Here is a 57,028-nt window from a genome sequence, read left to right on the forward strand (position 1 = left end):
GCCGGGAGCTGCCGCCGGGGCCGCTGGACGCCCGGTTCGCCGGGGTGACGTTCGCCTACCCGGGCGGGCCGCCGGTGCTGCACGACGTGACGCTGGACATCCCGGCCAAGAGCCGGGTGGCGGTGGTGGGCGAGACCGGCAGCGGCAAGACCACGTTCGCCAAGCTGCTCACCCGGCTGATGGACCCGACCGAGGGCGCGGTGCTGCTCTCCGGGGTCGACCTGCGGCAGGTGCGCTTCGACTCGCTGCGCTCCCGGGTGGTCATGGTGCCGCAGGACGGCTTCCTGTTCGACGCCACGGTCGGGGAGAACGTCCGCTTCGCCCGCCCCGACCTGACCGACGAGCGGCTCACCGCCGCCTTCGCCGAGCTGGGCCTCTCCGACTGGCTGGACGGCCTGCCGTCCGGGCTGGACACGCCGGTCGGTGAGCGCGGAGAGGCGCTCAGCGTCGGCGAGCGGCAGCTCGTGGCGCTGGCGCGGGCGTACGTCGCGGACCCGGACCTGCTGGTGCTGGACGAGGCGACGAGCGCCGTCGACCCGGCCACCGAGGTCCGCCTGCAACGGACCCTGGACGCGGTGACCCGGGGCCGGACCACGCTGGCCATCGCGCACCGGCTGTCCACCGCGCAGGCGGCGGACGAGGTGATCGTGGTGGACCGGGGCCGGATCGTGCAGCGCGGCCCGCACGAGGAACTGGTCCGCGACACCGACTCGGTCTACGCGCTGCTGTACGCCTCCTGGCTGGAGCAGACCCGCTGATCTTGGCGGGTCCGCCAGGGCTGGAGCAGACCCGCTGATCTTGGCGGGTCCGCCAGGGCTGGAGCAGACCCGCTGACCGGTCAGCGGGAGTAGAACTCCACCACCAGCTGCTCGTCGCACACCACCGGCACCTCGTGCCGGGCCGGTTCGCGTACCAGCGTGGCGCGCAGCTCGGCCGGCTGCACCGACAGGTACGGCCGGGGCTGCGCGTCGGCGTGCGCGCCGGCGGCGGCGAGCTGGAACGGCGGCAGCGCGCGGCTGCGCTCGCGTACCCCGACCACCTGGCCGGGCCGCAGCCGGTACGACGGCCGGTCGACCTTGCGCCCGTCGACGGTGATGTGGCCGTGCCCGACGAGCTGGCGGGCCTGGTAGATGCTGCGCGCCAGCCCGGCCCGCAGCACCACCGCGTCGAGGCGCCGTTCCAGGAGCGCGACGAGCGTGTCGCCGGTCCTGCCGGCGGCCCGGGCGGCCTCGTCGAACAGCCGGCGCAGCTGGGCCTCGCTGACGTTGTACTGGTGGCGCAGCCGCTGCTTCTCCAGCAGCCGCACCTGGTAGTCGGAGGTGGTGCGGCGGGACCGGCCGTGCACGCCCGGCGGGTAGGGGCGCCGCTCGAAGTACCGCACGCACTTGCGGGTCAGCGGGATGCCGAGGGCGCGGGAGAGCCGTGCCTTGGGCCGGGGGTGGTTCACGTCGACGTCTCCGATCGTCTAGCCTGCTTCTTAGGTAAGCCTAACCTAGCTAAAGGAGGTCGGGATCATGCGGCCCAGCCCGGCGGAGATCGTGCGAACCCTGGTCGCGGGCCGGTTGCCCGCCCTCGTCCACCTGGCCCGGCACCCCGGCCCGCACCAGGCCCGGCACGCCGTCGACGCCGACGGGCGGGTGCTGCTGCTCGTACCCGTGGTCAGTGACCTCGCCGCGGCGCTCGTGCCGCCGGCGGGCGACGCCGACGTGGCCACGGTGCTCGACGTGCTCGACCTGCCGCCCGCGGCCGGGGCGCCCTCACTCGGCCGGGCCTGGGTGTCCGGCTGGGCGACGCGGCTGGACGGCGACGCGGCGCGCGACGCGGCTGTCGACTTCGCCGCCATCGACCCGGTCGGCGACCTGCTCGACGTGGGCAGCCGGTTCCACCTGCACCGTTTCGAGGTGGCCGAGGCCCGCTGGGAACGCGCCGGGCGGGTACGCCGGATCGACCCCGAGGCGTTCGCGGAGGCCGAACCGGACCCGCTGCACCCGGTCGAGGCCGGTCTGCTGGCCGACCTGGCCGACCACCACGCCGAACAGGTCGGCGACTACCTGCGGCGGCGGCTTCACCTCACCGGCGACCAGGTGCCGCGGGTGGTCCGGATCGACAGGTACGGCCTGCTGGTCGCGCACGGGCGGCCCGGCGCGACCCGGCGGGCCCGGCTCGCCTTCCCCCGGCCGGTCGCCGACGTGGCGGAGCTGTCCCGCCTGCTGCACCCGATGCTCTGCCCCCGGGCGGCGGCCTGAGCCGGGCGCGGACGCCTCAGGTGACGTCGCCGGTGAGGTAGCGCTGGACCGTGGGACCGATGGCTGCCACCAGCGTCGCCGGTTCGGCGGTCGCGACCGCGTCGAGGCGGAGCACGTACCGCATCATGGCCAGCCCGGCGAGCTGGGTGGCGACCAGGCCGCCGCGCAGCGCGCGCTGCTCCGGGTCGACGCCGAGATGGTCGAACACCCGGCGCAGCACCTGCGTGACCAGGAACTCGCGCAGCAGCCGGGCGGTCCACTCGTTGCTCACCGCCGAACGCAGCAGCGCCACCGCGGCCGTGCCGGTGGGGGAGTCCCAGACCTCCAGGAACATCCGGACCATCCGCTCGCCGAGCCCGTCCGCGCCGCCGGCGAGCACCGCCGGCAGCAGCCGTCCCGGGTCGGCCGGGAACGCCGTCGCGGCCCGGAACAGATCCTCCTTGCCGCCGAAGTAGTGGTGCACGAGCGCCGGGTCCACGCCGGCCGCCGCGGCGATCGCCCGGATCGACGCGGCGTCGTAGCCACGCTCGGCGAACGCCTCCCGCGCCGCGGCGAGGATGGCCTCGCGGGTGTCCGGGCTGCCGGGCCGCCGCCCGGTGCGCCGCGCGCTCACCCGCTGCGCCGGCGCAGCGTCGCGGCGGCCAGCACCAGCGCCGCCACCGCCGCCCCGGCCACGATCGCCACGTCCCGCCACATCGTTCCGGTCGGCTCGGCGTGCGCGCCGACCTCCTGCAACGCCTCGACCGCGTACGACAGCGGCAGCGCGTCGCTGACCGCCTGCAGCCAGCCGGCCATCTGGTCGCGGGGCACGAACAGGCCGCACAGCAGCAGTTGCGGGGCCACCACCACCGGCATGAACTGAACCGCCTGGAACTCGGTGCGGGCGAACGCCGAGCAGAACAGCCCGAGCGCCACCGCCAGTACCGCGTTCACCCCGGCGATCAGCACGACCAGCCACGCGCTGCCCGCAGTCTCCAGACCGAACACCCGGTACGCGACGACCGAGGCGACTGTGGACTGGAGCACCCCGGCCAGGCCGAACGCGATGCCGTACCCGAACAGCAGGTCGAGCTTGCCCAGCGGCGTGGTGAGCAGGCGCTCCAGCGTGCCCGTGGTGCGTTCGCGGAGCATGGCGATGCTGGTCACGAGGAACATGATGATGAACGGGAAGAAACCCAGCATGATCAGGGCCACCCGGTCGAACGTGCTCGGCGCGCCGGGCGGGGCGGGCTGGTCGACGTACATGAAGTAGACGAGCGTGAGCAGCACCGACGGCACCAGCACGAGCAGCGCCACGGTCCGCCGGTCGTGGCGGAGCTGACGCAGGATGCGCCCGGTGGTGGCGGCCAGGATCGGTCCGTTCATCGCGCCTCTCCCTCGGCGTCGCGGATCAGGCGCAGGAACGCCTCCTCCAGGTCGTCGGTGCCGGTGGCCGCGCGGACCGCGGCCGGGGTGTCGTCGGCGACCAGCCGGCCCTCGCGGATCAGCAGCAGCCGGTCGCAGCGGGCGGCCTCGTCCATCATGTGGCTGGAGACCAGCAGCGTGGTGCCGGCCGCGGCCATGGCGTGGAACCGGGCCCACAGGTCGGCGCGCAGCACCGGGTCCTGGCCGACTGTGGGTTCGTCGAGCACCACCAGCTCCGGCTCGCCGACCAGCGCGCACGCGAGCGAGGCGCGGCTGCGCTGGCCGCCGGAGAGCGTGCCGACGAGCTGGTCGGCCGCCTTGCCGAGGCCGACGTCGGTCACCGCGCGGTCGGCCTCGGCGCGGCCCCGGCCCTGCAGCACCGCGAAGTAGCGGGCGTTCTCCCGCACCGTCAGGTCGGCGTAGACGCTCGGCGCCTGCGTCAGATAACCCACCCGGCGGCGCAGCTCGGCCGAGCCCGCCGGGCGGCCGAGCACGTCGACGGTGCCGGAACCGACCGTCTGCACGCCGACCACCGCCCGCATCAGCGTGGTCTTGCCGCTGCCGCTGGGCCCGAGCAGTCCGGTCACGGTGCCCCGGGGCACCTCGCAGCTGATGCCGTGCAGCACCCGCCGCCCGCCCCGGTCGACCACCAGCTCGCGGACCGACACCGCGTCGTCCATGCTCGCCTCCGTCAATTCATCACCCGTTGAACTCAACGGTAGGTGAATTCCTCCGCCACGGCAACGAGGGACTTGACTTCGAGTGGGCTCGAACTGGAAGCCTGGAGGGCGTGGACATCAGCACGCGGGAGATGAGCCTCACCGTGGGTGAGGCGGCGGAACGGGTCGGCCTGACCACCTACACGCTGCGCTGGTACGAGCAGGAGGGCCTGGTGGGTCGCGTCGGGCGGGATTCGTCGGGCCGCCGGCGCTACACCGAGTCCGACGTCAACTGGCTGTTCCTGCTCACCCGGCTGCGGCGGACCGGCATGCCGGTCCGCGACATGCGCCGCTACGCGGAGCTGGCCCGGCACGGGGACAGCACGCTCGGCGCGCGACGGGCGCTGTTCGAGGCGCACCGGGCCCGGGTGCTGGCCCGGATGGCCGAACTGGAGGAGGACCTGAAGGTCCTCGAGTACAAGATCGACGCATACCGCCGGGCGGAGGAGGAGTCGGGCTGACCGCCCCGGTGGCGGACAGGGAGTCCGGCACCGGAAGATCGGGTCTCGGCAGCATGGCGTCGTGGGCCCAGCTTCGTTGTCCGACACCGGGTTCCTCGACGACTGGGCCGCCCGGCTGCGGCAGGCCGCCGACCGGCCGGTCGTCGGGATCATGCTGCGCGGCAGCCACGCCCGCCGGGCCGCCACCGAGCACAGCGACGTCGACGTGGACGTGCTGGTGGCCGCCGACGAGGGACGCGCCGCCGCGGGGCACCGGCGGTCCACGTCCCGCCGCGGCACGCCGTACGCGGCCCGCCGGGCGTACCTGGCCGAGTTCGGCGGCCGCCTCGTGCACGTGTCGGTGGCCGCCCGCGACATCCGCTCCTGGGTGCGCCGCCTGGGCCAGCCCGCCGACTGGGCGTTCGGGCTCCCGGTCACCGCGCCCGCCCGGCTGCTGTGGGCGGTGCCGGAGTGGCGCCGCCGGATCGACCTGCCGGTGCTCTGCCAGCCCGCCGACGAGCCGCGCCTGGAGGAGCTGATCGCGACGCTGGGCAAGGTCGCCGCGGCCCGGGCGGCCGACGACCCGGCCGGGGTCCGGCTCGCGGCGGCCGACCTGGCCCGGCTCTGCCCCTCGGTGCTGCGGCCGGCCAACCCGTCGGTGCGCGTGGTGTCCCGCCGCGCCGCCCTGTCCGCCGCGCTGGACCTGCCGGTCGCCCCGCCCGGCTACCGCGACGACATGCTGCTCTGCCTCGGGCTGCGCGCCGGTGACCCGGCCGAGGTCGGCGCCGCCGCCGGACGGCTGGTCACCGGCATCCTCCCGCTGGTCCGCCCGTACGCGGACGAGATCGCCGCCACCCACGGCGCGGACCTGGCCGAGGCGCTCGTCGACGGCCGGGTGGACCGCTACCTCGGTCAGTTCGGCCGGGCGCTGGCGACAGTGACGCCCGCCTCCCGGGACACGTCGGCGGTACCCGGGCCGCGTGCGGGAGAATGGTCAACCGTGCCCGCCCCTGACGCGCCGCTGACCGGCGCCCCCAGTCCCGGCCCGGCCCGGCCGTCCCGGCTCGACCCGGCCATCGCGGCGAAGCTCCGCCGCACCCCGGACGGCCTGGTCGCCGCCGTGGTCCGCGCCCACGACTCGGGCGAGGTGCTGATGGTCGCCTGGATGGACGACGAGGCGCTGCACCGCACGCTCACCACCGGCCGGGCCACCTACTGGTCGCGCAGCCGCGGCGAGTACTGGGTCAAGGGCGCCACCTCGGGCAACCACCAGTACGTGCGCTCGGTGGCGCTCGACTGCGACGGCGACGCGCTGCTGGTCAGCGTCGAGCAGGTCGGGGCGGCCTGCCACACCGGGCAGCGCACCTGCTTCTTCACCGACCTGCCGGTCAGCTCCCCGGAGGTGACCCCGTGACCGACGGCACCGTCAGCCCGGACCGGTCCACCTTCGCCGACCTGGCCGCCCGCTGGCGGGTCGTGCCGGTGACCCGGCGGCTGCTCGCCGACGCGGAGACGCCGGTCGGGGTCTACCGCAAGCTGGCCGGCGGCCCCGGCACGTTCCTGCTGGAGTCCGCCGAGCAGGGCGTCGGCTCGGCCGGCACGGCCTGGTCGCGCTACTCGTTCATCGGCGTGCGCAGCAGCGCCACGCTGACCGAGCGCGACGGCGCGGCGAGCTGGACCGGCACCCCGCCGGCCGGCGTGCCCACCGGCGGCGACCCGGTCACCGTGCTGCGCGAGACGGTCGCCGCGCTCGCCGGGCCCGGCTGGGATCCGGCCGGTGACATGCCGCCGCTGACCGGCGGCCTGGTCGGCTACCTCGCCTACGACCTGGTCCGCCGCTTCGAGCGCCTGCCCGAGCTGACCGAGGACGAGCTGGACGTGCCCGAGCTGGGCATGATGCTCGCGACCGACCTGGTGGTCCTCGACCACTACGAGGGCTCCGCGATCCTGGTCGCCAACGCCGTGCTGCCGCCGCTGGACGACCCCGGCCGGGCGGAGCGGGTCGACGCCGCGTACCACCACGCCGTGGGCCGGCTCGACGCGATGACCACCGCGCTGTCCCGGCCGATTCCGCCCATGGTCTCGACAGTGGACCGGCCCGGCGTCGGCGAGGTGGTCAGCCGCACCCCCGAGGGCGGCTACCCGAAGGCGGTGGAGACGGCCAAGGAGGCGATCCGGGCCGGCGAGTGCTTCCAGATCGTGCTCAGCCAGCGCTTCGAGCGTCCCACCGAGGCCGACCCGCTCGACGTCTACCGGGTGCTGCGCACCACGAACCCCAGCCCGTACATGTACCTGCTGCGCTTCGACGGCTTCGACATCGTCGGCTCGTCGCCGGAGGCGCACCTCAAGGTCAGCGCCGGCCCGGACGGGCGGCGGCGGGCGCTGCTGCACCCGATCGCCGGCACCCGGCCGCGCGGCGGCTCCCCGGACGGCGACGCCCGGCTCGCCGCCGAGCTGCTCGCCGACCCGAAGGAACGCGCCGAGCACGTGATGCTCGTCGACCTGGGCCGCAACGACTTGGGCCGGGTGTGCCGGCCGGGCACTGTCGAGGTGCCCGAGTTCGCCACCATCGAGCGCTACAGCCACGTCATGCACATCGTCTCCACAGTCGTCGGGGAACTGCGCGAGGACCGCACCGCGTTCGACGCGCTCGCCGCGACGTTCCCGGCCGGGACGCTCAGCGGCGCGCCGAAGGTGCGCGCCATGGAGATCATCGAGGAGCTGGAGCCGGTGCGGCGCGGCGTCTACGGCGGCACCGTCGGCTACTTCGCGTTCGGCGGCGACCTGGACATGGCCATCGCGATCCGCACGGCGCTGATCCGCGACGGCCGCGCCTACGTGCAGGCCGGCGCCGGGATCGTGGCCGATTCCGACCCCGGCGCCGAGGACCGGGAGACGCGCAGCAAGGCCGCCGCCGTGCTCGCCGCCATCGCGGCCGCCGAGACGCTGCGGGCGGCCCGGTGAGCGCGCCCGGCACCACCGCGCCGCCGGCCCGCGGCCGGCGCGAACTCGCGTACGCGGTGCTGCTCTGCCTGGCCGGCGCGGGCCTGGCCTGCTGGGCGGTCACCCGGACCTGGGCGGTGGAGGCGACGGCCCGGGGGTCACTGCCGTCCGGGCGGGCCGAGCGCACCGGTACGGACCTGCTGCCCTGGGTGCTGGCGCTGACCTACGTGGGACTCGCCGGCGGTGGCGCGGTGCTCGCCACCCGGGGCCGGCTGCGCCGTCTGCTGGGTCTGCTGCTGGCCGCCGTCGGCGTGGCCGTGGCGGTCGGCGGCGGGATCGGCCTGACCGAGGCGGGGGTCAGCCGGCAGTGGCCGGTGCTGGTGCTCGCCGGCGGCCTGGCCCTGGCGGCCGGTGGCGCCTTCACCGCGCTGCGCGGCGACGGCTGGCCGGCGATGGGCGCCCGGTACGAGCGGCGATCCGCCCCGGCGGACGAGCCCGGCCGTCCGGCGGTCGAGCGTGGCACCCGGGACGCGTGGGACGCGCTGGACCGGGGCGAGGACCCGACGGTCAGCTGACCGGCTGCGCCTCGCGGGCGTCGCGCCGCTGCCGGGCCGCGGCCCGCGCGGCGGTCAGCTCGGCCACCAGCCGCTCCAGCTCGCGGCGGTGGGCGGCGCGGGCCCGGTCGGCGCAGACCGCCTCCCAGGCGTTGCCCCGTGCGGTCCGCATCCGGCCGTCGCCGGCCGTCGCGCGCTCCAGCGTGTGCACCACGCCGACGGCGAGGGAGGCGACGGTACGGGAGATGGTGGTCAAGCCGATGGTCTGGGTCGGCCCGTTGGCGCTCATGGTCACCCCATACGAGATCGTTGGCGACGGTCGGCAGCCGCCGGCGTCGAGTGTGCCCGACGACGATGCTTCCGGGTGGACGTTTCGCCGCCGTGAAGCACAGGTCAACGCTGTCGTACCGGGCGCCACCTGGGCAGGGCCGGAGGTCCTTGAGCTTGGTCACAGCCCGCCACGTGGAACCGGTCCTGCGGCCCCGGAACGATCGTGGTGAGATAGGGATGGGTGACGGTCGATGCCAGCGGTGGCGCTGCGTGACATGGCGTTCACCAGAAGTCGGCCATCATGCCACAGCCCATGTCGTGAGGTGCGCCATACCCCCGGGCACTCGTCGCCAGGTGGCGCCCCCTAGCATCGGCCCATGACGCCCGGAGAGGGGAGTCCGTTGGTGACTGCTGAGCATGCGCACGCGGAGGGGGACGACGCCGGAGCGGCGCCGTCCGCAGGGGTGCTCGACGAGATCCTGGCCGGCGTGCGCGAGGACGTGGCCCGGCGCCAGGAGCAGATTCCGCTGGAGCGGATCCGGGAACTGGCCGCCGCCGCGCCGCCGCCGCTCGACGCGTACGCGGCCCTGCGCCGCCCCGGCGTCGCAGTGATCGCCGAGGTGAAGCGCTCGTCGCCGTCCAAGGGGCGGCTGGCCGAGATCGCCGACCCGGCGGACCTGGCCGTTGACTACGCGGCAGGTGGCGCGCGGGCGATCAGCGTGCTCACCGAGGGCCGCTGGTTCGGCGGGTCGCTCGACGACCTGGCCGCGGTGCGGGCCGCGGTGAACGTGCCGGTCCTGCGCAAGGACTTCGTCGTCTCCAGCTACCAGGTGCACGAGGCCCGCGCGCACGGCGCCGACCTGGTGCTGCTGATCGTCGCCGCGCTGGAGCAGAACGTGCTGGTCGGGCTGTTGGAGCGGATCGAGTCGCTGGGCATGACCGCGCTGGTCGAGGTGCACACCGAGGAGGAGGCGGACCGCGCCCTGGAGGCCGGTGCGCAGGTGATCGGCGTGAACGCCCGCGATCTGCGTACCCTGGAGGTCGACCGCTCGGTGTTCGAGCGGATCGCGCCCGGCCTGCCGAGCAGCGTCGTCAAGATCGCCGAGTCCGGGGTGCGTGGTCCGCACGACCTGATCCGGTACGCCTCCGCCGGCGCCGACGCCGTGCTGGTGGGCGAGGGCCTGGTCACCCAGAAGAGCCCGCGCGAAGCGGTCGCCGAGCTGGTCAACGCCGGTAACCACCCGGCCACGCCCCGCCCGGTGCGCTGAGCCGCCGGGCACCCGATCCGAGAGGACGCCCGCGATGAGCGCCGCACCCGCAACCGGCCCGGTCCCCGACGCCGCCGGTCACTTCGGCCGGTTCGGCGGCCGGTTCGTCCCCGAGGCGCTCGTCGCCGCGCTGGACGAGCTGGACGCGGCGTACCGGAAGGCGATGGGCGACGAGGACTTCCTCGCCGAGTTCGACGCGCTGCTGCGCGACTACGCGGGCACCCCCTCGCTGCTCTACGAGGCCCGGCGGTTCTCCGCGCAGATCGGCGCGCGGGTCCTGCTCAAGCGCGAGGACCTCAACCACACCGGCGCGCACAAGGTCCGCAACGTGCTGGGCCAGGCGCTGCTCACCAAGCGGATGGGCAAGCGGCGGGTCATCGCGGAGACCGGCGCCGGCCAGCACGGCGTCGCCACCGCCACCGCCGCCGCGCTGTTCGACCTCGAGTGCGTCGTCTACATGGGCCAGGTGGACACCGAGCGGCAGGCGCTGAACGTGGCGCGGATGCGGATGCTCGGCGCCACCGTCGTCCCGGTGACCGCCGGTTCGCGCACGCTCAAGGACGCGATGAACGAGGCGATGCGGGACTGGGTCGCCAACGTCGAGGACACGCACTACCTGATCGGCACCGCCGCCGGGCCGCACCCGTTCCCGGAGATGGTCCGGGACTTCGTGCGCGGCATCGGCGAGGAGGCCCGCCGGCAGTGCCTGGACCTGACCGGCGCGCTGCCGGACGCGGTCGCGGCCTGCGTCGGCGGCGGCTCCAACGCGCTGGGCATCTTCCACGCGTTCGTGCCGGACACCGGGGTCCGGCTCTACGGCTTCGAGGCCGGCGGCGAGGGCGTCGACACCGGCCGGCACGCCGCCAGCATCACCGGCGGCTCGTCCGGCGTGCTGCACGGCACCCGCACGTACGTCCTCCAGGACGCCGACGGGCAGACCATCGAGTCGCACTCGATCTCGGCCGGCCTGGACTACCCGGGCGTCGGGCCGGAGCACGCCTGGCTGCACGACACCGGCCGGGCCACCTACTTGCCGGTGGACGACGCCGACGCGATGGCCGCGTTCGAGCTGCTCTGCCGCACCGAGGGGATCATCCCGGCGATCGAGAGCGCGCACGCGCTCGCCGGCGCCCGCGCGATCGCCCCCCGGCTGGCCGAGGAGTTGGGCCGGGAGCCGGTGATCGTGGTCAACCTGTCCGGGCGGGGCGACAAGGACGTGCACACCGCCGGCGCGTACTTCGGCATCCTCGACAAGGAGTGACAGCGTGAGCCGCATCGGGGTCGCCTTCGACAAGGCGCGGGCGGACGGGCGGGCGGTGCTGGTCGGCTGCATGCCGGCGGGCTTCCCGACCGTCGAGGGCAGCATCGCCGCCATGACCGCCATGGTCGAGGCGGGCGTGGACGTCATCGAGGTGGAGATCCCGTACTCCGACCCGGTGATGGACGGCCCGGTGATCCAGAAGGCGAGTGACATCGCGCTCGCCGGGGGCGTGCGCGTCGCGGACACGCTGCGCGCCGTCGAGGCGGTCGCCGCGACCGGGGCGAGCGTGGTCACCATGACCTACTGGAACCCGATCGAGCAGTACGGCGTGGACGCGTTCGCCCGCGACATGGCCGCCGCCGGCGGCACCGGCCTGGTCACGCCGGACCTGATCCCCGACGAGGCCGCCGAGTGGCTGGCCGCCTCGGACGCGCACGGCCTGGACCGGACGTTCCTGGTCTCGCCGTCCTCGACCGACGCGCGGCTGCGGATGACCGCCGAGCACTGCCGCGGGTTCGTCTACGCCACCGCGATCATGGGGGTCACCGGCGCGCGGGCGCAGACCTCCGAGGCGGCCCCGGTGCTGGTCTCCCGGCTGCGCGAGGTCACCGACATCCCGGTCGGCGTCGGGCTGGGCGTGGGCACCGGCGCGCAGGCCGCCACCGTCGCCGGGTACGCCGACGCGGTGATCGTGGGCAGCGCGCTGGTCCGCTGCGTGCTGGACGCCCCGGACCAGGCCACCGGCCTGACCGCGCTGCGCAAGCTCAGCGCCGAACTGGCCGACGGAGTCCGCAACCCCGCTCGCTGACGCCCGGGTTCCGCTCCGTCGCCACCTGCTTGATCGACTCCACTTCGCCGAGCTGGCGTGGTCCAGGACGCCGGGACACCGCCACCTCGCCGATCTGGTGTCGATCATGCGCGAGCGCGACCCGGCCGCCCGAGATCTTGGTACGAAACGGCCCTCATAGGGGCCGAAACGTACCAAGATCTTCAAGGTGTCCCGCGTGAGTGGGAGGGTGGTCAGCGGCTACTGCTGTCGGCCTGCTCGGAGGCGCGCTGGCCGGGCGGGGCGGGCGGCCCGTCGCCGGGTGGCGGGAGCGCGTCGGCGGTGGTCGTGGTGCGGCGCAGCACGCCGGAGCGCCCGGCGAGCGCGTCCGCGACCGCCGCGCGCGTCGTGGGGGTCAGCGCGCCGGGCAACCCCTCCGCGGACCACCACTCCACCAGGCACCCGGCCACCGGATCGCCCGCGGGCTGCACGCCGGCCGGCGCGGCGCGGAACACGTGCACCAGCACGTCCGGCCGCGCGCCGCACCGCCCGGCCGGTGGGGCGGGCGCCTGCGGATCGGTGACCCGGTAGAGGCCCACCAGGTCAGCCGGCTCCACCGCCCAGCCGGTCTCCGCGCGGACCGCCCGGACGACGGCGTCCGCCGGGCTCTCGTCGTGACGCAACCGGCCGCCCGGCAGGCCCCAGCGCCGGGCCCCCTCGGACCGGCGGCAGAGCAGCAGCCGGCCGGATGCGTCGGTGACGACAGCGGCGACCGCCCAGGTGAGCGGGCTCATGTACAAAGAGCCTACGACCGTGCAAACCAGATGTCATCCGACCCGCGCGGCAGGCGGCCCGGGGTGCCGCGCACACAGTCCGCACCGGTACCGTGTGCACCCGTGACCCTCGCCCCGATGACCCCACTGGCGGCCATGCCCAGCCCCAGCACCGCCGTCTGGCAGCTCGGTCCGGTTCCGATCCGGGCGTACGCGCTCTGCATCATCCTCGGCATCGTGGTGGCCTGCGTGGTCACCGAGTACCGGCTGCGCCGCCGCGGTGTCGCGCCGGGCGCGGTGCTCGACATCGCCGTCTGGGCGGTGCCGGCGGGCATCATCGGCGCGCGGATCTACCACGTGATCACCTCGCCGGAGAAATACTTCGGTGCCGGCGGCGAGCCGATCAAGGCGCTCTACATCTGGGAGGGCGGCCTCGGCATCTGGGGCGCGGTGGCCGGTGGCGCGGTCGGCGCGTGGCTCGCCGCCCGGCAGCTCGGCATCCCGTTCACGGTGATCGCCGACGCGCTGGCGCCGGGCCTGCCCCTGGCGCAGGCGGTCGGCCGCCTGGGCAACTGGTTCAACAACGAGCTGTACGGCGGGCGCACCACGCTGCCCTGGGGCCTCGAGGTGCACGTGATGGACCCGGACAACCCGGGGCACGCGCTGCGCGACGACGCCGGCAACCCGGTGCTCCAGCCGGGGCTCTACCACCCGACGTTCCTCTACGAGGCGCTCTGGAACGTCGGCGTCGCCGCGCTGGTGCTCTACCTCGACCGCAAGCTGCGGCTCGGGCGCGGCCGGGCGTTCGCGCTCTACGTGATGGGTTACACGGCGGGCCGGTTCTGGATCGAGCTGATGCGCACCGACGAGGCGAACCTGATCCTCGGCGTACGCCTCAACGTCTGGACCGCCGCGCTGGTCTTCCTCGGCGCGCTGGCCTACTTCATCCGGGTCCGCGGTCCCCGCGAATACCTGGTGCCGGTGGGCGAGCCGGCCCCCGCTGCCGGCCCCGCGGGCGACGTGTCCCAGGTCGACCTCTCCGCCCGGGACGCCGACGTACGACCGGTCGCGCCCGAGGGCTACCGGGTGGTGACCGAGGACCAGTTCGAGGCATACCGGAAGACCGGCGTGCTGCCCCCGGTGGAGCCGCCGGCCGACGACGAACCGGCACCGGCCGACTCCGCCGCCGGCACCGCGACGGACGGCGACGACAGCGCGGACGCCGACCGGGCGGACGGCGACGGCACGGACCCGGAGCGGGCGGACGCCGAGCGGACGAACGCCGGCCGGGCTGACGGCGGCGGGCGCCCGGCGGACCGGGACAGCTGAGCGGGGGAGTCATGCGCAGCGCGGTGGTGGTCGGCGCCGGCCTCGGCGGAATGGCGGCGGCCGGTGTGCTGGCCCGGTCGGGCTGGCAGGTCACGCTGCTGGAACGCGCCGACCGGGTCCGCCCGGAGCCGACCGCCGTGGTGCTCTGGCCCAACGGGGTCCGCGCGCTGCGTGCCCTCGGGCTGGGCGACGGGCTGGACGCGATCGCCACCCCGCTGCCCGACGGCGGCGTCCGCCGGCCGGACGGCCACTGGCTGGTGCAGGCCCGGTCCACGCCGGCCGAACGGATGCCGGTGGTGGTGCACCGGGAGGATCTGCACGACGCGCTCATCGCGGGCCTGGGTGACCGGGTCGAACTGCGGACCGGCGTGACGGTGCGGACGGTACGCGCGGCGCCGGGCGAGCGCCCGGCGGTGGGCGACGGCCGGCACACCTACGAGGCGGACCTGGTGGTGGCCGCCGACGGCACCGACAGCGAGATCCGGCGGCACCTCGCCCCGGAGACCGCCGTGGTCAGCTCCGGCTGTGCCGCCTGGCGCGCGGTCATCCCCTGGTACCGCGCCCCGCAGCTGCCGGACGACCAGCCGGTGCACGGCGAGACGCTCGGCGCCGGGTACCGCTTCCTGGCCGCCTCGCTCGGCGAGCGGGGCACCGCGGGCGCCTCCCGCCGGGGCGGCGTCTACTGGGTCGCCACCGCCGCGGGCGCGCCCCGCCCGGAGCCGCCGGAGATCCAGCTCGCGCTGCTCAAGCGCTGGTTCGCGGGCTGGCCCGCCCCGATCGCCACGCTGCTGGAGGCGACCGACCCGGAGGACGTCGTCCAGCAGGAGATCCGTGAGCTGCGTCCGCTGCCGAAGGCGTACGGCTTCCCGGCCGGCCCGGGCGGCGTAGTGCTGCTCGGCGACGCCGCGCACGCCATGCCGCCGCACCTCGGGCAGGGCGCCTGCCTGGCGTTCGAGGACGCGGCGACGCTGGCCGGGCTGCTGCGGGAGTCGCGGCTGCCCGACGCGGTGACCGCGTACGACAGGTTGCGCCGCCCCCGGGCGGCCACGATGGTCCGGCAGACCCGGCGGATGTCGGCGGTCCTGCAGGCTCGGGGCCGGCTGGCGCTCCGGGCCCGGGACGCCGCCCTGGGCACGATCAGCCCGCGACTGCGCAACACCGCCGCCGCGGCGGCCGCCGCCTGGCAGCCGCCGTCCTGACCGTCCTGACGCGGCCCTCGGGGGCGCGCGGTCCCCGCGCGGGCGGGCGGCCCGCGCCGGTGCTCAGATGACGGCTGCGGGCTCGGCGATGCAGGCGGTGCCGATCCGGCGGAACCCGACCCGCAGGTAGACGCGGGCGATGTCCTCGCTGCCCGCGCTCAGGAAGATCAGGCCGGTGCCGGCGGCGCGCAGTTCCCGGGCCAGGGTGGCGGTCACCGCGGCGCCCAGCCCGCGCTGCCGGGCGGACGGCAGCGTGGCCACGCCGGCGATCTCCGCCACGTCGTCGACCCGCATCGCCATCCCGCTCGCGAGCGCGCCCTCCTCGGGCGTCTCGGCGAGCACCGAGATGCGCCGCCCGTCGGCGACCCGGGCCGCCTCCTCCTCCAGCGCGGCCACGTCCAGCTGGGCGAGGGCGGCGTCCCGCTCGGCCGGTCCGGCCTCGCCGCGCGCCGTGCCGCCGTTGGCGAAGCCGACCGCCGCGACGGCCCGCCGCAGCGCGATGTCCGCCGCGAAGCCGGGGTCGCCGGGGTCCAGCACCCGCACCGGTACGTCGCTGAAGGTCCCCGGCTCGGGCAGCCGCTCCGGCTCCAGCAGCATCAGCGGTGCCTCCAGCACGCTGAGCCCGGCCGAGCGGGCCACCGCCAGCAGGTCGGGCTGGTGCTCGTGCACCCACTCGAACGCCTCCGGCAGGCCCAGTTCCCGCTGCCGCGCGCGGACCGCGGTGACGTCGGCGAGCGTGGGCGCCTCGGTGGCGTCGTGCCGGGGCCGGGCGTAGAACGGCCAGCCGTCCCCGTCCCGGACGAACAGCACCAGAGCGCCGTAATCCTCGGTCCGGGCCCCGTCGCGGGGCACCGCGTCGTAGAACCGCTCCAACCGGGCGAGTACGTCAGCGCGTGCGAGATCCACCGCGCGAGACTACACGTCCCAGCATCTGGAAGTGTGATCAATCTGAACTGGTCTTGCGCCGGAAGCCCTAACGTAGACTCAATAAACCGCAGAGGGCCGACGTCGTCCCCAATCATGATCCATCCTGAGTGACGACAGGAGGCCCGGTGGCCTTTCCGTACCCTCACAGCCCGCAGCCGGCCCCACCGACCGGGCTATACGACCCCGCGTACGAGCACGACGCCTGCGGCGTGGCCTTCGTGGCCGACCTGCACGGGCGGCGCTCGCACCAGGTCGTCGCGAACGGCCTCGGGGCGCTGTGCCGGCTCGACCACCGGGGCGCCCGGGGCGCGGAGCACAACACCGGGGACGGCGCCGGCATCATGATCCAGGTGCCGGACGCGTTCCTGCGCGCCACCGTCGACTTCCCGCTGCCCCCGGCCGGCCAGTACGCCACCGGCCTGGTGTTCCTGCCGGACGACGACGCGGCCGAGGCCCGTGCCCGCCAGGTGGTCGACAAGTACGCGCTGGTCGAGGGCGCCGACGTGCTCGGCTGGCGGGAGGTGCCGACCGACCCGTCCGATCTGGGGGAGACCGCGCTCGCGGCGATGCCCCGGGTCCGGCAGCTGTTCGTCGCCGCGCACCGGCTGACCGGCTCGCCGGACGGCCCGGCCGGCTCCCCGCTGACCGGGCTCGACCTGGACCGGGTGGCGTTCTGCCTGCGCAAGCAGGTCGAGCGGGAGACCGCCGAGCGGGGCGTGCCGGCGTACTTCCCGTCGCTGTCCGGCCGCACCATGGTGTGGAAGGGCATGCTCACCCCGGACCAGCTCCCGGCGTTCTACCCGGAGCTGACCGACGAGCGGGTGGTCAGCGCCATCGCCCTGGTGCACTCGCGGTTCTCCACGAACACGTTCCCGTCGTGGCCGCTGGCGCACCCGTACCGGTTCATCGCGCACAACGGCGAGATCAACACGATCCGCGGCAACCGGAACTGGATGCAGGCCCGCGAGGCGCTGCTGCGCAGCCCGAGCATCCCCGGCAACATCCGCCGCGTCTTCCCGGTCTGCACCCCGGCGGCGTCCGACTCGGCCAACTTCGACGAGGTGCTGGAACTGCTGCACCTGGCCGGGCGGAGCCTGCCGCACGCGGTGCTCATGATGATCCCCGAGGCGTGGGAGAACGACCCGGACATGCGCGCCGACAAGCGCGCGTTCTACCGCTTCCACGCCAGCCTGATGGAGCCGTGGGACGGCCCGGCGTCGGTCGCGTTCACCGACGGCGAGATCGTCGGCGCGGTGCTGGACCGCAACGGCCTGCGCCCGGGCCGCTGGTGGCACACCGCCGACGGCCTGGTGGTGCTCGGCAGCGAGGCGGGCGTGCTCGACCTCGACCCGGCCACCGTGGTCGCCAAGGGCCGGCTCCAGCCCGGCAAGATGTTCCTGGTCGACACCGTCAACGGCCGGATCGTCTCCGACGACGAGATCAAGACCGAACTGGCCGCCGAGCAGCCGTACCAGGAGTGGCTGCACGCCGGCCTGATCGAGCTGGACGACCTGCCGCCGCGCGAGCACACCGTCTACACCCATGACTCGGTACGCCGCCGCCAGCAGACGTTCGGCTACACCGAGGAGGAGCTGAAGATCCTGCTCGGCCCGATGGCCCGCAGCGGCGCGGAGCCGATCGGCTCGATGGGCACGGACACCCCGATCGCCCCGCTGTCCACCCGGCCGCGGCTGCTCTACGACTACTTCCACCAGCTGTTCGCCCAGGTCACCAACCCGCCGCTGGACGCCATCCGGGAGGAGCTGGTGACCAGCCTGGCGTCCACCATCGGGCCGGAGGGCAACCTGCTCGACCCGGGCCCGGCGAGCTGCCGGCAGATCGTGCTGCCGTACCCGGTGATCGACAACGACGAGCTGGCCAAGATCCTGTCCATCGACGAGGACGGCGACCTGCCCGGCTTCAAGGCGGTGCGGGTCTCCGGGCTCTACCGCCTGCGCGACGGCGGCGCCGGCATCAAGGCCCGGCTGACCGAGATCTGCCGGCACGTCTCCGAGGCGATCGAGGACGGCGTCCGCATCCTGGTGCTCTCCGACCGGGACTCCAACGCCGACCTGGCCCCGATCCCGTCGCTGCTGCTCACCGCCGCGGTGCACCAGCACCTGGTCCGCGAGCAGACCCGTACCCAGGTGGCGCTGATCGTCGAGTCCGGCGACTGCCGCGAGGTGCACCACGCGGCCGTGCTGATCGGGTACGGCGCGGCGGCGGTCAACCCGTACCTGGCCTTCGAGTCGGTGGAGGACATGATCTCCACCGGCGTGCTGGCCGGCGTGGACCGGGTGAAGGCCGTCCGCAACTACGTCAAGGCGCTCGGCAAGGGCGTCCTGAAGATCATGTCGAAGATGGGCATCTCGACCGTGTCGTCGTACTGCGGCGCGCAGGTCTTCGAGGCCGTCGGCCTGGACACCCGCCTGGTCCAGCGGTACTTCCGCGGTACGCCGAGCACCATCGGCGGCATCGGGCTGAACGAGATCCACGCCGAGGTGGCGGCCCGGCACGCGCGGGCCTGGCCGGCGCCGGGCGCGCAGGCCACCGACCGGCTGGAGGTCGGCGGCGAGTACCAGTGGCGCCGCGAGGGCGAGCTGCACCTGTTCAACCCGGAGACGGTCTTCCTGCTCCAGCACGCCACCCGCAGCCGCCAGTACGACGTGTTCCGGCAGTACACCGCCAAGGTCGACGAGCTGGCCGCGCAGGCGGGCTCGCTGCGCGGGCTGTTCACGCTGCGCACCGGCGTACGCCCGGCGGTGCCGCTGGACGAGGTCGAGCCGGCGAGCGAGATCGTCAAGCGCTTCGCCACCGGCGCCATGTCGTACGGGTCGATCTCGGCGGAGGCGCACGAGACGCTCGCCATCGCGATGAACCGGCTCGGCGGCAAGTCCAACACCGGCGAGGGCGGCGAGGACGTCGAGCGGCTGCACGACCCGGCGCGCCGCTCCGCGGTCAAGCAGATCGCCAGCGGCCGGTTCGGCGTGACCAGCGAATACCTCGTCAACGCCGACGACCTGCAGATCAAGATGGCGCAGGGCGCGAAGCCCGGCGAGGGCGGGCAGCTACCCGGCAACAAGGTCTGGCCGTGGATCGCCCGGACCCGGCACGCCACCCCGGGCGTCGGCCTGATCTCCCCGCCGCCGCACCACGACATCTACTCCATCGAGGATCTCGCCCAGCTCGTCCACGACCTGAAGTGCGTCAACCCGGCCGCCCGGGTGCACGTCAAGCTGGTCAGCGAGGTGGGCGTGGGCACCGTCGCGGCGGGCGTGGCCAAGCTCAAGGCCGACGTCATCCTGATCTCCGGGCACGACGGCGGCACCGGCGCGTCCCCGCTGAACTCGCTCAAGCACGCCGGCACCCCGTGGGAGCTGGGCCTGGCCGAGGCGCAGCAGACGCTGCTGCTCAACAAGCTGCGCGACCGGGTGACGGTGCAGGTCGACGGCCAGCTCAAGACCGGCCGGGACGTGCTGATCGCGGCGCTGCTCGGCGCCGAGGAGTTCGGCTTCGCCACCGCGCCGCTGATCGTCGAGGGCTGCGTGATGATGCGGGTGTGCCACCTGGATACCTGTCCGGTCGGCATCGCCACCCAGAACCCGGTGCTGCGCGAGCGCTTCACCGGCCGCCCCGAGTTCGTGGAGAACTTCTTCCTCTTCCTCGCCGAGGAGGTCCGCGGCTACCTGGCCGAGCTGGGCTTCCGCAGCATCGACGAGGCGATCGGCCACACCGAGCTGCTCGACGTGGCCGGTGCGATCGACCACTGGAAGGGCCACGGGCTCGACCTGAGCCGCGTGCTGCACCTGCCGGAGCTGCCCGAGGGCGCGGCCCGCCGGGGTGTACGCGCCCAGGACCACGGCCTCGACGTGGCGCTGGACAACCGGCTCATCGAGCTGGCCGGGCCGGCGCTGCGCGACGGCACCCCGGTGCGGGTCGAGGTCGAGGTCCGCAACGAGCACCGCAGCGTCGGCGCGATGCTCGGCGGCGAGGTGACCCGCCGCTTCGGCGGCGAGGGCCTGCCCGACGACACGATCGAGTTCCGGCTGCGCGGCACCGCCGGCCAGTCGTTCGGCGCGTTCCTGCCGCGCGGGGTCACGCTGCGCCTGTACGGCGACGCCAACGACTACGTCGGCAAGGGCCTGTCCGGCGGGCGGATCGTGGTCCGGCCGGACGCCGACGCGCCGTTCGTCGGCGTGGACGCCGCGCCGGGCCGCCGCGCCGAGGACCAGATCATCGCCGGCAACACCATCCTGTACGGCGCCACCGGCGGCGAGGTGTACCTGCGCGGCCGGGTGGGGGAGCGGTTCGCGGTCCGCAACTCCGGCGCCGTGGCGGTGGTCGAGGGCCTCGGCGACCACGGCTGCGAGTACATGACCGGCGGCACCGTCGTGGTGCTCGGGCCGACCGGGCGCAACTTCGCCGCCGGCATGTCCGGCGGCACCGCGTTCGTGCACCGGCTCGACCAGCGGCTCGTCAACGCCGAACTGGTCGACCTGGCGCCGCTGCGCGACGAGGAACGCGACCGGCTGCACGAGCTGGTCCAGCGGCACTTCGCCGAGACGGACTCGGCGGTCGCCGAGGACCTGCTCAAGCGCTGGCCGCAGGCGGTGGAGGAGTTCACCGCCGTGGTGCCCCGGGACTACCGCCGGGTCATGGAGATCATGCGGGCCGCCGAAGCCGCCGGCCGAGACGTCGACGACGCGGTGATGAGTGCCCTCTCGCCCGCGCCGCTGCCGCCCGCGCCGCGGGCGGTCGCCCAGGAGGTGGCTCGTGCCTGACCCGAACGGTTTCCTGCGCTACGACCGGCGGCTGCCGGCCCGCCGTCCGGTGCCGGTGCGCATCTCCGACTGGCGCGAGGTCTACCCGCCGGCCGGTGAGGAGCTGATCCGCGAGCAGGCCACCCGCTGCATGGACTGCGGCATCCCGTTCTGCCACGACGGTTGCCCGCTGGGCAACCGCATCCCGGACTGGAACGATCTGGTCCGCACCGGCAACTGGGACGCCGCGGTGGACTCGCTGCACGCCACCAACAACTTCCCCGAGTTCACCGGCCGGCTCTGCCCGGCGCCGTGTGAGGCGGCCTGCGTGCTCGGCCTGGGCGGCCAGCAGCCGGTCACCATCAAGCAGGTCGAGGTGGAGATCGCCGACGCGGCGGTGGCCCGCGACGGCCTGCGGCCCCGGCCCGCCGCCGCCCCGACCGGCCGGTCGGTCGCGGTGGTCGGGTCCGGTCCGGCCGGGCTGGCCGCCGCGCAGCAGCTCGCCCGCGCCGGTCACACGGTCACCGTGTACGAGCGCGACGACGCGATCGGCGGTCTGCTCCGCTACGGCATCCCCGACTTCAAGCTGGAGAAGCAGCACATCGACAAGCGGCTGGCGCAGCTCACCGCCGAGGGTGTGCGCTTCCGTACCGGCGTCGAGGTCGGCGTCGACGTGACCGCCGAGCAGCTGCGCGCCGAGCACGACGCGGTGCTGCTGGCCTGCGGCGCGTTGCAGGGCCGGGACACCCCGGAGACGCCGGGCCGGCCGCTGCGCGGCGTGCACCAGGCGATGGCGCACCTGGTCGCCGCGAACCGGGTGGTGGCCGCCGCCGGGGACGGGAAGCCCGCCCTCGCGACGCTGCCCGACGGTACGCCTATCGACGCCGCCGGCAAGCACGTGGTGATCATCGGCGGTGGCGACACCGCCGCGGACTGCCTCGGCGTGGCGCACCGGCAGGGCGCGGCCGGCGTGCACCAGCTCGACCTCTACCCGCAGCCGCCGTCCGAGCGCGACGCGGAGCGCGACCCGTGGCCGACCTGGCCGTGGGTGCTGCGCAACTACCCGGCCCACGAGGAGGGCGGCGCGCGGGTCTTCGCCGTCGCCGTGCAGGAGTTCGTGGACGACGGCACCGGCCAGGTCCGCGCGGTCCGGATCGCCGAGGTGACAGTGGAGAAGGTGGACGGTCGCCGGATCGTCACGCCGCTGCCCGGCTCGGAGCGGGAGATCCCGGCCGACCTGGTGCTGCTCGCCATCGGCTTCGAGGGCACCGAGGAGCAGCCGCTGCTGGCCCAGTTCGGGGTGGCCCGCAACGGCCGGGGCGCTGTCGACGCCCGCCCGGACTGGCAGGCCGCCGACGGCGTCTTCGTCGCCGGTGACATGCACCGGGGTGCGTCGCTGATCGTGTGGGCGATCGCCGAGGGACGCGCCGCCGCCGCGGCGATCCACGCGTACCTGGGCGGGGTGGGCGAGCTGCCCGCCCCGGTCGACCCGGCCCGCCAGCCGCTCGCCGCCAGATGAAAGGAAGGGCCCCCTCTTAACGCCTCAGGTAGAGGAGGGGGCCCCTCTTAACACTTCACCGGACCGCGCGCCGGCCGCGGCTCACCGTCCGGGCCAGCCCGCGCAGGACGCGTACCCGCGCCGGCCAGCGCCTCGGTGCGGGCCGGGCCAGGCCGAGGCTGACCACAGCGGTGTCGAGGCTGTCCTCCACCAGCGCGTCGTGCAGCGGACGGAAGAACAGCGGCCAGCTCACCCGCGCGGACCCGTGTGCGGTCATCACCAGCCGGTGGCGCAGCAGACACCCGTCGCCGGTCCCGGGCAGCACCTCGAACTCGTGGTGGCCGCGGAAGCCGGCCGGGGCGAGGAACCGGAAGCGGACGTACGCGCCGGGCCGGTAGTCCTGCACGGTGTAGCGGACCGGCCCGTGGCCGCCGGTGGCGCCGATGCCCAGCGGCTGGTCCAGGCGCATGGCCGGCCAGCGCCGCAGCGGCCAGAGGCGGTCCTCCGGCCCGGCCAGCGAGTCGATCAGCGCCCCGGCCGCCGAAGCCGGCACCGGCAGGTGTCGTTCGTGGACGTTGCGTATCACCGGTCTCCTCCCCGGACGAACCGGGCCGGGCCGCCGCAGCGGACCGGCCCGGCCGGCACCGTCAGCGGCCGAGCAGGTCGTGCGCCGCGCGGATCTTCGCCGACGAGGCCGGCGGTGCCGGTGCGGCGGTCGTCCGCGCGGCGGCGGCCACGTCGGGCCGCCCCGGAGTGAACAGCCAGGTGGTGAACACCGCGTCGAGGTCCCGTCCGGAGATCCGCTCGGCGAGCGCCTGGAACTGCGCGACGGTGCCGTTGCCGTACTGCCGCTTGGCGGTCCAGGTCCGCAGGATGCGGAAGAACGCCGCGTCGCCGACGGCGAGCCGGATCTGGTGCAGCGCCATCGCGCCCCGGTCGTAGACGGCGTCGTCGAAGATCCGCCCGGCGCCCGGGTCGCCGGGGAGCACCTGCCAGAACTCGGAGTCGGCCGGGTAGCTGTCGTACGTGAAGTCGAACAGCTCCTGCGCGGTGCCCTCGCCCTGCTCCTCCGACCAGAGCCACTCGGCGTACGAGGCGAAGCCCTCGTTGAGCCAGATGTGCCGCCAGTCCGCCACCGCCACCGAGTCGCCGAACCACTGGTGGGCGTTCTCGTGCACCACCACGTACGGGTTGGCGCCGCGCCGCCAGAAGCCGGGGCCGTACACCGGGCGGGTCTGCGTCTCCAGCGCGAAGCCGATGCCGTCGACCGGCCCGGCCACGCCGCCCTGCGCCTCGAACGGGTACGGGCCGAACAGCCCGCTCTCCCAGTCGACGATCTCGGCGGTGCGTTCGATGCTGGCCCGCGCGGCGGGCAGGCGCTCGCCCAGCGTGGTGCTGTACGCGTTCACCACCGGCTGCCCGTTCGGCGCGACGTCGGTGACGATCTCGTACTGCCCGATGGCCAGGAACGCCTGGTACGTGGCACCGGGCTTGACGCTGCGCCAGCTCCACCGGGTGCGGTTGCCGGCCTCGGGCAGCGGGTCGCGCGGCTGCACGCCGTTGCTGATCACCTCGACGCCGGTCGGCACCGACACCGAGATGTCCCAGGTGGCCTTGTCCTTCGGGTGGTCGTTGCTCGGGTACCACCACCAGGCCGACTCTGGCTCGTTGACGGCGAGCGCCCCGTCGGCGGTACGCGTCCACGCGGTGTAGCCCTGGACGGTGGTCTGCGACGGCACGCCCGCGTACGTCACCACGACGGTGAGCTGCTGGCCCTTCGTCAGCGGCCGGGCCGGGGTGATCACCAGCTCGTGGTCGCCGGCCCGGGTGAACCCGGCGACCCACCCGTTCACCCGCACCGACGCGACGTCGAGGACGAAGTCCAGGTCGAACCGGGACAGGTCCTTGGTAGCGGTGGCCAGGATCGTGGTAGTGCCGGTGAGCCGGTCGCCGGCCGGGTCGTAGCGCAGCCGGATGTCGTAGTGGCCGACGTCGTAGCCGCCGTTGCCGTAGTCGGGGAAGTAGCTGTCGCCCAGCCCGGGGCTGCCCGGCGTCGGGGTCGCCGCCGCGGGTTGCGGCCGGCCCCATCCGGTGGGGGCGGCCTGGGTGGGCGCACCGGTCACTGCGGTGCCGCTCGCGGTGAGGGTGAGGGCGGCGATCGCCGCCGTGAGTGCGCGTCGCACGGTGGACTCCCTCCGTCGGGTGTCGTCACCGCCAACCTAATCGACACATGTGAACCATCTGTCCCGTCGGGCCGATCTCGACTATTCAATTTCGGCAAATGTTTCGATAGCATTACCGACCAGTAACAGCACTGATCCCTCGGCCACGCGCGCGGTCAACGGGCTCCACCACCCTGCCCCGTGGAGGCTCTGTCATGTCCCGTCGCGTCCGTACCGCGCTCGCCGCCGTCCTGGCGGCCGTCCTCGGCGCCGTGCTCCTGCCCGGCGCCGCCCGGGCGGCCGCCGTCAACTACGTCGCCCTCGGTGACTCCTACTCCTCCGGAGTGGGCGCCGGCCCGTACGACCTGTCCACCTGCCTGCGCAGCCAGAAGTCGTACGCCCCGCTCTGGGCCGCCGCCCACTCGGTCACCAGCTTCAAGTTCCCGGCCTGCGGCGGCGCGGTCACCGCCGACGTGCTGAACAACCAGGTCGGCCAGCTCAGCAGCAGCACCACACTCGTCACCATCACCATCGGCGGCAACGACGCCGGCTTCGCCGACGTGATGACCAGTTGCCGATTCGGCAGCACGTCCAGTTGCGAGAGCGCGGTGAACGAGTCCAAGGCGTTCGCCACCGCGACGCTGCCGGCCCGCCTCGACGCCACGTACACCGCGATCCGCAACCGGGCCCCGAACGCCCGGCTGGTGGTGCTCGGCTACCCGCGGCTGTTCGAGACCGGCTCCTGCGGCCTGCTCGCCATGAGCAGCTACAAGCGCACCATCCTCAACCAGGCCGCCGACACGCTCAACGGCGTCATCTCCGGCCGGGCCGCCGCCGCCGGGGGCACCTTCGTCGACGCGCGGCCGTTCTTCGCCGGGCACGGCGTGTGCGCCGCCGACCCGTGGATCCGGGACGTCAGCGGCGTCATCGAGGCGTACCACCCGAACGCCAGCGGCTACCGCTACGGCTACCTGGCCGCGCTGACCGCCGCGATCGGCTGACCGGCACGGCGAAGCCCCGCCCGGCACAGGCGCCGGGCGGGGCTTCCGTCTGCGTACCCCTTGGGGTCAGCGGGCCGGGACCAGCTCCACCGCCGGCGCCAGGTCCGGCACCGCCGGCCCGATCCGCCGCCGCGGCCGGCGACGGCGGCCGGAGGGTACGGCGAGCGCGGCCAGTGCCGCGGCCACCGAGATGCCGGTGAGCAGCAGGAAGCCCGCCGTGAAACCGGCCTCCCGGGGCAGCCCGCTCGGCTGCGGATTCGCGGTGATCACGGCGCTGGCGAGCGCCGCGCCGATCGCGCCGCCGATGGTACGGATGTTGGCGTTCATGCCGGTCGCCGCGCCGGTCTGCCCGGCCGGCACGTTCGCCACGATCAGGTTGGCCATCGAGGCGAACGCCAGCCCGATGCCGAGGCCCACGAGGCCACCGGCGATCCCGACCTGCCAGCGGGTGTCGTGCGCGACGGTCAGCATGGCGGCGGCCGCCACGTTGAACACCGCGCCGGTGCTCAGCTGCGCCTTGGCGCTGAACCGGGACTGCAGTCGTCCGGCCAGCAGGCCGGCCACGAACATGCCGACGAGCATCGGCAGCATCAGCAGCCCGGCCTGGGTGACGCTGGCGCCGAAGCCGTAGCCGGCGCTGGTCGGGATCTGCGCGAACTGCGGCAGGAACGCGTAGACGGCGAACATCGAGGCACCGTAGAGCAACCCGACGAGGTTCGTGGTCCAGACCGCGGGCAGGCGCATCATCCGCAGGTCGATCAGCGGGTTCGCGGCGCGGGCCTCGGTCGCCAGCCAGGCGGCCGCGAGCACCGCGGCCAGCGCCAGCAGCCCGACCACCCGGCCGGAGCCCCAGCCCCACGCGGCGCCCTTGCTGACCGGCAGCAGCAGCGCCACCAGCCAGCCGGACAGGAGTACGGCGCTGAGCCAGTTGATCCGGCCCGGGGTGCGTACCGGCGAGCGCGGGACGAACCGGTGCGCGGCGAGCGCGGTCAGGCCGACCACCACCAGCGGGATCCAGAACAGCCACCGGTAGCCCAGCGTGGCCACGATCGGCCCGGCCAGCACCACGCCCAGCCCGCCGCCGACTGCCACGACCGCGGAGATCGAGGCCACCGCCGAGCTGACCCGGGCGGCCGGGAACTCGTCGCGGATGATGCCGAACGAGAGCGGGAAGACGGCGCCGCCGATGCCCTGCACCACGCGGGCGGCGATCAGTACGCCGATGCTGGGGGCGAGGGCCGCCAGCAGGCAGCCCAGCGCGAGCGCGGCGAGCGAGAAGACGAGCGTCTTCTCCTTGCCGACCATGTCGCCGACGCGGCCGATGATCGGCGTGAAGACGGACGCGGAGAGCAGGTACGCGGTGAGCACCCAGGTCACCGTGTTGGGCGAGGTGTGCAGGTCGTGCTGGATGGTGGGCAGCACCGGCGTGATCAGCGACTGGAGCATCGCGAAGAATCCGGTGCCGGCGGCCAGCACGAGGAAGGTGAGACGGCGCGAGCCGCGCCCTGATGAGCGGATCATGTGGGAGAACTCCCCGTTGTCGGTACGAGACTGGTGGCCGCTCGCGCGGTCGTGCGGCGGTGGCGGCCGGGTTGTGCCGGTGCTCAGCGGTCGGCGGGCATGGTGGGACCTCCCGGGTCCGTGTCGTGGCGCGAGGATCGCGTGGCCGGAGGGCGGCCGGAAGTCCGGAGTAAGCTATCCGGAGGGGTGGCTCCGGTCAGTAACCGGAGGCGTGCCTCCATTAACCTAGCGGAGGGGTGCCTCCGGTTGCAAGGCGGAAGGGGTGACGCGCCTCATGGCCGACGCCGACGTGCCCGGTGAGGTCTTCTCCCGCCGCCCGAAACGGGCCGACGCCCGCCGCAACTACGACGCGCTGATCGCCGCCGCCCGCGAGGTCTTCGGCGAGCACGGCGCGGGCGCGTCGCTGGAGGAGATCGCCCGCCGGGCCGGTGTGGGCATCGGCACGCTCTACCGCAACTTCCCGCAGCGGCGGGACCTGTTCGAGGCGGTCTACGTCGAGGAGGTGCGCGCGCTCAGCGTCTCCGCCGCCGACCTGGCCGACGAGCCGCCGTGGGACGCCCTGGTCGGCTGGCTGCACCGGTTCGTCGCCTACGTGGCCACCAAGCGGGCGCTGGCCGAGGAGCTGGTGCACGACTCCGAGGTGTTCCGCAGCTGCCGCACCGAGATCTACGCGACCGGTGAGCCGCTGCTGCGCCGCGCCCAGGAGGCCGGGGCGGCCCGGCCGGACGCCGGATTCGACGACGTGATCCGGCTGATCAGCGGGCTGGCCGCGTACCAGTTCCCGGACCCGGCCCAGCGCGACCGCGTGCTGGCCATCGCGCTGGACGGCCTGCGCCCACCAGCCGGTGCGGGATCGCCCCGGGTCTAGCCGAGGCCGAAGATGCCCGCTCGGAAGGTCCCATCGGGATGATCCCGCGTGGCGCAGGCCGCCGCTGGTGCGATCCGATAGCATCCTGAGTGTGACCGGACCGGTGAGCAAGAAGTCGTTCTCGCTGCCTGCGGATGTCGCGGAGCGTTTGGAACGCGAGCCGAACGCCAGCGCCTACGTCGTCGACGCCGTGCGGGCGCGGATGCGCGCCGAGGACCTCGATGCCGAGTTGGCCCGGCGCGGGATGACCGTTTCCGCGCAGGGGCGTGCACGTGCCCGGGCGCAGCGCGCGCAGGTGGAGCAGGAGTGGTCGCCCGGTCGCCGCCAGGCTCTGCGAGAGCGTTCGCGCCGGGCGGCACGGGAGATGGTCGGCGAGACCGACCGTCAGGCACCGGCGGCATGACCACTGAGGAACCGCCGGTCCGCCTGGTGCTGGACCGGTCGGCGTTGGTCGGCTACGTGGCCGGTTCGATGCATGTGGCCGAGCCGCTGCACGAGGTCGCGCACGACGGCGTGCGCTTCGGCGTGCCAGCGGTCGTCGTGGCCGAGGCCTTGGCGGTGATCGACGAACCGGGCGACCGCGCGGTGCTGCACCGGCTGTTGGCGCGTCCCGCCTGCGCTGTTCTGCCGACCTGGGGCGAGGACTGGCAGGAGTTGGCCTACTGGCGCAGGATCACCGGCCGGGTCGATCTCGCGGCGGCGGTGATGGCCGTTCTCGACCACGACGCTAGTGTGCTGACCAGCGAGGGTAAGGCATACGGCGACGGGGGAGACCTTCCCGTCATCGCCTTTCCCGGCTGACCGGAGGCGCCGGCCGGCGGCCCCTGAGCGAGAACCGCCGGCCGCTCGCAGTCCCGTCAGCGGTGCCCGTTGCCCGGCCGCCCCCACGGTCCGGTGATCGCGAACACGTACCCCGGCGACTGGATGTTGGCGAACAACGTCTTCCCGTCCGCGCTGAACGTCGGCCCGGTGAACTCGCTGTCGTTCAGTTCGTTGCGCGCCAGCGGGTACGCCTTGCCCTGCTCGCTGACGCCGACCAGGTGCGACACGCCCTCGCCGTCCTCGGCCAGGATCACCCCGCCGTACGGCGAGACGGTGATGTTGTCCGGCCCGTCGTAGTTGCCGTGGTCGGCCTCCGGGTCGGTGTTCACCCCGAAGATGGTCTTCAGCGTCACGGTCTGCCGGCGCGGGTCGTAGAACCACACCTGGCCGTCGTGCTCGTGCGCGCTGCCGTCGTCGAGCCGGGCGTAGCTGGCCACGAAGTACGCGCCGCCGTCGCCCCACCAGGCGCCCTCCAGCTTGCGGCTGCGGGTAACCTCGGCGTCGGTGAACTGCTTGCGGACCGACACGGTCCGGGCGTCGCGGTCGGGCACCTCGATCCACTCCACCCGGTAGCGGGTGCCCGGCGTGGTGGCCTCGGACAGGTCGGCCACGTGGTCGTCGCCGCGCAGGCAGCGCATCGCGGCGAGGCTGCCTGCGGTGCCGCCGTCGGGTCGCTGGGCGAGCGCCCGCAGCGCGCCCTTGCCGGCCCGGAAGCCGGGCGGCGGCGTCCACCGGAAGTACAGGCCGTTGGGCCCGCTCGCGTCCTCGGTCAGGTAGATCGAATGGGTGTACGGGTCGACAGCCACCGCCTCGTGGGAGTACCGCCCGAGGAACGTCAGCGGCACCGGGCCGGTGTTCGCGGAGCGGTCGTGCGGGTCGACCTCGAAGACGTACCCGTGATCCTTCAGATACCGCCCACCGGCCCGCTGCTCGGTTTCCTCGCAGGTCAGCCACGTGCCCCACGGGGTGATGCCACCGGCGCAGTTGTTGTGCGTGCCGGCCACGCTCACGTACTCGCGCAGCCGCCGCCCGTGCCGGTCCACCTCGATCGTGGTGGTGCCGCCGCGGGCGCCCGGGTCGTAGGTGAGGCCGGCCAGCGCCGGCACCGGGTACGGCTCGTCGCCGCCGATCTCGTGGTTGTTCACCAGCACCGAGCCGTGCGGGCCGCGGAAGCAGCCGGTGCCGTCGGCGTCGCTCGGGGTGGGCTGCCCGGACTCCAGCAGCGTCGCGCCGGCCTGCGCGACGACCGTGTACGAGAAGCCCGGCGGCAGCGCCAGCAGACCGGCCGGGTCCGGCACCAGGTCGCCGTAGCCGACGGCGGGGCGGCACGCGGGCCGGGCCGCGGCCGGTCCGGCGATCGCCTCCAGGCTGCCGGTCACCACGATGCCGAGTCCGCCGGCCGCGCCGCCGCGCAGCAAGGCCCGCCGGGAGAGAGGTGAGGAGGTCACGTCGTCGCCTTCCTGTGCGCACGATTGCCTGGGGGAAGGCAAGCGGGGCCGGGGGAACGGCAAGCGGCCGGGCCGCTCGCAGCCGGGTGAACAGCTGACGAATCCCGCGTGCCGAGCGCCTCGTGCCGGTGCGGCGCGGGTCCGTTAGGGTTCCCCTCGATCGCAAAACGTCGGAGGGCGGACGGTGGGCAGACTCGCTTCGGCGTACCGGCAGGCGGTCGATCGGCATCGACGGGCGGTGCGCCACTGGGAGGCGGCCCGGCGGCTGCTCGGCGCCGCCGGGCCGGCGCCGGTCGGCAGCCCGGAGCTGGTCGCGCGGCTGGCCCGCCTCGGCGGTGAGCTGGCCGCCGCGGTGCCCGGCACCGCCCGCGTCGCGACTCACCCCGTTCCGGTACGCCTCGGCGCGGCGACCACAGTCGACGGCGCGTTCCCGGTGCTCGTGCCGGTGGGGGCGGGCGCGCACCTGGCTATCGACGCGGACGCCCGCGACCCGCGCGTCGGCGAGCTGCTGCGGGCGGTGGTGGTACGGCTGCTGACCGCCGCACCGGCCGGCGCGATCCGGGTCGCCGGCATCGACCAGGCGGCCTTCGGCGCAGCGTTCCTGCCGCTGCGTCCGCTGCACGACGCCGGGGTGCTCGCCGCGACTGCGACCACCGAGGCGGAGACGACGGCGCTGCTCGAGCTGGCCGAGCGCCACGCGCGTACCGCCCAGCGATCCGCGCCGGAGGACCGCGAGCTGCTGGTGGTGGTCGCCGCGTCCGCGCCCCCGCCCCGGGAGCTGGCCCGGCTCGCCGCGCTCACCCACGCCGGCCCGGCCGCTGCGGTCTGCGTGCTGCTGGCCGGCCACCCGCCCGCCGGGCCGTCCGCCGCGCCGCCGCTGGGCGCCACCACCCAGCTGCGCCTCACCGAGCGGTACACGCTCGTCGGGGACCCGCCCGGCCGTCCGTTCAGCGCCGACGGCAGCGGGCTGGCCGCACCGGTGGTCCTCGACGGCGACCCCTCGCACGCCACGGTGACCGCGCTGGCCCGCCGGTACGCCGAGACCGCCGGTCAGGACGGCGTCACGTTCGCCGACCTGCTGCCCGCGCAGCGGTGGGCCGGGTCCGCCGCCTCCGGGCTGCGTACCGTGCTCGGCCGGGCCGGACGCCGGCCGCTGAGCGTGGCGTTCGACGACGCCACCCCGCACTGGCTGGTCGGCGGGCGGACCGGCGCCGGCAAGACGGTCCTGCTGCTCGACGTGCTCTACGGGCTGGCGGCCCGCTACTCCCCGGCCGAGCTGAGGCTGATGCTGCTCGACTTCAAGGAGGGCGTCAGCTTCACCGAGTTCGTGCCCACCGACCGCGACCCCACCTGGCTGCCGCACGCCGACGCGGTCGGCATCGAGTCCGACCGCGAGTACGGCGTGGCGGTGCTGCGCGAGCTGCGCGCCGAACTGGGCCGCCGCGCCGACCTGCTGAAGCGGCACGGGGTCAGCCGGCTGGCGGACCTGCCGCCGAACGCCCGGCCGCCCCGGATCGTCACCGTCGTCGACGAGTTCCACGTGCTGTTCGCCGGCAACGACGCGCTGGCCCGGCAGGCCGTCGACCTGATCGAGGAGCTGGCCCGCAAGGGTCGCTCGTACGGCCTGCACCTGGTGCTGGCGAGCCAGAGCACCACCGGCATCGAGGCGCTCTACGGCCGGGCCGAGGCCATCTTCGGGCAGTTCCCGCTGCGGATCGCGCTACCCGGCGGCGACGCCGTGCTGGACCCGCGCAACGACGCCGCACGCGGGCTCACCGTCGGCACCGCCGTGGTGAACACCGGCGCGGGCGCGCCCGGCTCGGACGTGGAGGTGCGGTTCCCCGACGCGCACGCCGCCTCGGCCGACCTCGCCGCGCTGCGCCACGAGCTGCACGCGGCCCGTCCGGCCGGGTCGCGCCCGCCTGCCGTCTTCCGGGGACACGAGACGCCCCGGCTCACCGACGACAGCGCCTGGACCGCGCTGACACCCGGCGCCGACACGCCGTACGCACTCGTCGGCCGCGTGGTCGACGTGGCCGGCAGTCCGGCCGGGTTCGCGCTCGACGCCAGTCCGGGCCGGCACCTCGCCGTGGTCGGCACCGCCGCGGCCGGCGCGGACGTGCTCCGGTCGGCCGCCCTGTCGCTGGCCCGCCAGCACGCACCCGGCACCGCCCGGTTCCTGTTCGCCCCGCTGGCGCCGGGCACCACGGAGGCCGCCGACGACCTGGCCATGACGCTGGCCGCAGCCGGGCATCCGGTCCGGCGCCTCGACGCCGACGCGCTGCGCGCCCAGCTCGCCGAGGCCGCCGCCGGCGACAGCCCGGCGTCCGGGCGCACCTACCTGGTGGTGTTCGGCATGGACGCCGCCGCCACGACGCTGGCCGCCTCCGACCCGGCGACGTTCCGCTCCGGGTACGACGACCTGCGCGCCGTGCTGCGCCAGGGGCCCGCGCGCGGCACGCACGTGCTCGGCTGGTGGCGCGGGCTGCGCCGCCTCGCCGACGACCTCGGCGGCAGCGGGCACCGCGACGACGTGACCGGCCTGGTCGCGCTCAACGTTCCCGCCGCCGACCTGGGCCTGCACCTCGGCGTGCACGACCTCGCGTACGCGCCGCGCGACGGCCGCGCCCTCCTGGTCGACCGGCACGAGCACCGCACCGCGCTGATCGTGCCGTTCGCCGCCGGGGGAGATATCACGTGAGCGCGAGGAGTGAGCCGGGTTTGCGAGCCCCGCAGTCGCGAACGGAAGACGGCCCAGCATGAGCGGATTCGACGAGTACGCGGCGCTGCTGCGGGAGCTGTCGACCCGGCAGCGCGGCGGTGAGCGGGAGATCGCCGCCGAGGCGGAGCGCCGCCGCGGCCTCCAGTCCGCCGTCGACACGCTCGGGCAGCGCCTCGCCGCCCAGGGGCAGCACCTGGACCGGCTCGGGCAGGCGATCGGCGTGCCGATGACGTCGGTCCCGGCGGAGGCGCCGGCACCGGCGAGGGCGGCCGGCGGGGGAGCGCCGGGTTCCGCGCCCGGACCGGGGGACGGGGTGACCGGCGGCGCAGCCGACGCGCCGGGGCGGCCGGATGTCGGGGCGTACCCCTCGGGGGGTGTGCCGGCCCCGCGGGCGGGTGACCCGGCGGCGGAGCTGGCGGCGGCGGGGCGGCTCGCCGAGGAGGCCGACGGGTACGGGCAGCAGGCCGACGCGCTGGCCCGCACGCCGGTGCTGCTGCCCACCTGGTCGGCGCCGGCGCGGGCGGTGGTGGTGTACGCGGGCTGCGCGCTCGCGGGCTCGCTGCTGATGCTGATCGCGATTGTGGGTTCGTCGCTGCCGGTGACCGGGCTGGACCTGGTGGCGGCGCTGTCCTGCGCGGGGGTGCCGCTGCTGTCCTTCGTGGCCGGTCAGGTGGTGCTGGCCCGCTGGGGCCGCCCGGTGGTGGAGGGCGACGCCCCGCCGGCCGGCCGGTACGTGCCGCTCGGTTTCGTGATCTGCGCGCTGGTCTCCCCGTCCTTCTTCTGCCTCTACCTCCTCCTGTTCCGCCTCCTGCGCTGACGCCCTGCCCGCCCGCCCCGCCCTCACCCCACCCGCCCGCTCCGTCGATCATGGAGTTTCGGCCCCTGCGGTGCGGTATTTGTGGCTTTCGGGCGGGCGGAAAGTACAAGATCGCGAGGACGGTGGGGCGGGGTGGGGCGGTAGGCTCGCGGGGTCGGTGAGCTGGGGAGGGCGTGTGAGCGCGGCGGAGATCATCGCGAGGCTGGCGGCGGCGGCTCAGAAGCTCGACGAGGCCAAGGCGCGCACCGCGGCGGCGGCGCAGGACGCGGCCGAGGCGCGGGCGCTGGTGGCGGGCGCGCTGGAGGGGGCCACGGCAGGGCCGCTGATCGGGGTCATCGACTCGTACCGGCAGGCGCTGGCGCAGGCCGCGCAGGGCGGGGAGCCGGCCCGGCAGCACGTACGGGAGACCATCGCGAAGGTCCAGGCGCTGGGCAACTGAGCCCGGTCCGGCATGCCGGTTTGCGCGCAGGGCGCGACAAGGGTTACCGCCGCGTAACTTTTCATTGACGTGTGTGAAATCGGACACGCATCATCGTGTCCACGATCGATCGGATCCCACCCGTCCCCCCGGGCCCGCCCGGGTGCCTCCCCCCGGAGGTGCAGCCCATGCTGCTCCGAACGATCCTGGCCGCCACCACCGTCGCCGCCACCGTCCTGCTCGTCCCGGCCGCCGCCCAGGCCGCCGCCGAACCCGCCGCGCCGCCGGCCACGGCCACCGTCGCCACCGCCGCGCAACGGGCCGCCGCCGCGGCCGCCGACCCGGTGATCGTGGTCGGTGGCCTGAGTGGAATCTCCATCGCGTACGAGCCGATCGCCGCCCGGCTGCGCGCCGACGGCTACCGCGTCTCGATCTTCCAGTTGCCGAACCTCGGTCTCGGCGACATCCGCGAGTCCGCCCGCGCGTTGTCGTCCTACGTGGACGGGGTGCGCGCCACCACCGGAGCGGCCCGGGTCGACCTGGTCGGCCACTCGGAGGGCGGCCTGGTCAGCCGCTGGTACGTCAAGTACCTCGGCGGCGCGGCGACCGTCGACCAGTACGTCAGCCTGGGCAGCCCGCAGTACGGCACCTACGTCGCGAACCTGGTCGCCGTCCTCGGGCTCGGCAGCTGCGCCGGGGTGATCGCCTGCCAGCAGATGACCATCGGGTCGAGCTTCCTCGCCGACCTCAACGCCGGGGACGACACCCCCGGCCCGGTGCGCTGGGCCACCGTACGCACCTGGCAGGACGAACTGGTCCGGCCGGTGGACAACGCCGTGCTCGCCGACGGCGCCACGAACATCCTGGTGCAGGCGTGGTGCCCGCTGCGGGTCGTCGGCCACCTCGGGCTGGTGCTGGACGGCACCACGTACACGGCGGTGCGTCAGGTGCTCTCCGGCGCCGCGATCCAGCCGAACTGCTTCGCGGTCTGAGCCACCCGCCCGGGCCCGCCGCCGCGCGGGCCGGGCACGTCCGGCCGGGCCGTCGCGCGTGCCGTCGGTCAGTCCGCGTCCCGCCCCGTGATCACGTCGGCGGCCCGCCAGGCCAGCCCGGTCACCGGGGCGCTGGTCCAGCCCGCCACCATCACCGGCAGCACCGACGCGTCGACCACCCGCAGCCCGTCCACGCCGCGTACCCGCAACAGTGGATCGACCACGTGCTCGTCGCCGGTGCCCATCGCGCAGGTGCCGATGGCGTGGTAGCCGCAGTAGCCGCGCGCCACCGCCGCCTCGACGATCTCCGCGTCGGTAGTGGTCGCCGTACCGGGCACCGTCTCGCCCTGGATGCGCTTCGCGATCGGGCCGGTGCCGAAGAACTCCCGCATCCGGCGGAACAGGTCCACCGCCACCCGCCGGTCGTGCGCGGTGGTCAGATAGTTCGCCACGACGGCCGGCGGCGTACGCGGGTCCGCGTCGGTGATCGCCAGACTGCCCTCGCTGTCCGGCCGGCTGACGGTGCCCAGGCACATCAGGCCCGGCTCCCGTTCCAGTTCGAGGGCCTTGCCGGGCCGCGGTGGCGCGGCGGAGAACGGCGCCATCAGCAGGTGCGCGTCCGGGCGGTCCAGGTCCGGCCGGGACTTGATGTGCGCCGCGACGTCCAGCACCGGCAGGGCGAGCGGGCCGCCCCGGGTGAGCAGCCAGCGCAGCGCCGCCCGGGCCTGCCCGAGCGGGCTGCCGATGGTCATGTTGTGGCCGCCGGGTTCGGTGAGGCGGTACTGCAGGACTATCGACCGGTGCTCGCGCAGCCCGGCGCCGACCCGGGGCCGGTCGAGCAGCACCGGCACCCCGGCGGCCCGCAGCGTGTCCGCCGGCCCGATGCCGGAGACCTGCAACAGGTGCGGGGTGGCCAGGGCGCCCGCGGCGAGGATCACCTCACCCGCTGCCCGGTACGTGGTCTCCCGGCCGCCGTGCGCCACCCGTACCCCGGTGGCCCGGCCGCCCTCGACGAGCACCCGCAGGACGACGGCGCCGACCTCGACGGTCAGGTTGGGCCGGCGCCGGACCGGGTGCAGGAACGCGTCCGCGGCGCTGACCCGGCGTCCGGCGTGGATGGTGGCGGTGGGGTAGCCGATCCGCTCGTCGTCGTGGGCGTCCAGGTCGTCGGCGCGGCGCCAGCCCAGCTCGGCGCCGGTGGCCACCATCTCCTCGGCGAGCGGGTCGGTGCCGGTGGCGATGGACAGCCGCACCGGGCCGCCGGTGCCCCGGTGCGGTGCGGGGCCGAGCGGGTGGTCCTCCAGCCGCGGGAACACCCGGCCCATGACCGACCAGCCCCAGCCGAGCGGCTCCAGGGCGTCCCAGTCGTGCGCCGCGCCGCGGCTCCAGATCATGCCGTTGACCGAGGTGGAGCCGCCGATCATCCGTCCGCGCTGCCAGATCTCCTGGCGGCCCGGCCCGGTGGTGGCCGGGTAGTGCCAGGCGGTGCGCTCGTCGTCCATCAGCCGGGAGAACGCCTTCGGCACCCGCACGTACGGGCTGCGGTCCCAGCCGCCCGCCTCCAGCAGCAGCACCCGGGTGCCCGGATCCTCGGTGAGCCGGTTCGCCAGCACGCAGCCCGCCGCGCCGGCTCCCACGATGACGTAGTCGAACTCCTCCACAGGGGACCCCCACTCGTGAGAATCCCTCTGACCGTAGTTGCCCGGTCACCGTCTGCGAAAGGGGCCGGTCGGGGGAGGTGCGGTGGCCGGGTCAGGCGGCCTCGGCCAGCGCCTCGAACTCGGCGTCGGTCAGCTCCACCTCGGCCGCCGCCACGTTCTCCTCCAGGTGCGCCACCGACGACGTGCCCGGGATCGGCAGCATCACCGCCGACCGGCGCAGCAGCCAGGCCAGCGCGAGCTGCGCCGGGGCGGCGCCGTGCCCGGTCGCGATCGCGTCGAGTGGTCCGCCGGGGCGGGCCAGGTTGCCGGTGGCGATCGGGAACCACGGGATGAACGCCAGGTCGTGGCGCTCGCAGTGCTCCAGCACGTCCTCCGCGCTGCGGTCGGCCAGGTTGTAGAGGTTCTGCACGGACACGATCGGCGCGATCGCCCGGGCCGCCTCGATCTCCTCGACGCCGACCTGGGACAGCCCGATGTGCCGGATCTTGCCCTCCTGGCGCAGCAGCGCCAGCTCGCCGAGCTGGTCGGCCAGCGGCACCTTCGCGTCGATGCGGTGCAGCTGGTAGAGGGGGATGCAGTCCAGGCCCAGGTGGCGCAGGCTCAGCTCGCACTGCTGGCGCAGGTACTCCGGGCGCCCCACCGGCCGCCAGTCGTCCGGGCCGGCGCGGGTCAGCCCGGCCTTCGTCGCGATGACCAGATCGTCGGCGTACGGGTGCAGCGCCTCGCGGATCAGCAGCTCACTGACGAACGGCCCGTACGAGTCGGCGGTGTCGATGAACGTGACGCCCAGCTCGTACGCGCGGCGCAGCACCCGTACCGCCTCGGCCGGATGCTTCGGGTCACCCCACACGCCCGGCCCGGTGAGCTGCATCGCCCCGTAGCCGAGGCGGTCGACCGGCAGGTCGCCACCGATCCGGTAGCTGCCCGACGCCTTGGCGGGCTGGGTGCTGGCGGCCATTCGCGGTCCTCCCGGGCTCGTACGCGGTCGCGGGCCGTCGCACGCCCGGACGCGGGAGCTTTCCCCGAATCGGACCGGCGAAGCCTCCCGACGACCAGCCGGGCAGTTGCGGCGAGCAGCCTCGGCACACCGGCCCGCCGTGGGAGGCTGGGCGGAACGGTGCTCAGGAGGTGCGCATGGCCGCGACGCCACAGCTCGACTTCGCGCTGGACACGTACGAGTGCATCGTGCTCTACCCGGGGCCCTCGGGGCGGGCCCTGCCGGACGAGACGGTGCAGCGGCTGCAGGCCGAGCACCTCCAGCACATGCGGGCGCTGCAACGGCGCGGCATCGTGCTCGTGGACGGATCCGTCGACGGCCCGGCGCGGGAACCCGACCCGCCGATCGGTTTCGGTCTGGCCCGCACCGGCTCGGTGGACGACGTCCGCAGCGTCATGGAGGCCGACCCGGCGGTGCAGGCCGGGCTGTACCGGGTCGAGGTGCTCACCTTCCTCTGCCCGGCCGGCTCGCTGGAGTTCCCGCTGGTCAAGACGGAGAGCTGAGGCGCGGCTCGCGCCCCTCCGGCGGCACCACCCGCTGTCGCGTACCCGCCCACCGCCCACCGTCGACCGGCAGTGGGCGGCGGCGCTACCGTGCCCCCGGCCGGCCTCTGGCGGGGAGCGGTACGATTTCTCACCGCGCGGTCGCCGATGCCCGCCACACGACGTCGCGGTGCGGTACGCCTACCGCCCGCCCACGCGGTTGACGCGCGTCGTTGGACAACTGTTCCGCAGCTCGCAAGGGGTCGGCCGGGAGGCCGATCCGGAAGAGAGACTAGCCTGATGGGCGTGACACGCCGCGCGAAGATCGTCTGCACTCTCGGCCCCGCCACCGCGTCCCCGGAGCGTATCCGCGGGCTCGTCGAAGCCGGCATGAACGTGGCGAGGCTCAACTTCAGCCACGGCAGTCACGCCGACCACGAGTCGGTCTACCGGCTGGTCCGGGAAGCGGCCGAGGCGGCCGGCAAGCCGGTCGCCGTGCTCGCCGACCTCCAGGGCCCCAAGATCCGTCTCGGCCGGTTCGCCGACGGCCCGCACGAGTGGCGTACCGGCGACTCCGTCGTGATCACCGGTGACGACGTCGTCGGCACCAAGGAGCGGGTCTCCTGCACCTACCGCAAGCTGCCCCAGGAGGTGAAGCCGGGCGACCGGCTGCTGATCGACGACGGCCGCGTCGCGGTCGAGGTCAGCGACGTCACCGGTAACGACATCCGGTGCCTGGTCACCGAGGGTGGCCCGGTCTCCAACAACAAGGGCGTCTCGCTGCCGAACGTCGCGGTGAGCGTCCCGGCCCTGTCCGACAAGGATGCCGAGGACCTGCGCTTCGCCCTCGGCCTCGGCGTCGACCTGGTCGCGCTGTCGTTCGTCCGGTCGCCGGAGGACATCAAGCTCGTCCACTCGATCATGGACGAGGAGGGTGTGCGCCGCCCGGTCCTGGCCAAGGTCGAGAAGCCGGAGGCGGTCGACCACCTGGAGGCGATCGTGCTCTCCTTCGACGGCGTCATGGTCGCCCGCGGCGACCTCGGCGTCGAACTGCCGCTGGACCAGGTGCCGCTGGTGCAGAAGCGCGCCGTGCAGCTGTGCCGGGAGAACGCCAAGCCGGTCATCGTGGCCACCCAGATGCTCGACTCGATGATCGAGAACTCCCGTCCGACCCGCGCCGAGGCGTCCGACGTGGCCAACGCGGTGCTCGACGGCGCCGACGCGGTGATGCTCTCCGGCGAGACCAGCGTCGGCAAGTACCCGGTCCTCACCGTCAGCACCATGGCGAAGATCATCACCACCACCGAGGCCGGCTCGATCGCCGTCCCCCGGCTGCAGCACGACCCGCGTACGCACGGCGGCGCGCTCACCGTCGCCGCCTCGTCGATCGCCCGGGCCATCGGCGCCAAGGCCATGGTCGCGTTCTCGCAGACCGGTGACACCGTCAAGCGCCTGGCCCGGCTGCACTGCGACCTGCCGCTGCTGGCGTTCACGCCGGTGCCGGAGGTGCGCAACCAGCTCGCGCTGTCCTGGGGCGTGGAGACGTTCCTGATGCCGTTCGTCCAGCACACCGACGACATGTTCCGCCAGGTCGACCAGGCGCTGCTCGGCCTCAACCGGGCCAACCCGGGCGACTACGTGGTGATCGTGGCGGGCAGCCCGCCCGGCACCCCCGGCTCCACCAACACGCTGCGCGTGCACCAGCTGGGCTCGCTGGTCGACGCTGCCTCGGCACGAGCCCTCCAATGAGTGTGGCGACCGGGCAGGCGGCGGTCGACCAGCTGCTGGAGGTGCTCGACCTCGCCCGTACCGGGGAGATGACCTTCCGGGGGATGAGCCCGCCGGTGGGCCCGCAGCGGGTCTACGGCGGCCAGGTCGCCGGTCAGGCCCTGGTCGCGGCCGGCCGCACCGTCGACGCGGAGCGGGCCGTGCACTCCCTGCACGGCTACTTCGTGCGCCCCGGCGACCCGGCCGAGCCGATCGAGTACCAGGTGGAGAACGTCCGCGACGGCCGCTCCTTCTCGGTACGCCGCTCGGTGGCGCTGCAGCACGACAAGCCGATCTTCTTCATGTCGGCGTCGTTTCAGCGCCAGGAGGAGGGGCTGGACCACCACGCCCCGCTCCCGCCGGACGTACCCCGCCCGGACGACGTGCCGACCATGACCGACCGGCTCTCCCGCTACCCGGAGCGCCTCGGCATCTGGGGGATGATCCCGCGCCCGATCGACGTGCGGTACGTCGGCGAGCCCGGCTGGGTGCGTCCCGGTGACCGCCCGGCCGAACCGCACCAGCGGGTGTGGATGCGCCTTGACGGCAAGCTGCCGGACGATCCGCTGCTGCACGCGTGCGCCCTCACGTACGCCTCCGACCTGACGCTGCTGGACTCGGTGCTGTCGGTGCACGGCGAGGTGTGGGGGCCGGGCGGCGTGGTCGGCGCGAGCCTCGACCACGCCCTGTGGTTCCACAGGTCGTTCCGTGCCGACGAGTGGTTCCTGTACGACTGCTGGAGCCCGTCGGCATCGGGTGCCCGTGGCCTGGCCACCGGCCGGATGTTCACCACCGACGGACGGCACATCGCCAGCGCCGTCCAGGAGGGGCTGCTGCGGCGCGTCGGCGGCTGACCGTCCGGCCGGTGATCGTCCGGACGCGGGCCCGGCGGCCGGTCCGCATCGCAGCGGACTAACCTGGCCGTATGCGCCTTTCCGCCCGGGTCGACTATGCCCTCCGCGCGGCCGCCGAGCTGGCCTCCGTCGCGGACGGGACTGCCGAGCGGAGCCGCCCGGTGACCGCCGAGCAGATCGCCCGCGCGCAGGACATCCCGCCGAAGTTCCTGGAGAGCATCCTGCTGCAACTGCGCCGGGGCGGCATCGTGCACGCCCAGCGTGGCCCGGAGGGCGGCTACTGGCTGGCCCGGCCGGCCGGGGAGATCTCCCTGGCCGAGGTGATCCGCGTCATCGACGGCCCGCTGGCGCACGTACGCGGGCAGCGTCCGGAGCAGCTCGGCTACCAGGGTGCGGCCCGCGCGCTGCAGGACGTCTGGATCGCGCTGCGGGCCAGCGAGCGGGAGATCCTCGAGCTGGTCACCATCGCCGACGTGGCGGCCGGCGCGCTGCCCGGCCGGGTCAACGAGCTGGCCGCCGACCCGCGCGCCTGGAGCTGACGACCGCCTCCGCACGTCCGGGCACACCGTCCGGCGACTCCTACCAACCGGATGGGGGACTTGACCCGGGGTGCCCTCGTGCCGCATTGTCGACCAAGTTGATAGGAGATACCGAAAAGTCAGGGGGCGCTCGTGCGCAAGCTGCTGGTCCTCGCCCTCGTCGGGCTCGCCGCGCAACTCGTCGACGGCGCGCTCGGCATGGCGTACGGGCTGACCTCCTCGACGCTTCTCCTGTTCGCCGGTGTCGCACCGGCCGCCGCGTCCGCCTCGGTGCACCTGGCCGAGATCGGCACCACGCTCGCCGCCGGCGTCTCGCACTGGCGATTCGGCAACGTCGACTGGAAGGTGGTCGGCCGGATCGCGCTGCCCGGCGCCATCGGCGCGTTCGCCGGAGCGACTTTCCTCAGCTCGATCTCCACCGAGGCGGCGGCCCCGTGGATGGCCGCCATCCTGTTCACGCTCGGCGCGTACCTGCTGGTGCGGTTCTCCCGGCCGCTGCGCGCGAACCGGGCCGCCGGCCGGCTGCGCAGCCGTTTCCTCGCGCCGCTCGGCCTGGTCGCCGGCTTCGTCGACGCCACCGGCGGCGGTGGCTGGGGCCCGGTCGCCACCCCGGCGCTGCTGGTGTCCGGCCGGATGGAACCCCGCAAGGTCATCGGCTCGGTGGACACCTCCGAGTTCGTGGTGGCCGGCGCGGCCAGCATCGGCTTCCTCATCGGCCTGGGCTCCGAGGGCTTCCTGCTGCCGACGGTGGCCGCGCTCCTGGTCGGCGGCCTGATCGCCGCGCCGATCGCCGCCTGGCTGGTCCGCATCGTTCCCGCCCAGCTGCTCGGCGCCGTGATCGGCGGCGTGATCGTGCTGACGAACGCCCGCACGCTGCTGAGCGCCGGCGGCGTGGGCGGGTCGGTGCCGGTCGTGGTGTACGTGCTGCTCGGCGCCGCCTGGCTGGTCGCCGTCGGGCTGGCGGTGCGCGCGCTGCGCCGTACCCGCCGGGCCCGCGCCACTGTCGACGCGGCCCTGGCCGCCGCGCCGCCGGCCGAGGCGGGGAAGCCTGCCCAGCCGGGGGAGTCCGTCGAGCCGGCGGAGGCCGCGCAGCCGGGGCAGGTCCCGCAGCCGGGGCAGGTCCCGCAGCCGGTGGCCACCGCCGAGACCACCGAGGCCGCGGAGTCGCGGAAGCTCGCCGCCGCTGTCGAGGGCTGAGCCGCCCGCGGCCTGAACCGCGCGCCTCGCCTGGCCGTGCCGTCGCCCGGGAGGGCTCTGTCTCGGCCGGTCGCTCGCCGGGAGAGAACATGTCCCCTGACCGGTATGCCTCTCGGTCATATTTATGACTCTGAGGTATATCGGCTGTCGGTTCATTCCTTCGCGCCGTCGCCCGACCGCGCCGCCGCTCCACCGTTCCGCCGCGCTTGTGGGCGTGTCCGGCGGTGACCTAGGCTGACGAAGCGCGGAGCCGAATCACCGACGTCGATGCGTCGACGTCGCCCGTCGCGTCAGGGCACGTATCCGCCGGTCCGGGCAGGCCGGCGACCGTCGCGTGCCTGACCTCCGCGAAAGGCGTTCCCCGTGCACCCCACCACCCCTCGCCGCCGGATCGCGCTGCTCGCCGCGGCCTCGGCGGTCACCCTGTCGGCCGGCGCGCTCACCACGATGACTGCTGCCGCGGCGGCCGTCGCCTGCCGGGTCGACTACCGGATCACCAACCAGTGGAGCGGCGGCTTCGGCGCCGACGTGACAGTCACCAACCTCGGCGACCCGGTCAACGGCTGGACTGTCGGCTGGAGCTTCGCCGCCGGCCAGCAGGTCGTCCAGGCGTGGAACGCGACGGTCAGCCAGTCCGGGGCGCAGGTGAGCGCCCGCGACGCCGGCTACAACGCGGCCATCGGCACCGGCGGCACCGCGAACTTCGGCTTCAACGGCTCCTGGAACAACGCGTCGAACCCGGTCCCGGCCGCGTTCACGCTCAACGGCACCGCCTGCACCGGCGCGCCGTCGACCAGCGCGCCACCGTCGACGCCGCCACCGAGCACCACACCTCCGCCCACCACACCGCCACCGACCACACCCCCGCCCACCGACCCGCCGGCCGGGGCGAAGCAGATGGAGAAGCTCGACCGAGGGCTGGTCAGCGTCCGCTCCGGCAGCGGGAACCTCGTCTCCTGGCGGCTGCTCGGCACCGAGACCTCGGGCGTGGCGTTCAACCTCTACCGGGGCGGCACCAAGGTCAACGGCAGCCCGATCACCGGCGCCACCACGTACCTGGACAGCGGCGCGGCGGCCGGCTCGGCGTACACCGTGCGGGCCGTGGTGAACGGCGCCGAGCAGGCGGCGTCCGCGCCGGCGCTCCAGTTCGCCAACGGTTACCTGGACGTGCCGATCCAGCCCCCACCCGGCGGCACCACCCCGGCGGGGGAGGGCTACAGCTACTCGGCGAACGACGCGAGCGTCGGTGACCTCGACGGCGACGGCCGGTACGAGTTCGTGCTCAAGTGGGATCCGTCGAACGCCAAGGACAACTCGCAGTCCGGCTACACCGGCAACGTCTACGTCGACGCGTACACGCTCGCCGGCACCCGGCTGTGGCGCGTCGACCTGGGCCGCAACATCCGCGCCGGCGCCCACTACACCCAGTTCCAGGTGTACGACTACGACGGCGACGGAGACGCCGAAGTGGCCATGAAGACCGCCGACGGCACCCGCTCCGGCACCGGCCAGGTGATCGGCAACGGCTCGGCCGACCACCGCAACTCCAGCGGCTACGTGCTCGCCGGCCCGGAGTACCTGACCATGTTCGACGGCCGCACCGGCGCAGCACTTTCCACAGTCGACTACGACCCGCCGCGCGGCACCGTCTCGTCCTGGGGCGACTCGTACGGCAACCGGGTCGACCGGTTCCTCGCCGGCACCGCGTACCTGGACGGGCAGCGCCCCTCGCTGATCATGGCGCGCGGCTACTACACCCGCGCCGTCGTCGCGGCCTGGGACTTCCGCGACGGCACGCTGCGCAAGCGCTGGACGTTCGACTCGAACGCCTCCGGCAACGGCGCCGCCGCCGGCCAGGGCAACCACCAGCTCTCCGTGGCCGACGTCGACAACGACGGCCGCCAGGAGATCGTGTACGGCGCCGCCACCATCGACGACAACGGCCGGCTGCTGTACTCCACCGGCAACGGCCACGGCGACGCCCTGCACGTCGGCGACCTCGACACGTCCCGCGCCGGCCTGGAGATCTTCAAGGTCGACGAGGACGGCAGCAAGCCCAGCTCCTGGATGGCCGACGCGCGTACCGGGCAGATCATCTGGCAGACCGCGCCGAACGGCGACAACGGCCGCGGCGTCTCCGGTGACGTCTGGGCCGGCAGCCCGGGCGCGGAGTCCTGGTCGTCGGCGGTCGACGGGCTGCTCAACACCCGGGGGCAGAACATCGGGCGCAAGCCGTCGTCGGCGAACTTCCTGATCTGGTGGGACGGCGACCCGGTCCGGGAACTGCTCGACGCCACGAAGATCGACAAGTACGGCACCGGCGGCGAGACCCGGCTGCTCACCGGCAGCGGCGTCGCCTCGAACAACGGCACCAAGTCCACCCCGGCACTCTCGGCCGACCTGCTCGGTGACTGGCGCGAGGAGGTGGTCTGGCGTACCTCCGACAGCACCGCGCTACGGATCTACAGCACGCCGGTCACCACCGGCCTGCGCCTGCCGACGCTGATGCACGACCCGCAGTACCGGGTGGCGGTGGCCTGGCAGAACACCGCCTACAACCAGCCGCCGCACCCGGGCTTCCACCTGGGCGACGGCATGAGCACCCCGCCCGCCCCGAACATCTACCTGCGCTGAAACGGCAGGCACCGGGTCGCCGGTCGCGGAATCCGCTCCGCCGGCGACCCGGTGCACCACACCGCAGCATTCCCGACCCGTCCCGACCGGGAATGCCGTACCACCACCGAGGACAAAGTTAGGCGTCCCACGCGACGGTGCGGTGACGTGGCTATGAAGAGCGTGTTTCAGCCCTCCCGGCGCAGCCCGCCCGCCACCTTCTCGGCGATCAGCTCGAACGAGCGGACCCGGTCGGCCACGTCGTAGACCATCGTGGTGAGCATCAGCTCGTCCGCGCCGGTGCGCTCCAGCAACTCACCGAGCTGCCGGGCCACCGTCTCCGGCGAGCCGGTCGCCTGCCCGTCACGGCGCTGGGCGACGAACTCCCGCTCGAACTCCGAGTACGGGTACGCCGCCGCCTCCTCCGGCGTGACCAGCGGCTCCGGCCGCCCCGAGCGCAGCTTCAGGAACGACAGCCCGGCCGGCCCGGCCAGCCACTCGGCCCGCTCGTCGGTCTCCGCGCAGACCGCGTTGACGGCCACCATCGCGTACGGCCGGTCCAGCCACTGCGACGGCCGGAAGTTCTGCCGGTAGAGCTGCAACGCCGGAATCGTGTTCTGCGAGCTGAAGTGGTGCGCGAACGAGAACGGCAGCCCGAGCAGGCCGGCCAGCTGCGCGCTGAACCCGCTGGACCCGAGCAGCCACACCTGCGGCGACTGGCCGCGGCCCGGCGTCGCGGTGATCGGGCCCGGCTCGGCGCCGGAGAAGTAGTTCATCAGGTCGGCCAGCTCACGCGGGAAGTGCTCGGCGGACAGGCCCTCCATGGTGCGGCGCAGCGCCAGCGCGGTCACCTGGTCGGTGCCCGGCGCCCGGCCGATGCCCAGGTCGATCCGGCCCGGGTGCAGCGCCTCCAGCGTGCCGAACTGCTCGGCCACCACCAGCGGTGCGTGGTTGGGCAGCATCACGCCGCCGGAGCCGAGCCGGATCGTGCTGGTGTTCGCCGCCAGGTGCGCGAGCAGCACCGCCGGCGCCGAACTCGCGATCGCCGGCATGTTGTGGTGCTCGGCCACCCAGAACCGGCGGTAGCCCAGCTCCTCGGTGCGGCGGGCCAGCTCCGTGGTGTGTCGCAGCGCCTCACCGGCACTGCCGGTCGCCGCCACCGGGGCAAGATCAAGAACAGACATGGGTACGTCGATCACAGCGTGGTGCAACAGGCGACGTGCCGGAATTGTTTCGCCGGGTGCGCTACCCCATACCCCGGGCCTGCTCGAAGATCAGGCTGGTCTGGGTGTGCTGCACCGCCGGATCGACAGCCAGATGGTCGAGGACGAAGTCCCGCAGCGCGTCCCCGGAGGCGGCCCGCACGTGCAGCACGTAGTCCTCCGCGCCCGCCACGTGGAACACCGACACCACCCCTGGTAGCCGCACCGACCGGGCCCGGAACGCGTCCACGGCGGCCCGCTCGTGCGCCGTCAACCGCACCGACACCAGCGCCTGCAACGGCAGACCCACCGCCGCCGGGTCGACCTCGGCGTGGAACCCGCGGATCGCCCCGCACTCGCGCAGCGCCCGGGTACGCGTCAGGCACGTCGACGGCGCCACCCCCACCCGCTCGGCCAGCGCGTTGTTCGGCAGCCGGCCGTCGGCCGCCAACTCGGTGAGGATCGCGCGATCGGTGTCGTCCAGGCCGGCGAACGGCCGTACATCATTCGGTGCGGCAGGCATGTGACCATCCTTCACCGAATCGCCACCGGGCGAAAGCGCGATTCCCAGAATCTTGTTCGCTCCTATTGCCCTCTGCCATCGTCATGTTCGACGCTTCCGGCATGACTTCCGTGGACACCGCAGCCGTACACGCCGGGCGCGCCGACCTCGCCGGGCTCGGCGTCCACGTCCCGCCGATCGACCTGTCCACCACCAACCCGCTGCCCTCGGTGGCCGGAGGCGGTGACGACTACGAGACGCTCGCCACCGGCGGCACCCTCCCGGCCGGCGGCAGCGCCGTCTACCAGCGCCTCTGGAACCCCACAGTGGCCCGGTTCGAGACCGCGCTCGCCCAGCTCGAAGGCACCGCCGAGGCGGTCGCGTTCGCCAGCGGCATGGCCGCCCTCACCGCCGCCCTGCTCGCCGCCACCCGCGACGGCAAACGCCACGTCGTCGCCGTCCGCCCCCTCTACGGCGGCACCGACCATGTCCTCGCCACCGGCCTGCTCGGCACCGAGGTCACCTGGGCCACCCCCGCCGACGTGGCCGCCGCCATCCGACCCGACACCGCGCTGGTGCTGGTCGAGACGCCCGCCAACCCCAGCCTCGACCTGGTCGACATCGCCGCGCTCGCCGGCGCCGCCGGTGACGTCCCGCTGCTCGTCGACAACACCGTCGCCACCCCGGTGCTCCAGCAGCCCGCCCGCCACGGCGCCGCGCTCGTGCTGCACAGCGCCACCAAGAGCATCGGCGGCCACGGCGACGTCCTCGCCGGAGTGATCGCCTGCGCTCCCGAATGGGCCGCCCGGCTGCGCCAGGTCCGCGCCGTCACCGGCGCCGTCCTGCACCCGCTCGGCGCGTACCTGCTGCACCGCGGCATCCAGACCCTCCCGCTGCGGGTCCGCGCCCAGCAGGCCGGTGCGGAGAAGCTCGCCGCCTGGCTCGCCGGCCACCCCGCCGTCGAGCGCGTCCACCACCCGTCCCTGTACGACCCGGCCGGGCTGGTCGGCCGCCAGATGTCCGGCACCGGCAGCCTGCTCGCCTTCGAGGTACGCGGCGGCGCGCCCGCCGCGGCCGAGGTCGCCGGCACCTGCGAACTGATCACCCACGCGGTGTCGCTGGGCGGTGTCGACACGCTGATCCAGCACCCGGCCTCGCTCACCCACCGGCCGGTCGAGGGCGACGCCAAGCCCTGCGGCGGGCTGCTGCGCGTCTCGGTCGGCCTGGAGGACCCGGAGGACCTGCGGGCGGATCTCGCGCAGGCGCTGTCGCGCATCTGACGGCGGCGGGTCGCCCGCGTCCGCGGCGTCGGCCGGTCACGACTTCGGGCCGACGTGCCGGTCGAGGGCGGCGACCGCCTCCCGGCGGGCCACCGAGAGGGAGTTGCGGCGGTTCATCCGCCAGGCGATGCCCAGCCGGTCGAGGGCCCGCTGGCAGAGGCCCATGATGTCGGCGGACTCGTTGGCGAACATGTAGCGCGGATAGACGTACGCCTTGCCGCGCACGACGACCCGGTTGGCGAAACGGCAGCCGTCGGAGTGGAACAGGCCGCGCAGGAAGTCGCCCGCCTGGGCCTCGACAATGGGTCGCTGCCAATCGGTCAGAACGATCGGGCGCTCGTGCTTCTTGCCGGGCCCGTGCTGCGGTAGTAGGCACGGCCAGTGCTTCCCGTAACTCTGCACGCTGACGCAGCCCGGTTTCTGGACCCGCTGCACCTTCTCGGCCAGCACCGCTCGCATGGCGTCGTCGCACGCCTCGATCAGGCCCGGCCAGCAGTCGCTGCAGGCGATCCGGAGCACCGGCACCCGGGCCTTGGTGACGAGGTGCCCGTCGCCGAGGTAGAGGCCGAGGAGATAGGCGTAGGCCGCCGGATCTGTCGGAGCGTGCATGTCGTCACGACAGCGGAAGCATCGCAGTGCGGTGCCCTGCTGCTTCGGCGTCGGCCGATCCTTGCACCAGTGGCGAACCGTCGGGTAGGAGAGCCCCACGGTCCGCGCCACCTGGGCAACGGTCGCGCCGTCGAGGTAAGACGCCGCGCCCGGGCGCGCAGTTCGGGTGGATGCACAACCCTATGGTCGAACGCCTGTATGACATTTCTGGTGCCCTCGGTGGGATTCGAACCCACACTGTATGGAGTTTGAATCCATTGCCTGCTGCCAGTTGGGCTACGAGGGCGTTCCGTGATTCGGCCTCGACAGCTTACCCGCTAGGCTGAGGGCGGCGGCACCCGGCAGGGCGGGTGCCGGGCTCGAACCGGTGGGAGTGGCTCGTGGGCGAGATGCAGGCGGACGCCGAGCGCAAGCGCGTTCTGATCGCCGAGGACGAGGCGCTCATCCGGCTGGACCTGGCCGAGATGCTCGTCGAAGAGGGCTACGAGGTGGTCGGCGAGGCCGGTGACGGCGAGACCGCCGTCAAGCTCGCCGAGGAGCTCAAGCCGGATCTGGTCATCCTCGACATCAAGATGCCGATCATGGACGGGCTGGCCGCCGCCGAGCGGATCGCCGGCGCGCGCATCGCCCCGGTGATCATCCTGACCGCGTTCAGCCAGCGTGACCTGGTGGAGCGGGCGCGGGCGGCCGGCGCGATGGCGTACCTGGTCAAGCCGTTCCAGAAGAGCGACCTGGTGCCGGCGGTGGAGATCGCGCTGTCCCGCTACTCGGAGATCGCCGCGCTGGAGTCGGAGGTCGCCGGCCTCACCGACCGGCTGGAGATCCGCAAGACCGTCGAGCGCGCCAAGGGTGCGCTGATGACGACGTACGGCATGACCGAGCCGCAGGCGTTCAAGTGGATCCAGCGCACCGCGATGGACCACCGGATGACCATGAAGGAGGTCGCCGAGCGGATCCTCGCGGAGACCGCCGGCGGCGAGGTGGAGCAGCCCACGCCCTGACCTGCCCGCGAGGTGTCCGATCGATAGGATCGGATCCATGCGCGTCCGGCCGGTCCTCGTCGCCGCTGCCGCCGCGCTGCTCCTGGCGGCCTGCCACGCGACCCCGCGGCCGCTGCCGCAGCCCGCTTCCGTACGCCCGCAGTGGCAGCCCGTGGAGCTGGCCCTTCCCGCCGGCGCCTCGGGGCGTCCGGTGCCGCGCGACGCGGTTCGGTGCGCCGGTCGGTGGTACGTGGTGGGCGGGCTGGTCGATCCGGCGGGGGAGACCCGTCCGGCGGCGTGGTCCTCATCGGACGGCGTGACCTGGTCGCCGATTCCGGTGCGCGCGCAGACGTTCTACGGCCGTCAGCACGTGCTCTACGCGGTCGCCTGCCGCGACGACGGGATGGCCGCGCTGGGCGCGAAGACCGGTGGCGTGCACGGCAATCCGCGTACCGGGACGTGGGTGTGGGGTCCGGGCGGGCCGTTGCGGGAGGTGCCGGCGGCGTTCGAGCTGTTCGGCGGCCCGCGCGCGGTGAGCGCGTCGCGGCTGGCGGCGGGGCCGGGCGGCTGGCTGGTCGCCGGTGCGCGCGCGGACGGCGCGGCGGTGTGGACGTCGCCGGACGCCGAGGGGTTCGTCCTGCGTGAGGGGGTCGCGGAGTTGGCCGGCGACGGCCGGGGCCGGACGGCGGCGTACGACGTGGCGGCGGTGGGGTCGGGCTGGCTGGTGGTGGGGGCGTTGCTGCCGCCCGGCGGGACGGCCCGGACGCCTCTCGCGTGGGCCTCGGCCGACGGCCGGGTGTGGCGGCGGGTGGCCCTGCCGGTGCCGGACGGGGCGGCCGGGGCGGCGGAGCGGGTGGTGCCGGCCGACGGCGGGCCGGTGGTCCTCGGTCCGGTGGGCGACCGGTTCGGGGTGTGGCGCGGGTGCGACGACTGCGGCTCGCGGTCCGCCGGTTCGGCAGGTGCGGCGCAGGGGTGGCGGCGCGTCGGCGGGTTCGGCACGTCGGGGCCCGGGGTGTCGTCGGTGGACGCGCTCGCGGCGTCGGGGCGGCGGCTCGTCGCGGTGACCGGGGACGGCGCTCAGCGACGGCTCTGGATGTCGCGTGACGGCGGCGTGTCGTGGCTTCCCGTGATCACTCCGGTGCCGGTGCCGGACGGTGGCGACGCGGCGCTGCCGGTGGCCGTCGGCGACGGCGGGCTGCTCGTGGTCGTCGACGACGGGAAAACGTCCCGCGCCTGGTGGGGGGCGTTGTCGACCATCGATCGGTAGCGGGTGAGGAGGTTCCAGCTCGTTACCGAGGAATAGTCGGCGAAAGCCTTGCCGGGCCTACGGTTCTTACGGCGATCGGCTTGAATCCGCCACCGCGTGTAACGGTTCGGTCAACCCCGCTTTCCAGGTCTTACGCCACCGCTCGCGGTGGGATAACGTCCCGGCCCAGACCGGCGACGACGGTCTTGGTTCGTCCACCCCGCAAGGGCCAATCAGCGGCGGGTGGTTCGGATCATGGACGGAGGAGGGTTCGGGCCTTGAGGCAGAAGCTCGCACGCGTGATCGGCGGGGTCGCCATGCTGGCGCTCGTCGCCGGTGGCACCGCTTGTTCCAGCGGCAGCGACGATGAGGGTTCCGGGGGCAGCGCCTGCGGGAGCAAGATCGCTTTCTTCGGCGCGCTGACCGGTAGCTCGGCCGCGCTGGGCATCAACGAGAAGAACGGCGTCAAGCTGGCCGTCGACAAGTACAACAAGGAGAACCCGGACTGCAAGGTCGAGCTCGCCGAGCTCGACTCGCAGGGCAGCCCGGACCAGGCGCCGGGTCTGGCCCAGAAGGCGATCGACGACACCAAGATCCTGGGCGTCGTGGGTCCGGCCTACTCGGGCGAGTCCGAGGCCGCCGGCCCGCTGTTCAACGAGGCCGGCCTGGTCACCATCACCCCCTCCGCGACCCGTCCCAGCCTCGCCGAGCAGGGCTGGAAGACGTTCTTCCGCGCGGTCGGCAACGACCTGAGCCAGGGCCCCGCCGCCGGTAACTACATCAAGAACGTGATGAAGGCCGACCGGGTCTACGTCATCGACGACCAGTCCGCGTACGGCGCCGGCCTGGCCGACGAGGTCAAGAAGGTTCTCGGCTCCTCGGTCGTGGGCAGCGACAAGGTCCAGGGCGAGGGCAAGCAGACCGAGTTCTCCGGCGTGGTCACCAAGGTCAAGGCCGCCAACGTCAAGGCGGTCTTCTACGGCGGCTACTACCAGGAGGCCGGCCTGATCCGCAAGCAGCTCACCGCTGCCGGGGTCACCGCCCCGCTGGTCGCCGGTGACGGCGTGAACGACGGCGCGTACATCACCTCCGCCGGTGCCGCCGCCGCCGAGGGCACCATCCTCACCTGCCCCTGCGCTCCGTCCACCGAGGCGCGCGGCACCTTCGCCGCCGACTTCAAGGCGCTCAACGGCACCGACCCGGGCACCTACAGCGACACCGCCTTCGACGCGGCGAACATCCTGCTGGCGGGCATCAAGGCCGGCAAGAGCACCCGCGCCGACCTGCTGGAGTTCGTGAAGGGCTACAGCGGCGAGGGCGTTGCCGCCAGCTACAAGTTCGTCGAGGGCGGCGAGCTCGACCCGGCGCAGGTCAAGGTCTGGGCGTTCAAGGTGCAGGGCGGCAAGGTCGTCCCGGACCAGGAGATCCCCAAGTCCTGATCGTTCGATCGCTGGACTGGCGATTGAGTAGTGATCGCGGGTGCGGCCGGGAGCTGGCTCCCGGCCGCACCCTCTTTTTCTCTTGAGCGACGGAGCGTCCCTCCCTTGGACTTCGACGGATTGTTCTCCAACTTCGGGGAACTCACCACGACCGGCTTGACGCAGGGCGCCATCTACGCCCTGGTCGCGCTCGGCTACACGCTTGTGTACGGCGTGCTCAGGCTCATCAACTTCGCCCACTCCGAGGTCTTCATCGCCGGCGCGTTCGCCGCGATCTGGACCTGGAACGGCTTCGGACTCGACCAGAACTCGCAGGTCAGCGGCATCGGCTCGATCCTGTTCTACCTACTGGTGGCGATGATCGTGGCGGCCATCGCCTCGGCGGGCACCGCGACGGTGATCGAACGGGTGGCGTACCGGCCGCTGCGCAAGCGCAACGCGCCGCCGCTGGCGTTCCTCATCACCGCCATCGGCGCCTCGATCGCCATCTCCGAGGCGTTCGGCGTCTACACCCGGCGCCGGCCGGAGGGCGCGCCGATCCTGGTCAGCTCGGAGCCGCTGTTCCACATCGCCGGGGTGCCGATCGACGCGGTGCAGCTGCTCACGATCGGTTCCGCGCTGGTGATGATGTTCGCGCTGGACCAGTTCATCAACCGCAGCCGTACCGGCCGCGGCATCCGGGCGGTGGCCCAGGACGCCAACACGGCGGCCCTGATGGGCGTCAACAAGGACCGCATCATCCTGATGGTCTTCATCGCCGGTGGCACCATGGCCGGCGTCGCGGGCCTGCTCTACGACGTGCGGATCCAGACGCTCACCTACAGCGTCGGCTTCCTGCTGGGCCTCAAGGCGTTCACCGCCGCGGTGCTCGGCGGTATCGGCAACCTGCGCGGCGCGCTCGTCGGCGGGTTGCTGCTCGGCGTCGTGGAGAACTACGCCGCGGGCCTGTTCGGCAGTCAGTGGAAGGACTTCGCCGCGTTCGCGGTGCTCGTCGTCCTGCTGATGTTCCGGCCGACCGGTCTGCTCGGCGAATCACTGGGGAGGGCACGCGCATGACGACCACCATCGACCCGCCGGAGCGGCGGGAGACGGCGGCGGACAAGCTGCGGCAGGGCCGGCACGCGATCTCGGAGCGCTGGCACCACGCGCCGCGCTGGGTGCGCTGGGTGCTGCTGATCGCGGTCATCGCGTTCTTCTACGCGCTGCCGAACAAGGAGTTCTACCAGTACCTCGGGCCGATCCCGACCCCGGGCGCGAACTTCACCCAGGTGATGTTCACGGTCTCGATCTACGTGCTGCTGGCGGTCGGGCTCAACATCGTGGTCGGCTTCGCCGGCCTGCTCGACCTCGGCTACTTCGGCTTCTTCGCCGTCGGCGCGTACACGGTCGCGGTGCTGACCTCACCGAGCAGCGACCTCAAGACGCTGTGGCCGTGGCTGGCGGTGGTGCCGATCGCGATCGGCCTGACCATGGTCTCCGGCGTCATGCTGGGCACGCCGACGCTGCGTCTGCGCGGCGACTACCTGGCGCTGGTGACGCTCGGCTTCGCCGAGATGATCCGGATCGCGGCGGTCAGCTCCGAGTTCCTCAAGGGACAGCGCGGCTTCAACCAGATCCCGCACCCGCCCGGCCAGTACGCCGACGGCCGGCCGTGGTTCGGCGTGCTCGACGCCCGCCCGTACTACTGGCTGGTGCTCACGCTGATCATCCTGGTGGTGATCGGGGTGCGGAACCTGACCCACAGCCGGGTCGGCCGGGCCTGGATCTCGATCCGCGAGGACGAGGACGCGGCCCAGCTGATGGGCGTGCCGACGTTCAAGTTCAAGCTGTGGGCGTTCGCCTCCGGCGCGGCCATCGCCGGCCTGGCCGGCGCGCTGTTCGCCGGTAAGCAGAACTTCGTCAACTCGCAGAACTTCGAGCTGCTCAACTCGATCATCATCCTGGCCGCCGTCATCTTCGGCGGCTCGGGCAACATCATCGGCGCGATCGTCGGCGGCGGCCTGGTGGCGTACATGATCGAGCGGTTCCGTGGCATCGAGCTGTTCGGCATCGAACTGTACGAGTACCGGTTCCTCTTCTTCGGTCTGGTGCTCGTGGTGATGATGATCTTCCGCCCGCAGGGCTTGATCCCGAACCGGCGACGAGCGGCGGAGTTCAAGGACCGCCGCAAGGAGGTGATCGTCGGTGAGTGACACCGAGCAGACCCCGGCTGTTCCGGCCCAGGCGGCGGCCCCGGCCGTCGAGACGGTCGACAAGCGGGAGCCGTTGCTGGAGGTCGACCACGTCACGCTGCGCTTCGGCGGCGTGGTGGCCCTCAACGACGTGGACTTCACCCTCTACAAGGGTGAGATCCTCGGCCTGATCGGCCCGAACGGCGCCGGCAAGACCACCTGCTTCAACGCGATGACCGGCATCTACCAGCCCACCGAGGGGCAGATCCGGTTCCTGGGCCAGAAGATCAGTGGCAAGAAGCGCCACCAGATCACCCGGATGGGCATGGCCCGGACGTTCCAGAACATCCGTCTCTTCCCGGAGATGACCGCGCTGGAGAACGTCCAGGTCGGCGCGGACGCGCACCACAAGACCAGCGTGATCTCCGCCCTGCTGCGCCTGCCGCGGCACTGGAAGGAGGAGCGCGAGGGCCGGGAGAAGGCCGAGCGCCTGCTGGAGTTCGTCGGCATCAGCAACCGGATGCACGAGTTCGCCCGCAACCTGTCCTACGGCGAGCAGCGGCGGCTGGAGATCGCCCGCGCGCTCGCCACCGACCCGAAGCTGCTCTGCCTGGACGAGCCGGCCGCCGGCTTCAACCCGGCGGAGAAGGAGGAGCTGCTCCAGCTCATCCGGCAGATCCGGGACCAGGGCGTGACGGTGCTGCTGATCGAGCACGACATGCGCCTGGTGATGGGCGTGACCGACCGGATCGTGGTCCTGGAGTTCGGAAAGAAGATCGCCGAAGGGCTGCCCGCCGAGGTGCGGGACAACCCGAAGGTGGTCGCGGCGTACCTGGGGGTGCCGGACGATGCTGCTTGAGATCGAGGACGTGAGCCTGCTCTACGGGCGGATCCAGGCGCTGCACGGCATCAGCCTGACCGTGGACGAGGGGGAGATCGTCGCGCTGATCGGCGCGAACGGCGCCGGCAAGTCCACCACCATGCGGGCGATCTCCGGCATCCGGCCGGTCGCCTCCGGCACGATCAAGTTCGCCGGTGAGGACATCACCAAGCTCCGGGCCGACCTGCGGGTGCGGCGCGGGCTGTGCCAGGCGCCCGAGGGCCGGGGCATCTTCCCCGGCATGACGGTGCTGGAGAACCTCGACATGGGCGCGTACACCCGGCGCGACAAGGCCGGCATCGCGCAGGACCTGGCCCGGGTGCTGGACCTGTTCCCGCGGCTGGCCGAGCGGCGCAAGCAGGCCGGCGGCACGCTCTCCGGCGGCGAGCAGCAGATGCTCGCGGTCGGCCGGGCGCTGATGAGCCGGCCGAAGCTGCTGCTGCTCGACGAGCCGTCGATGGGTCTCGCGCCGATGCTGATCCAGCAGATCTTCACGATCATCACGGAGATCAACCAGCAGGGCACCACCATCCTGCTGGTGGAGCAGAACGCCCAGCAGGCGCTGGCGCGCGCCCACCGGGCGTACGTGCTGGAGACCGGCCGGATCGTCAAGAGCGGCACCGGCGCGGACCTGCTGCACGACCCCTCGGTCAAAGAGGCCTACCTCGGCGTGGCCTGACCGACCGACCCCTCGCAATAAGGAGTACAGCCATGTTCCACCCCAACCCCGGACGGCGGGCGGCGCTCGGCGTCGCCGGTGCGGCCGTCCTGCTGCTCTCCCTCGCCGCGTGCGGCGAGAAGGAGAACTCGGCCGAGCCGGGCGACGGCCCGTCGGTGTCCGCCACGGCCGACTCCAACCTCGCCGCGAAGGTGCCGGACGCCATCAAGGCCGACGGCGTGATCAAGGTCGGCACCGACTCGACGTACGCCCCGGCCGAGTTCCTCGACCAGGACGGCAAGACCGTGGTCGGCTTCGACGTGGAGCTGTTCAACGCGGTGGCGCAGAAGCTCGGCCTCAAGGCCGAGTACGAGTCGGCGCCGTTCGACGCGATCCTGCCCGGTGTGGGTTCGGGCAAGTACGAGGTCGGCGTCTCGTCGTTCACCATCAACGCCGACCGTCTGAAGACGGTCAACATGGTGAGCTACTACTCGGCGGGCACCCAGTGGGCGACCAAGAAGGGCAACCCGGCCGGGGTGGACCCGGAGAACGCCTGCGGCAAGAAGATCGCCGTGCAGGTCGGTACGGTCCAGCTCGACGACATCACCGCCCGGTCGAAGAAGTGCACCGACGCCGGCAAGCCGGCCATCAAGATCGACCAGTACCAGGCGCAGAGCGACGCGACCGCCGCCGTGGGCAGCGGCAAGAACGACGCCATGCTGGCCGACTCCCCGGTCGGCGCGTATGCGGTGAAGCAGAGCAACGGCCAGCTCGAGGTGCTCGGCGACATCTACGAGTCGGCGCCGTACGGCTACGCGGTGAA

The 57,028-nt window shown here is 73.7% G+C and carries 52 protein-coding genes, 1 tRNA gene and 1 pseudogene (2 of these 54 running past the window's edge); 37 read left to right on the forward strand and 17 right to left on the reverse strand.

Going from position 1 to position 57,028, the window contains the following annotated elements:
- A protein-coding gene (locus O7604_RS18335; RefSeq protein WP_281577203.1) for an ABC transporter ATP-binding protein crosses the window boundary here: on the forward strand, positions 1–758 show its 3' portion. 1,018 nt of this gene lie to the left of the window's left edge; 758 of the gene's 1,776 nt are visible here — the last part of the coding sequence; its start codon lies off the left edge, out of view; the stop codon is at positions 756–758.
- 80 nt (positions 759–838) lie between these two features.
- Here the strand turns inward: O7604_RS18335 and rpsD are convergent, their stop codons facing one another.
- Complete coding sequence (rpsD, locus tag O7604_RS18340; protein WP_269704928.1) at positions 839–1,447, reverse strand: 30S ribosomal protein S4; 609 nt, start codon at positions 1,445–1,447, stop codon at positions 839–841.
- 67 nt (positions 1,448–1,514) lie between these two features.
- On the opposite strand from rpsD, the gene O7604_RS18345 reads away from it, so the two are divergent.
- Positions 1,515–2,246, forward strand: a complete 732-nt coding sequence (locus O7604_RS18345) for a DUF2470 domain-containing protein (RefSeq protein ID WP_269704929.1) — start codon at positions 1,515–1,517, stop codon at positions 2,244–2,246.
- Between the two features lie 16 nt (positions 2,247–2,262).
- On the opposite strand, the gene O7604_RS18350 is transcribed toward O7604_RS18345, so the two are convergent.
- From O7604_RS18350 to O7604_RS18360, 3 genes are read right to left on the reverse strand one after another with little or no spacing between them, the layout of a single operon-like run.
- Complete coding sequence (locus tag O7604_RS18350; RefSeq protein ID WP_269704930.1) at positions 2,263–2,859, reverse strand: TetR family transcriptional regulator; 597 nt, start codon at positions 2,857–2,859, stop codon at positions 2,263–2,265.
- Positions 2,856–3,611: an ABC transporter permease gene (locus O7604_RS18355; RefSeq protein WP_269704931.1), complete on the reverse strand. Its 756-nt coding sequence runs from the start codon at positions 3,609–3,611 to the stop codon at positions 2,856–2,858. The genes O7604_RS18350 and O7604_RS18355 overlap by 4 nt, the downstream gene beginning before the upstream one ends.
- Positions 3,608–4,330, reverse strand: coding sequence for an ABC transporter ATP-binding protein (locus O7604_RS18360; protein WP_281577204.1), 723 nt, complete (start codon positions 4,328–4,330; stop codon positions 3,608–3,610). The genes O7604_RS18355 and O7604_RS18360 overlap by 4 nt, the downstream gene beginning before the upstream one ends.
- A 110-nt stretch (positions 4,331–4,440) precedes the next feature.
- Here O7604_RS18360 and O7604_RS18365 point away from each other — a divergent pair, with 110 nt between their 5' ends.
- The 5 genes and pseudogenes from O7604_RS18365 (at position 4,441) to O7604_RS18385 (ending at position 8,327) form a co-directional block, all read left to right on the forward strand.
- Positions 4,441–4,830: a MerR family transcriptional regulator gene (locus O7604_RS18365; protein ID WP_051611426.1), complete on the forward strand. Its 390-nt coding sequence runs from the start codon at positions 4,441–4,443 to the stop codon at positions 4,828–4,830.
- Positions 4,831–4,981: 151 nt separating this feature from the next.
- Positions 4,982–5,629, forward strand: a pseudogene (locus O7604_RS18370) (phosphoribosyl-AMP cyclohydrolase); the annotation flags it as partial.
- A gap of 180 nt (positions 5,630–5,809) precedes the next feature.
- Entirely contained in the window at positions 5,810–6,223 is a 414-nt protein-coding gene (hisI, locus tag O7604_RS18375) for a phosphoribosyl-AMP cyclohydrolase (RefSeq protein ID WP_269707052.1), read from the forward strand.
- A complete protein-coding gene (locus tag O7604_RS18380; RefSeq protein WP_281577205.1) occupies positions 6,220–7,773 on the forward strand; it encodes an anthranilate synthase component I in 1,554 nt (517 codons plus the stop codon). Before hisI ends, O7604_RS18380 begins: the two co-directional genes overlap by 4 nt.
- Positions 7,770–8,327, forward strand: a complete 558-nt coding sequence (locus tag O7604_RS18385) for a Trp biosynthesis-associated membrane protein (protein ID WP_281577206.1) — start codon at positions 7,770–7,772, stop codon at positions 8,325–8,327. Before O7604_RS18380 ends, O7604_RS18385 begins: the two co-directional genes overlap by 4 nt.
- On the opposite strand, the gene O7604_RS18390 is transcribed toward O7604_RS18385, so the two are convergent.
- Entirely contained in the window at positions 8,320–8,595 is a 276-nt protein-coding gene (locus tag O7604_RS18390; protein ID WP_269704935.1) for a hypothetical protein, read from the reverse strand. The two genes, O7604_RS18385 and O7604_RS18390, sit on opposite strands and share 8 nt — an antisense overlap.
- Positions 8,596–9,040: 445 nt before the next feature.
- Here O7604_RS18390 and trpC point away from each other — a divergent pair, with 445 nt between their 5' ends.
- From trpC to trpA, 3 genes are read left to right on the forward strand one after another with little or no spacing between them, the layout of a single operon-like run.
- Positions 9,041–9,844 (forward strand): indole-3-glycerol phosphate synthase TrpC, encoded by an 804-nt coding sequence (gene trpC, locus O7604_RS18395; RefSeq protein ID WP_281579980.1) that lies wholly within the window; start codon positions 9,041–9,043, stop codon positions 9,842–9,844.
- Between the two features lie 34 nt (positions 9,845–9,878).
- A complete protein-coding gene (trpB, locus tag O7604_RS18400) occupies positions 9,879–11,105 on the forward strand; it encodes a tryptophan synthase subunit beta (RefSeq protein ID WP_269704936.1) in 1,227 nt (408 codons plus the stop codon).
- A gap of 4 nt (positions 11,106–11,109) precedes the next feature.
- Complete coding sequence (trpA, locus tag O7604_RS18405) at positions 11,110–11,913, forward strand: tryptophan synthase subunit alpha (protein ID WP_269704937.1); 804 nt, start codon at positions 11,110–11,112, stop codon at positions 11,911–11,913.
- A gap of 212 nt (positions 11,914–12,125) precedes the next feature.
- Here the strand turns inward: trpA and O7604_RS18410 are convergent, their stop codons facing one another.
- Positions 12,126–12,665 carry an NUDIX domain-containing protein gene (locus O7604_RS18410; RefSeq protein ID WP_281577207.1) on the reverse strand — a complete coding sequence of 180 codons (540 nt, stop codon included), beginning with the start codon at positions 12,663–12,665 and terminating at the stop codon, positions 12,126–12,128.
- A 102-nt stretch (positions 12,666–12,767) separates the two neighbouring features.
- Here O7604_RS18410 and lgt point away from each other — a divergent pair, with 102 nt between their 5' ends.
- Positions 12,768–13,973: a prolipoprotein diacylglyceryl transferase gene (gene lgt, locus O7604_RS18415; protein WP_281577208.1), complete on the forward strand. Its 1,206-nt coding sequence runs from the start codon at positions 12,768–12,770 to the stop codon at positions 13,971–13,973.
- 11 nt (positions 13,974–13,984) lie between these two features.
- Positions 13,985–15,172 carry an NAD(P)/FAD-dependent oxidoreductase gene (locus O7604_RS18420; protein WP_269704940.1) on the forward strand — a complete coding sequence of 396 codons (1,188 nt, stop codon included), beginning with the start codon at positions 13,985–13,987 and terminating at the stop codon, positions 15,170–15,172.
- 63 nt (positions 15,173–15,235) lie between these two features.
- Here the strand turns inward: O7604_RS18420 and O7604_RS18425 are convergent, their stop codons facing one another.
- The gene (locus O7604_RS18425) at positions 15,236–16,078 is read right to left on the reverse strand and encodes a GNAT family N-acetyltransferase (RefSeq protein ID WP_269704941.1); all 843 of its coding nucleotides are present in this window, start codon (positions 16,076–16,078) and stop codon (positions 15,236–15,238) included.
- Positions 16,079–16,224: 146 nt separating this feature from the next.
- Here O7604_RS18425 and gltB point away from each other — a divergent pair, with 146 nt between their 5' ends.
- Positions 16,225–20,880: a glutamate synthase large subunit gene (gltB, locus tag O7604_RS18430; RefSeq protein WP_281577209.1), complete on the forward strand. Its 4,656-nt coding sequence runs from the start codon at positions 16,225–16,227 to the stop codon at positions 20,878–20,880.
- Entirely contained in the window at positions 20,873–22,378 is a 1,506-nt protein-coding gene (locus O7604_RS18435) for a glutamate synthase subunit beta (RefSeq protein WP_281577210.1), read from the forward strand. The genes gltB and O7604_RS18435 overlap by 8 nt, the downstream gene beginning before the upstream one ends.
- A 55-nt stretch (positions 22,379–22,433) precedes the next feature.
- Here O7604_RS18435 and O7604_RS18440 read toward each other — a convergent pair whose 3' ends face one another.
- Positions 22,434–22,943: a hypothetical protein gene (locus tag O7604_RS18440; protein WP_281577211.1), complete on the reverse strand. Its 510-nt coding sequence runs from the start codon at positions 22,941–22,943 to the stop codon at positions 22,434–22,436.
- Between the two features lie 61 nt (positions 22,944–23,004).
- A complete protein-coding gene (locus O7604_RS18445; protein ID WP_281577212.1) occupies positions 23,005–24,540 on the reverse strand; it encodes a M1 family metallopeptidase in 1,536 nt (511 codons plus the stop codon).
- A gap of 194 nt (positions 24,541–24,734) precedes the next feature.
- Between O7604_RS18445 and O7604_RS18450 the strand changes: the two genes are divergently transcribed.
- The gene (locus O7604_RS18450; protein ID WP_281577213.1) at positions 24,735–25,520 is read left to right on the forward strand and encodes an SGNH/GDSL hydrolase family protein; all 786 of its coding nucleotides are present in this window, start codon (positions 24,735–24,737) and stop codon (positions 25,518–25,520) included.
- A gap of 66 nt (positions 25,521–25,586) precedes the next feature.
- On the opposite strand, the gene O7604_RS18455 is transcribed toward O7604_RS18450, so the two are convergent.
- Positions 25,587–27,041, reverse strand: coding sequence for an MFS transporter (locus O7604_RS18455; RefSeq protein WP_281577214.1), 1,455 nt, complete (start codon positions 27,039–27,041; stop codon positions 25,587–25,589).
- A gap of 262 nt (positions 27,042–27,303) precedes the next feature.
- Here O7604_RS18455 and O7604_RS18460 point away from each other — a divergent pair, with 262 nt between their 5' ends.
- The 3 genes from O7604_RS18460 to O7604_RS18470 all read left to right on the forward strand — a co-directional run bounded on the left by O7604_RS18460 (position 27,304) and on the right by O7604_RS18470 (position 28,710).
- A complete protein-coding gene (locus O7604_RS18460; RefSeq protein ID WP_269704948.1) occupies positions 27,304–27,909 on the forward strand; it encodes a TetR/AcrR family transcriptional regulator in 606 nt (201 codons plus the stop codon).
- Between the two features lie 91 nt (positions 27,910–28,000).
- Positions 28,001–28,312, forward strand: coding sequence for a hypothetical protein (locus O7604_RS18465; protein WP_269704949.1), 312 nt, complete (start codon positions 28,001–28,003; stop codon positions 28,310–28,312).
- Complete coding sequence (locus tag O7604_RS18470; protein WP_269704950.1) at positions 28,309–28,710, forward strand: hypothetical protein; 402 nt, start codon at positions 28,309–28,311, stop codon at positions 28,708–28,710. The genes O7604_RS18465 and O7604_RS18470 overlap by 4 nt, the downstream gene beginning before the upstream one ends.
- Positions 28,711–28,766: 56 nt before the next feature.
- On the opposite strand, the gene O7604_RS18475 is transcribed toward O7604_RS18470, so the two are convergent.
- Positions 28,767–30,179, reverse strand: coding sequence for an alkaline phosphatase PhoX (locus O7604_RS18475; RefSeq protein ID WP_281577215.1), 1,413 nt, complete (start codon positions 30,177–30,179; stop codon positions 28,767–28,769).
- Positions 30,180–30,363: 184 nt separating this feature from the next.
- On the opposite strand from O7604_RS18475, the gene O7604_RS18480 reads away from it, so the two are divergent.
- The 4 genes from O7604_RS18480 to O7604_RS18495 all read left to right on the forward strand — a co-directional run bounded on the left by O7604_RS18480 (position 30,364) and on the right by O7604_RS18495 (position 35,128).
- Positions 30,364–32,880, forward strand: coding sequence for an FtsK/SpoIIIE domain-containing protein (locus O7604_RS18480; protein WP_281577216.1), 2,517 nt, complete (start codon positions 30,364–30,366; stop codon positions 32,878–32,880).
- Positions 32,881–32,938: 58 nt separating this feature from the next.
- Entirely contained in the window at positions 32,939–33,718 is a 780-nt protein-coding gene (locus O7604_RS18485; protein ID WP_281577217.1) for a hypothetical protein, read from the forward strand.
- 175 nt (positions 33,719–33,893) lie between these two features.
- A complete protein-coding gene (locus O7604_RS18490) occupies positions 33,894–34,157 on the forward strand; it encodes a DUF6244 family protein (protein ID WP_269704954.1) in 264 nt (87 codons plus the stop codon).
- 167 nt (positions 34,158–34,324) lie between these two features.
- Entirely contained in the window at positions 34,325–35,128 is an 804-nt protein-coding gene (locus O7604_RS18495; protein WP_269704955.1) for an alpha/beta fold hydrolase, read from the forward strand.
- A gap of 68 nt (positions 35,129–35,196) precedes the next feature.
- Here the strand turns inward: O7604_RS18495 and O7604_RS18500 are convergent, their stop codons facing one another.
- Entirely contained in the window at positions 35,197–36,789 is a 1,593-nt protein-coding gene (locus tag O7604_RS18500; protein WP_269704956.1) for a GMC family oxidoreductase N-terminal domain-containing protein, read from the reverse strand.
- 91 nt (positions 36,790–36,880) lie between these two features.
- Positions 36,881–37,747, reverse strand: coding sequence for an aldo/keto reductase (locus tag O7604_RS18505; RefSeq protein ID WP_281577218.1), 867 nt, complete (start codon positions 37,745–37,747; stop codon positions 36,881–36,883).
- 176 nt (positions 37,748–37,923) lie between these two features.
- On the opposite strand from O7604_RS18505, the gene O7604_RS18510 reads away from it, so the two are divergent.
- The 6 genes from O7604_RS18510 to O7604_RS18535 all read left to right on the forward strand — a co-directional run bounded on the left by O7604_RS18510 (position 37,924) and on the right by O7604_RS18535 (position 45,259).
- Positions 37,924–38,289, forward strand: a complete 366-nt coding sequence (locus O7604_RS18510; protein ID WP_269704958.1) for a YciI family protein — start codon at positions 37,924–37,926, stop codon at positions 38,287–38,289.
- A 279-nt stretch (positions 38,290–38,568) separates the two neighbouring features.
- Positions 38,569–40,017: a pyruvate kinase gene (pyk, locus tag O7604_RS18515; protein ID WP_269704959.1), complete on the forward strand. Its 1,449-nt coding sequence runs from the start codon at positions 38,569–38,571 to the stop codon at positions 40,015–40,017.
- A complete protein-coding gene (locus tag O7604_RS18520; RefSeq protein ID WP_269704960.1) occupies positions 40,014–40,889 on the forward strand; it encodes an acyl-CoA thioesterase II in 876 nt (291 codons plus the stop codon). Before pyk ends, O7604_RS18520 begins: the two co-directional genes overlap by 4 nt.
- Positions 40,890–40,960: 71 nt before the next feature.
- On the forward strand, positions 40,961–41,428 hold the full coding sequence (locus O7604_RS18525) for an Rrf2 family transcriptional regulator (protein WP_269704961.1): 468 nt from the start codon (positions 40,961–40,963) through the stop codon (positions 41,426–41,428).
- Between the two features lie 132 nt (positions 41,429–41,560).
- Positions 41,561–42,625, forward strand: a complete 1,065-nt coding sequence (locus O7604_RS18530) for a sulfite exporter TauE/SafE family protein (protein ID WP_269704962.1) — start codon at positions 41,561–41,563, stop codon at positions 42,623–42,625.
- A gap of 363 nt (positions 42,626–42,988) precedes the next feature.
- Entirely contained in the window at positions 42,989–45,259 is a 2,271-nt protein-coding gene (locus tag O7604_RS18535) for a cellulose binding domain-containing protein (RefSeq protein ID WP_269704963.1), read from the forward strand.
- Between the two features lie 167 nt (positions 45,260–45,426).
- On the opposite strand, the gene O7604_RS18540 is transcribed toward O7604_RS18535, so the two are convergent.
- Together O7604_RS18540 and O7604_RS18545 are read right to left on the reverse strand one after the other, a co-directional pair.
- The gene (locus O7604_RS18540) at positions 45,427–46,422 is read right to left on the reverse strand and encodes an LLM class flavin-dependent oxidoreductase (protein WP_269704964.1); all 996 of its coding nucleotides are present in this window, start codon (positions 46,420–46,422) and stop codon (positions 45,427–45,429) included.
- A gap of 61 nt (positions 46,423–46,483) precedes the next feature.
- A complete protein-coding gene (locus O7604_RS18545; protein WP_047894721.1) occupies positions 46,484–46,963 on the reverse strand; it encodes an Lrp/AsnC family transcriptional regulator in 480 nt (159 codons plus the stop codon).
- A gap of 83 nt (positions 46,964–47,046) precedes the next feature.
- On the opposite strand from O7604_RS18545, the gene O7604_RS18550 reads away from it, so the two are divergent.
- Positions 47,047–48,222, forward strand: coding sequence for a PLP-dependent aspartate aminotransferase family protein (locus O7604_RS18550; protein ID WP_281577219.1), 1,176 nt, complete (start codon positions 47,047–47,049; stop codon positions 48,220–48,222).
- A gap of 36 nt (positions 48,223–48,258) precedes the next feature.
- Here O7604_RS18550 and O7604_RS18555 read toward each other — a convergent pair whose 3' ends face one another.
- Positions 48,259–48,831, reverse strand: a complete 573-nt coding sequence (locus tag O7604_RS18555; protein ID WP_281577220.1) for an LAGLIDADG family homing endonuclease — start codon at positions 48,829–48,831, stop codon at positions 48,259–48,261.
- A gap of 208 nt (positions 48,832–49,039) precedes the next feature.
- A tRNA-Leu gene (locus O7604_RS18560) sits at positions 49,040–49,117 on the reverse strand.
- Positions 49,118–49,211: 94 nt separating this feature from the next.
- Between O7604_RS18560 and O7604_RS18565 the strand changes: the two genes are divergently transcribed.
- From O7604_RS18565 to O7604_RS18600, 8 genes are all read left to right on the forward strand, one after another.
- Positions 49,212–49,832, forward strand: coding sequence for a response regulator (locus O7604_RS18565; protein WP_194801284.1), 621 nt, complete (start codon positions 49,212–49,214; stop codon positions 49,830–49,832).
- Between the two features lie 37 nt (positions 49,833–49,869).
- Positions 49,870–51,078, forward strand: coding sequence for a hypothetical protein (locus O7604_RS18570; RefSeq protein WP_269704967.1), 1,209 nt, complete (start codon positions 49,870–49,872; stop codon positions 51,076–51,078).
- A 257-nt stretch (positions 51,079–51,335) separates the two neighbouring features.
- Positions 51,336–52,496, forward strand: a complete 1,161-nt coding sequence (locus O7604_RS18575) for a branched-chain amino acid ABC transporter substrate-binding protein (RefSeq protein WP_269704968.1) — start codon at positions 51,336–51,338, stop codon at positions 52,494–52,496.
- 105 nt (positions 52,497–52,601) lie between these two features.
- Positions 52,602–53,552, forward strand: a complete 951-nt coding sequence (locus tag O7604_RS18580; protein WP_091420555.1) for a branched-chain amino acid ABC transporter permease — start codon at positions 52,602–52,604, stop codon at positions 53,550–53,552.
- Entirely contained in the window at positions 53,549–54,688 is a 1,140-nt protein-coding gene (locus tag O7604_RS18585) for a branched-chain amino acid ABC transporter permease (RefSeq protein ID WP_269704969.1), read from the forward strand. Before O7604_RS18580 ends, O7604_RS18585 begins: the two co-directional genes overlap by 4 nt.
- A 73-nt stretch (positions 54,689–54,761) precedes the next feature.
- Entirely contained in the window at positions 54,762–55,526 is a 765-nt protein-coding gene (locus O7604_RS18590) for an ABC transporter ATP-binding protein (RefSeq protein ID WP_176722847.1), read from the forward strand.
- A complete protein-coding gene (locus O7604_RS18595) occupies positions 55,516–56,226 on the forward strand; it encodes an ABC transporter ATP-binding protein (RefSeq protein WP_043329572.1) in 711 nt (236 codons plus the stop codon). Before O7604_RS18590 ends, O7604_RS18595 begins: the two co-directional genes overlap by 11 nt.
- A 32-nt stretch (positions 56,227–56,258) precedes the next feature.
- Positions 56,259–57,028, forward strand: partial view of an ABC transporter substrate-binding protein gene (locus tag O7604_RS18600; protein ID WP_104114974.1) — the 5' portion only. 142 nt of this gene lie beyond the right edge of the window; only the first 770 of its 912 coding nucleotides appear in the window; the start codon lies at positions 56,259–56,261; the stop codon falls past the right edge of the window.

This window comes from Micromonospora sp. WMMA1947, assembly GCF_027497355.1.
Classification (GTDB): domain Bacteria; phylum Actinomycetota; class Actinomycetes; order Mycobacteriales; family Micromonosporaceae; genus Micromonospora.

What these genes read in the sequence shown, in the direction of transcription:
- O7604_RS18345 (WP_269704929.1), top strand. Translation starts at nt 1,515, where the DNA reads ATGCGGCCCAGCCCGGCGGAGATCGTGCGAACCCTGGTCGCGGGCCGG.
- O7604_RS18355 (WP_269704931.1), bottom strand. Translation starts at nt 3,611, where the DNA reads ATGAACGGACCGATCCTGGCCGCCACCACCGGGCGCATCCTGCGTCAG.
- O7604_RS18360 (WP_281577204.1), bottom strand. Translation starts at nt 4,330, where the DNA reads ATGGACGACGCGGTGTCGGTCCGCGAGCTGGTGGTCGACCGGGGCGGG.
- O7604_RS18390 (WP_269704935.1), bottom strand. Translation starts at nt 8,595, where the DNA reads ATGAGCGCCAACGGGCCGACCCAGACCATCGGCTTGACCACCATCTCC.
- trpB (WP_269704936.1), top strand. Translation starts at nt 9,879, where the DNA reads ATGAGCGCCGCACCCGCAACCGGCCCGGTCCCCGACGCCGCCGGTCAC.
- O7604_RS18410 (WP_281577207.1), bottom strand. Translation starts at nt 12,665, where the DNA reads ATGAGCCCGCTCACCTGGGCGGTCGCCGCTGTCGTCACCGACGCATCC.
- O7604_RS18420 (WP_269704940.1), top strand. Translation starts at nt 13,985, where the DNA reads ATGCGCAGCGCGGTGGTGGTCGGCGCCGGCCTCGGCGGAATGGCGGCG.
- O7604_RS18450 (WP_281577213.1), top strand. Translation starts at nt 24,735, where the DNA reads ATGTCCCGTCGCGTCCGTACCGCGCTCGCCGCCGTCCTGGCGGCCGTC.
- O7604_RS18455 (WP_281577214.1), bottom strand. Translation starts at nt 27,041, where the DNA reads ATGATCCGCTCATCAGGGCGCGGCTCGCGCCGTCTCACCTTCCTCGTG.
- O7604_RS18470 (WP_269704950.1), top strand. Translation starts at nt 28,309, where the DNA reads ATGACCACTGAGGAACCGCCGGTCCGCCTGGTGCTGGACCGGTCGGCG.
- O7604_RS18485 (WP_281577217.1), top strand. Translation starts at nt 32,939, where the DNA reads ATGAGCGGATTCGACGAGTACGCGGCGCTGCTGCGGGAGCTGTCGACC.
- O7604_RS18495 (WP_269704955.1), top strand. Translation starts at nt 34,325, where the DNA reads ATGCTGCTCCGAACGATCCTGGCCGCCACCACCGTCGCCGCCACCGTC.
- O7604_RS18505 (WP_281577218.1), bottom strand. Translation starts at nt 37,747, where the DNA reads ATGGCCGCCAGCACCCAGCCCGCCAAGGCGTCGGGCAGCTACCGGATC.
- O7604_RS18510 (WP_269704958.1), top strand. Translation starts at nt 37,924, where the DNA reads ATGGCCGCGACGCCACAGCTCGACTTCGCGCTGGACACGTACGAGTGC.
- pyk (WP_269704959.1), top strand. Translation starts at nt 38,569, where the DNA reads ATGGGCGTGACACGCCGCGCGAAGATCGTCTGCACTCTCGGCCCCGCC.
- O7604_RS18520 (WP_269704960.1), top strand. Translation starts at nt 40,014, where the DNA reads ATGAGTGTGGCGACCGGGCAGGCGGCGGTCGACCAGCTGCTGGAGGTG.
- O7604_RS18525 (WP_269704961.1), top strand. Translation starts at nt 40,961, where the DNA reads ATGCGCCTTTCCGCCCGGGTCGACTATGCCCTCCGCGCGGCCGCCGAG.
- O7604_RS18540 (WP_269704964.1), bottom strand. Translation starts at nt 46,422, where the DNA reads ATGTCTGTTCTTGATCTTGCCCCGGTGGCGGCGACCGGCAGTGCCGGT.
- O7604_RS18545 (WP_047894721.1), bottom strand. Translation starts at nt 46,963, where the DNA reads ATGCCTGCCGCACCGAATGATGTACGGCCGTTCGCCGGCCTGGACGAC.
- O7604_RS18550 (WP_281577219.1), top strand. Translation starts at nt 47,047, where the DNA reads ATGTTCGACGCTTCCGGCATGACTTCCGTGGACACCGCAGCCGTACAC.
- O7604_RS18555 (WP_281577220.1), bottom strand. Translation starts at nt 48,831, where the DNA reads ATGCACGCTCCGACAGATCCGGCGGCCTACGCCTATCTCCTCGGCCTC.
- O7604_RS18570 (WP_269704967.1), top strand. Translation starts at nt 49,870, where the DNA reads ATGCGCGTCCGGCCGGTCCTCGTCGCCGCTGCCGCCGCGCTGCTCCTG.
- O7604_RS18585 (WP_269704969.1), top strand. Translation starts at nt 53,549, where the DNA reads ATGACGACCACCATCGACCCGCCGGAGCGGCGGGAGACGGCGGCGGAC.
- O7604_RS18595 (WP_043329572.1), top strand. Translation starts at nt 55,516, where the DNA reads ATGCTGCTTGAGATCGAGGACGTGAGCCTGCTCTACGGGCGGATCCAG.